The organism is Oceaniovalibus sp. ACAM 378 (assembly GCF_008085915.1).
GTDB lineage: Bacteria > Pseudomonadota > Alphaproteobacteria > Rhodobacterales > Rhodobacteraceae > Oceaniglobus.
Window position 1 is genome coordinate 1 of sequence record NZ_VSJK01000014.1, and the last position, 56,710, is coordinate 56,710.

Annotated in this window: 53 protein-coding genes and 1 riboswitch; of the genes, 29 read left to right on the forward strand and 24 right to left on the reverse strand. The window is 60.4% G+C overall.

What is annotated here, in order from left to right:
* Window positions 1-72: 72 nt before the first annotated feature.
* From FQ320_RS17905 to FQ320_RS17920, 5 genes are all read right to left on the reverse strand, one after another.
* On the reverse strand, window positions 73-1,113 hold the full coding sequence (locus FQ320_RS17905) for a hypothetical protein (RefSeq protein WP_148474707.1): 1,041 nt from the start codon (window positions 1,111-1,113) through the stop codon (window positions 73-75).
* A gap of 259 nt (window positions 1,114-1,372) precedes the next feature.
* On the reverse strand, window positions 1,373-1,507 hold the full coding sequence (locus FQ320_RS26520; RefSeq protein ID WP_255509589.1) for a hypothetical protein: 135 nt from the start codon (window positions 1,505-1,507) through the stop codon (window positions 1,373-1,375).
* 108 nt (window positions 1,508-1,615) lie between these two features.
* A complete protein-coding gene (locus FQ320_RS17910; RefSeq protein ID WP_148474708.1) occupies window positions 1,616-2,437 on the reverse strand; it encodes an NTP transferase domain-containing protein in 822 nt (273 codons plus the stop codon).
* A 37-nt stretch (window positions 2,438-2,474) separates the two neighbouring features.
* Window positions 2,475-3,242, reverse strand: coding sequence for a CDP-alcohol phosphatidyltransferase family protein (locus FQ320_RS17915; protein ID WP_148474709.1), 768 nt, complete (start codon window positions 3,240-3,242; stop codon window positions 2,475-2,477).
* Window positions 3,239-4,426, reverse strand: coding sequence for an alanine--glyoxylate aminotransferase family protein (locus FQ320_RS17920; protein WP_148474710.1), 1,188 nt, complete (start codon window positions 4,424-4,426; stop codon window positions 3,239-3,241). The genes FQ320_RS17915 and FQ320_RS17920 overlap by 4 nt, the downstream gene beginning before the upstream one ends.
* A gap of 644 nt (window positions 4,427-5,070) precedes the next feature.
* Here FQ320_RS17920 and FQ320_RS17925 point away from each other — a divergent pair.
* From FQ320_RS17925 to FQ320_RS17955, 7 genes are all read left to right on the forward strand, one after another.
* Window positions 5,071-6,108: a LacI family DNA-binding transcriptional regulator gene (locus FQ320_RS17925; protein ID WP_255509590.1), complete on the forward strand. Its 1,038-nt coding sequence runs from the start codon at window positions 5,071-5,073 to the stop codon at window positions 6,106-6,108.
* A gap of 112 nt (window positions 6,109-6,220) precedes the next feature.
* Window positions 6,221-7,537, forward strand: a complete 1,317-nt coding sequence (locus FQ320_RS17930; RefSeq protein ID WP_148474711.1) for a sugar ABC transporter substrate-binding protein — start codon at window positions 6,221-6,223, stop codon at window positions 7,535-7,537.
* Between the two features lie 123 nt (window positions 7,538-7,660).
* Window positions 7,661-8,527: a carbohydrate ABC transporter permease gene (locus FQ320_RS17935; RefSeq protein ID WP_148474712.1), complete on the forward strand. Its 867-nt coding sequence runs from the start codon at window positions 7,661-7,663 to the stop codon at window positions 8,525-8,527.
* A gap of 13 nt (window positions 8,528-8,540) precedes the next feature.
* A complete protein-coding gene (locus FQ320_RS17940) occupies window positions 8,541-9,371 on the forward strand; it encodes a carbohydrate ABC transporter permease (protein ID WP_148474713.1) in 831 nt (276 codons plus the stop codon).
* A 10-nt stretch (window positions 9,372-9,381) separates the two neighbouring features.
* Window positions 9,382-10,386 carry an ABC transporter ATP-binding protein gene (locus FQ320_RS17945; protein WP_148474714.1) on the forward strand — a complete coding sequence of 335 codons (1,005 nt, stop codon included), beginning with the start codon at window positions 9,382-9,384 and terminating at the stop codon, window positions 10,384-10,386.
* A complete protein-coding gene (locus FQ320_RS17950) occupies window positions 10,383-11,156 on the forward strand; it encodes an L-iditol 2-dehydrogenase (RefSeq protein ID WP_148474715.1) in 774 nt (257 codons plus the stop codon). Before FQ320_RS17945 ends, FQ320_RS17950 begins: the two co-directional genes overlap by 4 nt.
* Before the next feature lie 39 nt (window positions 11,157-11,195).
* Complete coding sequence (locus FQ320_RS17955; protein WP_148474716.1) at window positions 11,196-12,662, forward strand: mannitol dehydrogenase family protein; 1,467 nt, start codon at window positions 11,196-11,198, stop codon at window positions 12,660-12,662.
* A 163-nt stretch (window positions 12,663-12,825) separates the two neighbouring features.
* Here FQ320_RS17955 and FQ320_RS26890 read toward each other — a convergent pair whose 3' ends face one another.
* On the reverse strand, window positions 12,826-13,302 hold the full coding sequence (locus FQ320_RS26890) for a LysR substrate-binding domain-containing protein (protein WP_148474717.1): 477 nt from the start codon (window positions 13,300-13,302) through the stop codon (window positions 12,826-12,828).
* On the opposite strand from FQ320_RS26890, the gene FQ320_RS17965 reads away from it, so the two are divergent.
* Both FQ320_RS17965 and FQ320_RS17970 read left to right on the forward strand, forming a co-directional pair.
* Entirely contained in the window at window positions 13,234-14,712 is a 1,479-nt protein-coding gene (locus FQ320_RS17965) for a sulfatase-like hydrolase/transferase (protein WP_148474718.1), read from the forward strand. The genes FQ320_RS26890 and FQ320_RS17965 overlap by 69 nt on opposite strands.
* Window positions 14,712-14,975 carry a tripartite tricarboxylate transporter TctB family protein gene (locus FQ320_RS17970; protein ID WP_148474719.1) on the forward strand — a complete coding sequence of 88 codons (264 nt, stop codon included), beginning with the start codon at window positions 14,712-14,714 and terminating at the stop codon, window positions 14,973-14,975. Before FQ320_RS17965 ends, FQ320_RS17970 begins: the two co-directional genes overlap by 1 nt.
* A gap of 52 nt (window positions 14,976-15,027) precedes the next feature.
* Here FQ320_RS17970 and FQ320_RS17975 read toward each other — a convergent pair whose 3' ends face one another.
* The gene (locus FQ320_RS17975; protein WP_187393955.1) at window positions 15,028-16,050 is read right to left on the reverse strand and encodes a cation diffusion facilitator family transporter; all 1,023 of its coding nucleotides are present in this window, start codon (window positions 16,048-16,050) and stop codon (window positions 15,028-15,030) included.
* 305 nt (window positions 16,051-16,355) lie between these two features.
* Here FQ320_RS17975 and FQ320_RS17980 point away from each other — a divergent pair, with 305 nt between their 5' ends.
* Window positions 16,356-17,210: a universal stress protein gene (locus tag FQ320_RS17980; protein WP_148474721.1), complete on the forward strand. Its 855-nt coding sequence runs from the start codon at window positions 16,356-16,358 to the stop codon at window positions 17,208-17,210.
* A 138-nt stretch (window positions 17,211-17,348) separates the two neighbouring features.
* Here the strand turns inward: FQ320_RS17980 and FQ320_RS17985 are convergent, their stop codons facing one another.
* The 5 genes from FQ320_RS17985 to FQ320_RS18005 all read right to left on the reverse strand — a co-directional run bounded on the left by FQ320_RS17985 (window position 17,349) and on the right by FQ320_RS18005 (window position 23,465).
* Window positions 17,349-19,661, reverse strand: a complete 2,313-nt coding sequence (locus FQ320_RS17985) for a Tex family protein (RefSeq protein WP_148474722.1) — start codon at window positions 19,659-19,661, stop codon at window positions 17,349-17,351.
* A gap of 695 nt (window positions 19,662-20,356) precedes the next feature.
* Window positions 20,357-21,337 (reverse strand): ABC transporter substrate-binding protein, encoded by a 981-nt coding sequence (locus tag FQ320_RS17990; RefSeq protein WP_148474723.1) that lies wholly within the window; start codon window positions 21,335-21,337, stop codon window positions 20,357-20,359.
* Complete coding sequence (locus tag FQ320_RS17995) at window positions 21,334-22,077, reverse strand: ABC transporter ATP-binding protein (RefSeq protein WP_148474724.1); 744 nt, start codon at window positions 22,075-22,077, stop codon at window positions 21,334-21,336. The genes FQ320_RS17990 and FQ320_RS17995 overlap by 4 nt, the downstream gene beginning before the upstream one ends.
* Window positions 22,070-22,825 carry an ABC transporter permease gene (locus FQ320_RS18000; protein ID WP_148474725.1) on the reverse strand — a complete coding sequence of 252 codons (756 nt, stop codon included), beginning with the start codon at window positions 22,823-22,825 and terminating at the stop codon, window positions 22,070-22,072. The genes FQ320_RS17995 and FQ320_RS18000 overlap by 8 nt, the downstream gene beginning before the upstream one ends.
* A gap of 28 nt (window positions 22,826-22,853) precedes the next feature.
* On the reverse strand, window positions 22,854-23,465 hold the full coding sequence (locus FQ320_RS18005; protein ID WP_148474726.1) for a YkoF family thiamine/hydroxymethylpyrimidine-binding protein: 612 nt from the start codon (window positions 23,463-23,465) through the stop codon (window positions 22,854-22,856).
* Window positions 23,456-23,563, reverse strand: a riboswitch (TPP riboswitch). Its footprint overlaps the gene before it by 10 nt.
* A 722-nt stretch (window positions 23,564-24,285) precedes the next feature.
* Between FQ320_RS18005 and FQ320_RS18010 the strand changes: the two genes are divergently transcribed.
* From FQ320_RS18010 to FQ320_RS18030, 6 genes are read left to right on the forward strand one after another with little or no spacing between them, the layout of a single operon-like run.
* On the forward strand, window positions 24,286-24,738 hold the full coding sequence (locus FQ320_RS18010) for a cytochrome c (protein WP_148474727.1): 453 nt from the start codon (window positions 24,286-24,288) through the stop codon (window positions 24,736-24,738).
* Between the two features lie 11 nt (window positions 24,739-24,749).
* Complete coding sequence (locus FQ320_RS18015) at window positions 24,750-26,120, forward strand: cbb3-type cytochrome c oxidase subunit I (protein WP_148474728.1); 1,371 nt, start codon at window positions 24,750-24,752, stop codon at window positions 26,118-26,120.
* A gap of 1 nt (window position 26,121) precedes the next feature.
* Window positions 26,122-26,919 carry a CbbQ/NirQ/NorQ/GpvN family protein gene (locus FQ320_RS18020; protein ID WP_148474729.1) on the forward strand — a complete coding sequence of 266 codons (798 nt, stop codon included), beginning with the start codon at window positions 26,122-26,124 and terminating at the stop codon, window positions 26,917-26,919.
* 4 nt (window positions 26,920-26,923) lie between these two features.
* Complete coding sequence (locus FQ320_RS18025; protein WP_148474730.1) at window positions 26,924-28,822, forward strand: nitric oxide reductase activation protein NorD; 1,899 nt, start codon at window positions 26,924-26,926, stop codon at window positions 28,820-28,822.
* A 1-nt stretch (window position 28,823) separates the two neighbouring features.
* Complete coding sequence (locus FQ320_RS25765; protein ID WP_187393956.1) at window positions 28,824-29,000, forward strand: hypothetical protein; 177 nt, start codon at window positions 28,824-28,826, stop codon at window positions 28,998-29,000.
* On the forward strand, window positions 28,997-29,248 hold the full coding sequence (locus tag FQ320_RS18030) for an NnrT protein (RefSeq protein ID WP_148474731.1): 252 nt from the start codon (window positions 28,997-28,999) through the stop codon (window positions 29,246-29,248). Before FQ320_RS25765 ends, FQ320_RS18030 begins: the two co-directional genes overlap by 4 nt.
* A 336-nt stretch (window positions 29,249-29,584) precedes the next feature.
* On the opposite strand, the gene hemN is transcribed toward FQ320_RS18030, so the two are convergent.
* Window positions 29,585-30,934: an oxygen-independent coproporphyrinogen III oxidase gene (hemN, locus tag FQ320_RS18035; protein WP_148474732.1), complete on the reverse strand. Its 1,350-nt coding sequence runs from the start codon at window positions 30,932-30,934 to the stop codon at window positions 29,585-29,587.
* 140 nt (window positions 30,935-31,074) lie between these two features.
* Here hemN and FQ320_RS18040 point away from each other — a divergent pair, with 140 nt between their 5' ends.
* Window positions 31,075-32,223, forward strand: coding sequence for a cytochrome P450 (locus FQ320_RS18040; protein WP_148474733.1), 1,149 nt, complete (start codon window positions 31,075-31,077; stop codon window positions 32,221-32,223).
* Window positions 32,224-32,299: 76 nt separating this feature from the next.
* On the opposite strand, the gene FQ320_RS18045 is transcribed toward FQ320_RS18040, so the two are convergent.
* From FQ320_RS18045 to FQ320_RS18065, 5 genes are read right to left on the reverse strand one after another with little or no spacing between them, the layout of a single operon-like run.
* A complete protein-coding gene (locus tag FQ320_RS18045; RefSeq protein WP_148474734.1) occupies window positions 32,300-32,629 on the reverse strand; it encodes an L-rhamnose mutarotase in 330 nt (109 codons plus the stop codon).
* Window positions 32,629-33,747, reverse strand: a complete 1,119-nt coding sequence (locus FQ320_RS18050; RefSeq protein WP_148474735.1) for a mandelate racemase/muconate lactonizing enzyme family protein — start codon at window positions 33,745-33,747, stop codon at window positions 32,629-32,631. Before FQ320_RS18050 ends, FQ320_RS18045 begins: the two co-directional genes overlap by 1 nt.
* A 20-nt stretch (window positions 33,748-33,767) precedes the next feature.
* Window positions 33,768-34,619: an amidohydrolase gene (locus FQ320_RS18055; protein ID WP_148474736.1), complete on the reverse strand. Its 852-nt coding sequence runs from the start codon at window positions 34,617-34,619 to the stop codon at window positions 33,768-33,770.
* A gap of 14 nt (window positions 34,620-34,633) precedes the next feature.
* Window positions 34,634-35,626 (reverse strand): aldo/keto reductase, encoded by a 993-nt coding sequence (locus FQ320_RS18060; protein WP_148474737.1) that lies wholly within the window; start codon window positions 35,624-35,626, stop codon window positions 34,634-34,636.
* Between the two features lie 37 nt (window positions 35,627-35,663).
* The gene (locus tag FQ320_RS18065; RefSeq protein WP_148474738.1) at window positions 35,664-36,413 is read right to left on the reverse strand and encodes a GntR family transcriptional regulator; all 750 of its coding nucleotides are present in this window, start codon (window positions 36,411-36,413) and stop codon (window positions 35,664-35,666) included.
* A 143-nt stretch (window positions 36,414-36,556) separates the two neighbouring features.
* Here FQ320_RS18065 and FQ320_RS18070 point away from each other — a divergent pair, with 143 nt between their 5' ends.
* From FQ320_RS18070 to FQ320_RS18105, 8 genes are all read left to right on the forward strand, one after another.
* Window positions 36,557-37,582, forward strand: coding sequence for a sugar ABC transporter substrate-binding protein (locus FQ320_RS18070; protein ID WP_148474739.1), 1,026 nt, complete (start codon window positions 36,557-36,559; stop codon window positions 37,580-37,582).
* A gap of 177 nt (window positions 37,583-37,759) precedes the next feature.
* Entirely contained in the window at window positions 37,760-38,713 is a 954-nt protein-coding gene (locus tag FQ320_RS18075; protein WP_222861639.1) for an ABC transporter permease, read from the forward strand.
* A gap of 10 nt (window positions 38,714-38,723) precedes the next feature.
* The gene (locus FQ320_RS18080; protein ID WP_148474741.1) at window positions 38,724-39,689 is read left to right on the forward strand and encodes an ABC transporter permease; all 966 of its coding nucleotides are present in this window, start codon (window positions 38,724-38,726) and stop codon (window positions 39,687-39,689) included.
* A 1-nt stretch (window position 39,690) separates the two neighbouring features.
* On the forward strand, window positions 39,691-41,250 hold the full coding sequence (locus FQ320_RS18085) for a sugar ABC transporter ATP-binding protein (protein ID WP_148474742.1): 1,560 nt from the start codon (window positions 39,691-39,693) through the stop codon (window positions 41,248-41,250).
* Window positions 41,251-41,630: 380 nt separating this feature from the next.
* On the forward strand, window positions 41,631-42,695 hold the full coding sequence (locus FQ320_RS18090) for an ABC transporter ATP-binding protein (protein ID WP_148474743.1): 1,065 nt from the start codon (window positions 41,631-41,633) through the stop codon (window positions 42,693-42,695).
* Between the two features lie 79 nt (window positions 42,696-42,774).
* Window positions 42,775-44,076 (forward strand): ABC transporter substrate-binding protein, encoded by a 1,302-nt coding sequence (locus FQ320_RS18095; protein WP_222861640.1) that lies wholly within the window; start codon window positions 42,775-42,777, stop codon window positions 44,074-44,076.
* 65 nt (window positions 44,077-44,141) lie between these two features.
* A complete protein-coding gene (locus FQ320_RS18100; protein WP_148474744.1) occupies window positions 44,142-45,077 on the forward strand; it encodes a carbohydrate ABC transporter permease in 936 nt (311 codons plus the stop codon).
* A gap of 13 nt (window positions 45,078-45,090) precedes the next feature.
* Window positions 45,091-45,978, forward strand: coding sequence for a carbohydrate ABC transporter permease (locus FQ320_RS18105; RefSeq protein WP_148474745.1), 888 nt, complete (start codon window positions 45,091-45,093; stop codon window positions 45,976-45,978).
* A gap of 85 nt (window positions 45,979-46,063) precedes the next feature.
* Here the strand turns inward: FQ320_RS18105 and arsC are convergent, their stop codons facing one another.
* Genes arsC through FQ320_RS18120 form a run of 3 tightly spaced genes read right to left on the reverse strand, consistent with a single transcriptional unit; the run spans window position 46,064 to window position 47,908 of the window.
* Window positions 46,064-46,471, reverse strand: a complete 408-nt coding sequence (gene arsC, locus FQ320_RS18110; RefSeq protein ID WP_148474746.1) for an arsenate reductase (glutaredoxin) — start codon at window positions 46,469-46,471, stop codon at window positions 46,064-46,066.
* Window positions 46,468-47,535, reverse strand: coding sequence for an ACR3 family arsenite efflux transporter (arsB, locus tag FQ320_RS18115; protein ID WP_148474747.1), 1,068 nt, complete (start codon window positions 47,533-47,535; stop codon window positions 46,468-46,470). The genes arsC and arsB overlap by 4 nt, the downstream gene beginning before the upstream one ends.
* Before the next feature lie 43 nt (window positions 47,536-47,578).
* Window positions 47,579-47,908, reverse strand: a complete 330-nt coding sequence (locus FQ320_RS18120; protein WP_148474748.1) for a helix-turn-helix transcriptional regulator — start codon at window positions 47,906-47,908, stop codon at window positions 47,579-47,581.
* 658 nt (window positions 47,909-48,566) lie between these two features.
* Between FQ320_RS18120 and FQ320_RS25770 the strand changes: the two genes are divergently transcribed.
* The 4 genes from FQ320_RS25770 (at window position 48,567) to FQ320_RS18140 (ending at window position 53,953) form a co-directional block, all read left to right on the forward strand.
* The gene (locus tag FQ320_RS25770) at window positions 48,567-49,121 is read left to right on the forward strand and encodes an EF-hand domain-containing protein (RefSeq protein WP_187393957.1); all 555 of its coding nucleotides are present in this window, start codon (window positions 48,567-48,569) and stop codon (window positions 49,119-49,121) included.
* A 290-nt stretch (window positions 49,122-49,411) separates the two neighbouring features.
* Complete coding sequence (locus FQ320_RS26525) at window positions 49,412-49,513, forward strand: hypothetical protein (RefSeq protein WP_255509595.1); 102 nt, start codon at window positions 49,412-49,414, stop codon at window positions 49,511-49,513.
* Window positions 49,514-49,565: 52 nt separating this feature from the next.
* Complete coding sequence (locus FQ320_RS18135; RefSeq protein ID WP_148474751.1) at window positions 49,566-50,846, forward strand: efflux RND transporter periplasmic adaptor subunit; 1,281 nt, start codon at window positions 49,566-49,568, stop codon at window positions 50,844-50,846.
* Window positions 50,843-53,953: an efflux RND transporter permease subunit gene (locus FQ320_RS18140; protein WP_148474752.1), complete on the forward strand. Its 3,111-nt coding sequence runs from the start codon at window positions 50,843-50,845 to the stop codon at window positions 53,951-53,953. The genes FQ320_RS18135 and FQ320_RS18140 overlap by 4 nt, the downstream gene beginning before the upstream one ends.
* Window positions 53,954-54,204: 251 nt before the next feature.
* On the opposite strand, the gene FQ320_RS18145 is transcribed toward FQ320_RS18140, so the two are convergent.
* Genes FQ320_RS18145 through FQ320_RS18155 form a run of 3 tightly spaced genes read right to left on the reverse strand, consistent with a single transcriptional unit; the run spans window position 54,205 to window position 56,693 of the window.
* Window positions 54,205-55,410 carry a cation:proton antiporter gene (locus FQ320_RS18145; protein ID WP_148474753.1) on the reverse strand — a complete coding sequence of 402 codons (1,206 nt, stop codon included), beginning with the start codon at window positions 55,408-55,410 and terminating at the stop codon, window positions 54,205-54,207.
* A 41-nt stretch (window positions 55,411-55,451) separates the two neighbouring features.
* Complete coding sequence (locus tag FQ320_RS18150) at window positions 55,452-56,210, reverse strand: flavodoxin family protein (protein ID WP_148474754.1); 759 nt, start codon at window positions 56,208-56,210, stop codon at window positions 55,452-55,454.
* Between the two features lie 48 nt (window positions 56,211-56,258).
* Window positions 56,259-56,693 (reverse strand): DUF6789 family protein, encoded by a 435-nt coding sequence (locus FQ320_RS18155; protein ID WP_148474755.1) that lies wholly within the window; start codon window positions 56,691-56,693, stop codon window positions 56,259-56,261.
* Window positions 56,694-56,710 lie beyond the last annotated feature (17 nt).

Consider the following 56,710-nt stretch of genomic DNA (forward strand, 5'->3'; position numbering starts at 1 on the left):
GTCGTCCGACGCGACACATCCAAAGGCTCTCTCAGCATCAAACTCAAGCGAGCTGGCTGGGATGAGGCATTCTTATGCAGCGTTCTCAATGGGCTGTAAGACGCGTGAGCCAAACGCGATTGCCCTGCCGAACAGTGACTCGATCCATTCGATGTGAAGGATATCGCCTTGCCTGAATGAATGGTCCCAGAACGGCGTCACTCCGGTTGTGACATTCTTGGCCTGGAGGGCACGCTCCAGGCCGTCCTTCAGAGTCACGACGTAGGCATTGGGCGAGGAATCGGCGATTTCCTCGGCAACATAAACGTGGCGGTCACCCCATGTATCATCTGTTCCGAGAGGAGAATCCGAAGGGATTACAAGTTCTCTGATGGCCTCCCAGCACTCCTCAAACGACGCGAATAATTCCTCGGGTGCAGAGCGCTGATAAACTTTCTTCAACTCTGCAAAAGAGGTGATGATATCAACCGGATCCATTTCTTTTGAGTTTTCAAGATCTTTAAGGATCTGGTTCCAGGCGTCTTCAGACTCCCCCTCAAAGCTGTATTCACTGCGCAAGGGGCCAGTATAGTGGCGCATGTAGTCGTCGAGTTTTGGATCGAATGTGTTGTTCCAACGTGTATCGATTGGCTGAATGCCATATTTTTCGACCAGGCGGATCAGGTGTCCATTCTCGCCCCAACCGACGTCGTGCCGGGCGGCAATCGGCCTGCCGAGGCTGGCGACCCATTTGGCAAAAAAGCTGAGCGTCTGCGGATTCCGGCGGGCCAGTATCACGCCGGCATTCACTCGGCCTGAGTGACCAGCCACCACGCCAATCGGGTTTTGGTCAGAAACCGCTTGATCGATGGCAGGACAGCCCGGTTGGATTTTAACATCTGTATCGAGATAGAGAACAAAGTCATTTTTAAGCAATGCGCCGTAAAGCAGAAACGGCTTGAGCCATATATTTTCACGCCCGAGTAATGGGCTGCCGGGTTCAGATACACAGATGTATCTGTAGCCATGTTTGTCGCAATATTGGCGCTGACTTTCTACGGCGTCGGCGAATGCTACATCGTAGCCACCCTGTCCGAGGCTAAACGCAAGTGTCATCGACTCGTTGGCTTTCATGGATTATTTTCCGATCCGATGTTCGGCTATACGAGCTTCGCCAATGGAGACAGCGATGTCACGGGTACAACGTGCCTGCTCAGCGGAATATCGGATCGATGGGTATGGCGTCAACGACAACATCGGCACTCATTAATCCGGAGTGCCGATGTGGGCGGTGTGGCTATCGCAAAAGCCCGGTGCAATGGTCGGTCACAAATATGCCTTCAACGGTATTTCCGTCACCAAGGCTATTGGTCTAGCAGTCGGAGTGCCGGTTTTACTTAACTTTCTTCCCGGAAATCGACAGCGCTGGCTTTCCCGCCAGAGGATTGGCCGCCGCAGAGGCTTTGGGCTTCTCCTGTTTCGGTTTCTTGGCCTCTTTGTTGCCACGCATGTTGTTGCCTTTGGCCATGGTAGGTCCTTCCAATATGCAGCCATCGAATGCCGGGATGGCGGGGCTTGGCTGCGGGTTGTTCTCAGATCTTTATTGAGAGGTGGTCAGGGGTCTGATGTCTGAAACTCAGGTTGGTGTGGTCACTTTCACGACGACTTCTTCCTGCGCCCGTTGCTGGCCGCGCGACACGGTTGTGACCGGCGATCCAAACATGGTGTTTGCAGCAGCAAAGTCGTCGGCCGTATCAATCTCGGTCCATTTCAGCCCGGTGATATCAAGAGCGTGGAAGTCTGTGCCTTTTGCAAGCAGCCTTTCGTAAGCCGCCTCGTAATAGTCCCGATAATGCATCGGGTTTTCCATCATCTGGGTTAGTTCTGCGAAAAGAAGCGGAGCGGCCTTGGCGCTGATTTTTTCGATGCCGATGGATTCGCCCACGGCCTCTTTTGGATCGACGGTCTTGCTGATCTCAAGCACTTGCATCCGGTCATCCACGATGACCTTCACTTCTTCGTCTTCAAGCGCGATGTTGCGGTCGATGCAGAGAACGTTGGGCATATCGCTGTCGATCAGATCGCGCAGGATCTTGACGTCAAACACGACATCGGCGTCGAACTTGATGAACGCCGCCGTTCCGATGGCCGGCGAGGCCAGCATGAGCGAGTAAGCGGTGTTGGTATCGCGGTATCGGTCGTTGACCACATAGGTAACACGGATTCCCCGGAAGGTCTTGTCGACAAATTGCCGGATCTGATCGGCCCGGTGGCCAAGTACAAGAACAAATTGGGAAACCCCGCAGCTCAGGCAATTGCGGATCATCCGTTCCAGGATGAGTGAGCCGCCAACAGACAGCAGGCTCTTGGGGCAATTATCCGACAGAGGCGACAGGCGTGAACCGATGCCGGCAGCCAGAATGACGGCCATGGGAGGGCGGGTGTTTTCATATTTCATGGTTATTTGTATCCTTCGATTGCGCCGTTTCAGACGGTTATTTCTGGATCGGAAGTTGCCGGTCGGCGGCGAAATTCATCCCCCGCCTCACGGACCAGTAGATGCCCCAGTAGATCTGGCTGATGGCGAAGATCCAAAGCATCGGTGTCAGCTGATCAAACACGAGCGCCGCCGACAGTATGAAGATAAAGACACCTTCATCCGACTTGAGCGCCTTTGGTTGTTCCTTAAGAAACCACTTGATGTTGGCGCGCAGACCAAACCCGAGGCCCGCTGTGGGTTCGGCCCGACCCGATTTGGACATAGACGCAGGATATCCCGGATCGCGCGCCGATTCGATTTGCATGGCGACATACTTAACGTAACCGCGCAGGCCGTAGAACGCGATGCCGATCATCGCCAGAAAGACCGGCACGACGCTCAGCGATTGCGCATAGGCCGCATAGCCCGCCGCACCGAACCAGAGCGAGACCTGCACCTGATCGGTCACACGGTCATAGTAGCTGCCGACCAGCGACGACACCTTTCGATAGCGCGCCATCTGCCCATCCATACAATCAAGGATATGGCTGGCATGGATCAGGATAGCCGCTGTGATGAACCATCCGGTGCCGCCAATCAGAATTCCGATTGTTGCCGCAATGGCGACCAGAAACGACGCCGCCGTGATCCGGTTCGGCGTGACCCACGGCAGATCAACAACGCCATAGTTGGCGACAATGGCCAGAGGCGCTGTGACGAACGAGGACCACCACTCATCGTTTTTCGTCTTGGTTGCCCAAAGCCGCGTAAGCTTGTCTGTCATGATACCACCTTCGCCAATGCATGGAGAGGGATCGGCAACCTTACCACTGTTGCGCGCTTCGGCCTGACAGCGGCGACCAGATCGGCAGCTTCGGCCTGCAACGTCAGCAGCACATCCTTCAGTGAAGCGAGGAAGTAGCGGATGTCATGGTCTGACAGCTCGCCGATATTGCCGACCTGAAACACCCGGCCGGCAAAACACCCCTTACCTTCATAGATGATGATGGATTTCTGACGCAGTCGTTCGCGGATGTCGCGAACCGAGACGCTCGGCGGCACCCGGACCGTTGTCAGCATCGAACACATGTCGGCCTCATCGATCAGGAATTCGAGGTTCAGCCTGCGCATCCCGATGCGCAACAGCTCTGCGCGGGCCATGATGCGCGCAAAGCGCTTGTTTACGCCTTCGCGCAGAAGGTCCGTCAATGCCTGCTCTAACGCAAAGAAAAGCGGTACGGCGGGCGTATTCGGCGTCTGGCTGTGTTTTTCAAGGAATTCATAGAACGTTGCAAGGTTCAGATAAGTTGTCTTGGCGGGATGGGTCTTGAGCTTTTCAAAATGGTTCTTGCTGCCGATCACAAAAGACAGTCCGGGAAAGGATCCGATCGCCTTCGAGCTGGAGCTGGAGCAGAAGGCGATGTTGCAGCCTTCCATATCGACCAGTTCCGCCCCGACCGAGCTGACGCCATCCACGACGAAGGTCGCGCCAGATGCCTTGACCATGGCACCGATGGGGCCAAGCGGGTTGAGCATGCCCGAGCAGGTTTCATGATGGACCATGGCCACGACATCAATCTTGTGGGCCGTCAGATAGGCCTCGATCTGCGGCAGATCAAACGGAGTTCCCCAGGGCACTTCGATCAGGTGGGTCTTGCTGTTGTGGATCCGCGAGATTTTGTTCAAACGCTCGCCAAATTCGCCGTTTGACAGGACCAGGATCTCGCCGTCGCCGACAACAGACGACAAAAGAGCCTCGTTGGCAGCTGTGCCGGAGCCGGTGATCACCACGGCCCGATAAGCCCTGCGGTTTCTGATCTGGAACAGCGACAGGATCTTCTGTTCGATACTGGCAAGCAGGTCATCGAAATCAGGTTCACGATGGCAGATGTCTTCCCGACAGATCGCATACCGCAAGTTTTCGGCTACATTTACTGGTCCGGGTGTGAAAAGAAGAAATTTATCCAAAAGAACGTCAAGCTCCCTCTACTTCCTGACCATCGGCCACGAAAATGGCGCGCCCATGTTAAGCCCTTACCCGTGGCTCGGGTAAGGGCATCGATAGGGCGTAAATCGACTTCGAAAACGCAGCCAGAGAGCATGGCTGTTGGCAAATCGTCCAGAAATTGAACGCTTGTAGAGAAAAGTAAAAGCTCGGTTTGTTCCTGCAGTAGTTGCAGAAAACCTGAGCATCATGCACCGGGAAGCACCATCTGGATGGCGTGCGGTAAAATCGAATAAGTTCAGAGGTCGCAAAAATCGGCCATATCCAACGGCGCTTTTGGCGGCGATGAAATTTGGCCCGTAACGTCAGCAACAGCTTCAGGCAATCCAAAGCGTTGGGGTTGATCTCAGAAAGGGTGTGGTGCGCTCGATCAAGCGACCGGAGAGTTATATCTAAGGGCGAAGCCGCCAAAATGCAAGGACCGTTGCCCAGCTGGACAGTGACCTCTCGGGTCACGATCACCCTCGCTTTCCGCACCGGCTGTTCCTTCTCGCAGGGTAGGTCCGTGTAACGATTTTCTTTCCGCATGTTAAAAATTGAGTGCGGACTTTCCCGAAGTTTTGCCATATCGTCGCACGGGTGTACGAAATTGTGAGGAAAGCCAGGGATGCCAAAGCCGGAAATTCACACGATGGAAGAGCTGTCGGCTGCGATCGGCGTGTCCCGTCCCACCTTGTCGCGTTACTTTCAGGACCCCGCAAAAGTCAGCCGATCCTCGGTCGAGCGGATCAGGCGCGGGCTGGAAAAAGTTGACTATACCCCGAATTTTTTCGCCACACGGATGAACCGCAAGACGACCGGGATGATCGGCGTGATCATCCCCTATCTCAACGATCTGTTCTTTACGCGGCTTCTGGAATCGATCGAGCGGGCGGCGATGAAAGCCGGCTATACCGTCATTACCCAGTGCTCTCACTCCGATCCCGAGATCGAAAAGCGGGCGGCAGAGACGTTCCTGTCGATGAGCGTCGATGGGGCGATTGTGGCGCCTCTGGGGAACCACAGCGATATGCGTGTGTATGAAAGGCTGAACGCGCGATTGCCGTTCGTGCTGATGGACTCGCGCCCAAAACCGCTGACGGATGTGGATTTTGTGGGCACAGATCATGTGCAGAGTACGGGTGTGATTACGGAGTATCTTTGCCGGGTGGGGAGCCCGCCGATTTTTCTGGCAATGCCGCGCGTAAACTTCAACGCCCTGGAGCGTGAGAATGCCTATGTGGCCAAGATGGAACTGCTGGGCTTTGAGCCAGTCGTGATCGGTGCGGAAGTTGTCCGTCAGGAATGGCACTTCGAGGCGCACGGTTTGGCCGTTCTGAACGATCAGTTCTCGAAGGGGCGGTTGCTTGAGTCGTCCATCCTCTGTGCGAACGACCGCGTCGCCATCGGGGCTCTGCGAGCGGCAGCGCAACACGGGCTTGAGCCGGGCGCGCTGCGCAGGGGTGGGTTGCGAATCGCCGGGCACGATGATTATCCGCTTTGCCCGTATACAACGCCCGCTTTGACGACGGTCGCGCAGAATGTGGCTGCGATCGGTCAGGCCGCAGTCGACCGTCTGCTGGAAAAATGCAGCGCGGAAAAACAGTCCGGAAATCATGCCATTACGCTGATGGACGGCGTGCTCAAAATTCGCGAATCCGCCTGAGTAAACGGCTGAATGCTGCGCAATCTCCGGCGTTTTTGAAACTTTATGTTGACGTAAGGTCTTTCCCGAGATTAATATTGACGCATGTAAAAAGCGTCTCGGGAGGACTACTATGAACACGAAGCAAAGAATGCTCGGCACCACCGTCGGTCTGGGCCTCATGGCCGGACTGGCATCAGTGGCATTGGCCGAGGAGATTACCATCGCCACCGTGAACAATGGTGACATGGTGCGGATGCAGAGCCTTTCTCCGCAGTGGGAGAAGGACACCGGCAACACGATCAACTGGGTTGTTCTGGAAGAAAACGTCCTGCGTCAGAACGTGACCACCGACATCTCTACGGGTGGTGGTCAGTATGACGTCATGACAATCGGCACGTATGAGGCACCGATCTGGGGCAACAACGGTTGGCTGGTGTCGCTGAACGAAGGAATGGCCGACGACTGGAATGCCGATGATCTGCTGCCGGCCATTCGTGGCGGTTTGACTGTTGACGGTGAACTTGTCGCCGCGCCGTTCTATGGCGAGTCCTCCATGGTCATGTATCGCAAGGACCTGATGGAGAAGGCCGGTCTTGAAATGCCCGAGGCGCCGACCTGGGACTTCATCCGCGAAGCCGCTGCCGCGATGACCGACCGTGACAACGAGATCAACGGCATCTGTGCACGTGGCAAGGCCGGTTGGGGTGAAAACATGGCCTTCCTGACCGCCATGTCGAACTCGTTCGGTGCGCGTTGGTTTGATATGGACTGGGCCCCCCAGTTCGAGAGCGAGGCGTGGTCCAATACGCTGAACTTCTATCTCGACATGATGAAGGAATCCGGCCCTGCCGGTGCTGCGAACAACGGGTTCAACGAAAACCTGACCCTGTTCCAGCAAGGCAAGTGCGGCATGTGGATCGACGCTACCGTGGCGGCGTCCTTTGTTACCAATCCGAAGGATTCGACTGTCGCCGACCAGGTCGGTTTCGCACTGGCCCCCGACACCGGTCTTGGCAAGCGTGGCAACTGGCTCTGGGCGTGGAGCCTGGCAATCCCGACCTCCTCTGAAAAGCAGGACGTGGCCAAGGATTTTGTAAGCTGGGCGACGGGGCAGGGGTACACTGCACTGGTTGCCGAGAATGAAGGCTGGGCCAACGTCCCTCCGGGAACGCGTACCTCGCTGTATGAGAACCAGGACTATCTGGACGCGGCACCCTTCGCGCAGATGACGCTGAACTCGATCAACTCAGCCGATCCGCAGAAACCGACCGTGGAAGAAGTGCCCTACACCGGGGTCCAATTCGTGGCGATCCCCGAGTTTGCGGGCATTGCCAACCAGGTCGGCCAGCAATTCTCGAACGCGCTGGCAGGCAATCAGACCGCAGAAGAAGCGCTGGAAAATGCGCAGGCGCTGACCCTCGAAGAAATGGAAGCTGCGGGCTACTGAGCCACGGCAACCGACGATCCGGGGGCGGATACACCTGGCCCCGGAATCCCCCTTCAGGGATTTCCGCAGGCCAATCCAGCGGTCGGCGAAAGCCCCTGACCACGCTGTCGGGAGGAGCCAGTCATGGCGACAGAACATTCCAAATCATCGGCACGTATCATGATTGCACCAGCCGTCTTTGTGCTGCTGGTGTGGATGCTGGTGCCCCTTTGCATGACACTGTACTTTTCGTTCGCCGATTATCGGCCGATGCGCGCGACCTTTGATGCGTGGATCGGTTTCGACAACTATGTGTCGTTCCTGACATCGTCGTCATTTCTGTCCTCGTTGGGCACGACGCTGTGGATGGTCGGCGGTATCCTGAGCATCACCATCGCCGGCGGCGTCGTGTTGGCGTTGCTGCTGGATCAGCCGATGTTCGGGCAGGGGATTGTGCGCATCCTGGTGATTGCGCCGTTCTTCGTCATGCCGACGGTTTCGGCACTGGTGTGGAAGAACATGTTCTTCAACGTCGACAACGGGCTGTTTTCGTATCTGTTCAAGTTCTTTGGGGCGCAACCCTATGACTTCCTGTCACAATCGCCGCTTTTTTCGATCGTCATCATCGTGGCCTGGCAATGGTTGCCCTTCGCGACGCTGATCCTGCTGACCGCCGTACAGTCCCTGTCGAGCGAACAGCTTGAGGCGGCGGAAATGGACGGCGCGCCGCCGCTCAGCCGGTTCTGGTACATCATCCTGCCGCATCTTTCGCGCGCAATCACGGTGGTCATCCTGATCCAGACAATTTTCCTGCTGTCGATCTTTGCGGAAATCTTCGTCACCACCAATGGCGCCTTTGGCACCCGCACGCTGACCTATCTCGTCTATCAGCGCGTCTTGGAAAGCCAGAACATCGGCCTCGGCTCTGCCGGGGGAATCGTCGCCGTCATCCTTGCCAACTTCGTTGCCATCTTCCTGATGCGCATCGTCGGCAAGAACCTTGATAACTGAAGGGGCCTGAACAATGGCACGCGCAATTTCACCCCGTAAAAAGTTAATGTGGACCGCCCTGTCCTGGGGCATCGGCCTGATGATCTTCTTTCCGATCATGTGGACCTTCCTGACCAGCTTCAAGTCCGAGTCCACGGCAATCTCTGACCCGCCGGTCTGGTTGTTCTTCGACTGGACGACTGAGAACTACAGCACCGTGTTGGCGCGGTCGAACTATCCGCTGGCGCTGATGAACTCGATCATCATTGCAGTGGGCTCTACCCTGCTGGGCATCCTGATCGCGGTGCCTGCGGCTTGGGCGATGGCTTTCGTGCCCGGCAAACGGACCAAGGACGTGTTGCTGTGGATGCTGTCGACCAAGATGCTGCCTGCCGTCGGCGTGCTGTATCCGCTGGTTCTGATCGCGAAATACTTTGGCATCATGGACAGCCGCATTCTTCTGGTGGTGATCCTGATGCTGATCAACCTGCCGATCATCGTCTGGATGCTTTACACCTACTTCCGCGAAATCCCCGGTGAGATCCTTGAAGCCGCGCGGATGGACGGCGCAAACCTGAAGAACGAGATCATCTATGTGCTGACCCCGATGGCGGTGCCGGGCATCGCTTCGACCATCCTGCTCAACATCATTCTGGCCTGGAACGAAGCGTTCTGGACCATCCTTCTGACCACCGTAAACGCCGCCCCGCTGACCAAGTTCATCGCCAGCTTTTCGGCACCCGAAGGATTGTTCTACGCCAAACTCAGCGCCGCCTCGATCATGGCGATCGCTCCGATCCTCATCATGGGCTGGTTCAGCCAGAAACAACTTGTCCGGGGTCTGACCTTCGGCGCGGTCAAATAAGGAGATCACCATGGGACGTATCACACTCGACAAAGTGCAAAAGAAATTCGGTGAAGTCGAAGTCATCCCACCGCTGGATCTGACCGTCGAGGATGGCGAGTTTGTGGTCTTTGTCGGCCCCTCGGGCTGCGGCAAGTCCACGTTGCTGCGCCTGATTGCCGGGCTTGAGGATGTGTCGGGCGGGGAAATCCGCATCGACGGCAAACCCGCCACCGACCTGCCCCCGGCCAAGCGCGGTCTGGCGATGGTGTTCCAGAGTTACGCGCTTTATCCGCATATGTCGGTACGCAAGAACATCGCGTTTCCGATGAAGATGGCGGGTATGCCGCAGGATGAACAGGATCGCCGTATTGCAAAGGCGGCGGATGCTCTGAACCTGACCGATTATCTGGATCGCAGGCCCGGCCAGCTGTCCGGTGGTCAGCGCCAGCGGGTCGCCATCGGCCGCGCCATCGTGCGCGAACCGGCTGCCTTCCTGTTTGACGAGCCACTGTCGAACCTTGATGCGGCCCTGCGCGTTGGCATGCGGATGGAGATCAGCGAACTGCACAGCACGCTGAAGACCACGATGATCTATGTCACCCACGATCAGGTCGAGGCGATGACAATGGCCGACAAGATCGTCGTGCTGCGGGCCGGGCATATCGAGCAGGTCGGATCGCCGCTGGACCTGTATCACGCACCGCGCAACACGTTCGTTGCCGGATTCATCGGCAGTCCGAAGATGAATCTTATGGGGGGTGCCGCGGCGGCCAAACACGACGCCACGACCATCGGCATCCGGCCCGAGCATCTGGATGTGGTGGACACCGGCGGTACGTTCACCGGCAAGGTCGGCGTGTCCGAGCATCTTGGCTCCGACACCTTTTTCCACGTCCACATCCCGGAAATGAACGAACCGATGACCGTTCGTGCCGGTGGCGAAGTTGGCCTCAGGCATGGCGACACGATCTATCTGGAGCCGCAGGCCGACAAGATTCACCGCTTTGACGCCAAAGGGCTGCGGATCGCATGACACGATTAGCCAACAAATCGGCCCTGATCACCGGATCCGCCCGTGGCATCGGGCGGGGCTTTGCCGAACGTTTCGTCGCCGAAGGTGCAACCGTCGCCATTGCCGATATCAACCTTGAGGCGGCAGAGGCCACGGCAAAGGAGCTGGGCGAAGGCGCCTATGCGGTGCAGATCGACGTTTCGGATCAGGCCAGCATTGACGTGGCCATGGCGTCGGTGGTTTCCCACGCGGGCAAGCTGGACATCCTGATCAACAACGCCGCCCTGTTCGACGCCTCCGAAACCGTCGATATCACCCGCGCCACCTTTGACCGGCTCATCGGCGTTAACGTCGCGGGCACGCTGTTCACCATGCAGGCCGCCGCGAAACAGATGATTGCACAGGGCCACGGCGGCAAGATCATCAACATGGCGTCACAGGCCGGGCGCCGTGGCGAACCTTTGGTGCTGGTCTATTGTTCCACCAAGGCCGCCGTCATTTCGATGACGCAATCGGCGGGGCTTGATCTGATCCGCCACGGCATCAACGTGAACGCCATCGCCCCCGGTGTCGTTGACGGGGAACACTGGGAACATGTCGACGCGACCTTCGCGCGGCTGGAAGGCAAGAAACCCGGCCAGAAAAAGGCCGAAGTGGCTGCCGGGGTGCCTGCGGGGCGTTTCGCGGTGCCTGCCGATCTGACCGGCATGGCGGTTTTTCTCGCCTCGTCCGAGGCCGACTACATCGTGTCGCAAACTTATAACGTCGATGGCGGTCAGTGGATGAGCTGAGCGCCCCCGCGCCGCACCGCCACCGCAAAAGGAGGCCCCATGGCCACGCCCCTCACGCTTGCCACGCTGTCCGATCTGCCCGACGCCGTTCGTGTGCCGTCTTATGGACGCGGCGATCTGTCGCCCGGTATCGTCCATATCGGTCTGGGCAATTTTCACCGTGCCCATCAGGCGTGGTACCTGCACCGGTTGATGGACATGGGCGACGCCCATGACTGGGCGATCATCGGCGCAGGCGTGCGTCCCTCGGATGCCGCCGCCCGCGACAGGATGTTGGCGCAGGATTGCCTGACCACCCTGATCGAGCTCGACCCCTCCGGCAAATCGGCCGAGGTGACCGGGTCGATGATCGACTATGTCCCGGTACAGGCCGACAACGCCGCCCTGATCGCCGCAATGGCGCAACCCGCCATTCGCATCGTCGCCCTGACGGTGACGGAAGGCGGCTATTATCAAACCGGTGATGGCGGGTTCGACGCGGGTCACGCCGACATGACCCACGACGCCGCCAATCCGGGCAGTCCGCGCACCGCCTTTGGCGCAATGGTTGCGTCGCTGCGGCAACGGCGTGACGCAGGCAACGGCCCGTTCACCTGCCAGTCCTGCGACAACCTGCAGGGCAACGGCGATATCCTGCGCCGGACAGTGGTCGGCCTTGCGCGACTGGCTGATGCCGATCTGGCCGGTTGGATCGATGCCAATTGCACCTTTCCAAACGCGATGGTCGACTGCATCGTCCCCGCCACGGGACCGTCGGAATTGGCCTTGGCGCGTGATTTCGGTGTCGCCGACGCGGTGCCCGTTACCCATGAAAACTTTCGCCAGTGGGTGATCGAAGACCGCTTTTGCGCCGGTCGCCCGGACTGGGACAAGGTGGGGGCGACATTCACCGATGATGTCCACGCCTATGAGGCGATGAAGCTGCGCCTGTTGAACGCCGGCCATCAGATCATCGCCAATGTGGGCGAGATCCTTTCGGTCGCGACCATCTCAGAATCCATGGCGCACCCGCTGATCCACGGTTTCTTTCGCAAGGTCGAATTGGACGAGATCGTACCGCATGTCACCGCCGTGCCCGGCATGACGCCGCACGACTATGTCGATCTGATCGACCGGCGTTTCTCCAATCCCGAGATCCACGACACAACCCGCCGCGTCGCCTTTGACGGATCGTCGCGCCACACCGGTTTCGTTCTGCCCGTCATCCGCGACGCGCTGAAATCGGGTGCTCCGGTCACTGGTCTGGCTCTGGTCGAGGCGCTTTGGGCACGAATGTGCGAAGGCACCCGCGAAGACGGCACCACCATTGCGCCCAACGATCCGGTCTGGGATGATCTGCAGGCCGCCGCCAGTGCCGCCCGGATCCGCCCCCGCGCCTGGCTGGAGCAACGCCGTTTCTACGGCGACCTTGCCCAGGTCGAGCCCTTCGCCGATGCCTTTGATGACTGGCTGGCGATGATCTGGAAAGAAGGCGCAGAAGCGGCCCTGAAGGCATATCTGGCGTAGCAATAACGCTCGCGTTCATACGCTCCACTGGTCACGGCGCGCACGCTTGAAACACCAAAGAGGGATCGCACCGACGCGCCCGAGTCCCGCTCTGATGTCTTGCTTTGCATGACGGCCGGGCCGCGTGATGCACCAAGGTCAAAGCGCGAAAGTGGCTTGCTCCCTATCCGGCCATCCCGTGCAGGAGATCGATGAAGCGACTGGTGGTTGGGTTAGGCTCCTTGGTGCGCCACGCAGCGACAAGCCGTGCACATGGTGCGTTGTTCTCGGTCAACGGGCGATAGGCAACTCCCGCCGTCCTCAGCTTTGACACAGACTGCGGCAGCAGCGCATAACCGATCCCGCTGCTGGCCAGCCCAAGAACCACCGGACGTTGGTTGACTTCTTCGGGACCATCGCGATCAATTCGGAACTCTATACCCATCAAAACCCAGTACGAGACCATGGGCAAACTTGTCGAAGAAACCGGCGCCAGCCGGCAGCAGCCCGACAAAACGCAAGACTCCGGGCCGGCGTCTGTTGCGCCCGGTCCGGGTTCTGGCCGTCTTTCCAAGCGAATGGAGATCCGAGCGTGAAACCCAACGTCCTGTTCGTGACCGTCGATCAATGGCCCGCCTATCTTTTGGGCTGTGCCGGGCATGAAGGCATCGAGACCCCGACGATTGATCAGCTCGCACGGGTCGGGACACGTTTTCCGAACACCTATGCGCAAACGCCGATCTGTATTCCCTCGCGCCGGTCGATGATGACAAGTCTCAGTTCGCGCGGCCATGGCGACAGGAATTTCGAACCGGACCTGCCGATGCCAAAGGGGATGCCAACGCTTGCCGGGTGCTTTGGTGCCGCCGGATACCAAACGACGGCCATCGGCAAACTGCACGTCTATCCACCCCGCGACCGCATCGGTTTTGATGACGCGATCCTTGCCGAAGAAGGACGCGGCCATCTTGGGGGCCCCGACGATTACGAGATGTATCTTGCCGACTGCGGCCACAACGGCGCGCAGTTCATGCACGGTATGAGCAACAACGAATATTCTTGGCGGCCCTGGCATCTGCCCGAAGATGCGCATGTGACGAACTGGACGGCGCGGACTGCGGCCCGCACAATCAAACGGCGCGACCCAACGCGGCCATCATTCTGGCATGTGTCCTTTACCCATCCCCATCCGCCGCTTGTGCCACTGCAAAGCTATTTTGACCGCTACGCCCGTCGCGAGATGGATACGCCGTTGACCGGTGACTGGTCGGACAGGGATGCCGATGCTCCTTTCGTGATGCGTGCCCTGCGCGCGTTCTATGCCGACCTGCCGCCTGCTCAACTTGCTGACATGCGGCGTGCGTTTTTCGCGCTCTGCACGCATATCGACCATCAGTTGCGTCTGATCATCGGAACCCTGCGCGAAGAGGGGCTGCTTGACGACACGATCATCGTGTTCACGTCGGACCACGGCGAGATGCTGGGCGATCATGGTCTCTACGGCAAACGGTTGATGTATGACGGCTCGGCCCGGGTGCCGCTGATTGTTGTTGACCGGGTCGGACAGACCCGGACCGGGCCCATGGGCGGCACCGATGATCGTCTGATCGCGCTGCATGACCTTATGCCAACGATGCTTGATATGGCGGGAATCGAGGTGCCTGAAACCTGTGAGGGGATCAGCCTTGCCACACCGGCGCGCCGGGACCATCTTTATGGCGAGTCGCACCTTGGGGTGCGCGCGTCTCGCATGGTCCGGGATTCGCGTCACAAGCTGATCTGGTATCCCGCAGGCAATCGCATCCAGCTTTTTGATATGCAGGCCGACCCCGATGAAAAGCGCGACCTTTCAGCGGACGATGACCACGCGGACACGCGCAGGCGACTGGAGCGGTTGCTGATCGGCGAACTGTACGGCGAAGACCTGGCACTGGTCAGCGGCGGTGAACTGATCGGGCTTGCGGCACCCGAGCTTGGGCCGATCGACAATCGCGGTCTCTCGGGCCAAAGGGGCATACATTATCCGCAGGTGCCGATGGCCGATCCGGGCCACAAGGTGGGAACATTCTGATGACCGGTCAGGTCGATACAAGGGCTCCCATCGACACAAGCACTCTTGTTGCGGGCGGGATCATGAGGGTGATCGGCACTTTTGCCACCTGGGATGCTTCGACTATGCAGCTTGGCACTCCGCGACGTATGGGGCCGGGGGTCTATCCCATGATGATCGGGGTGGGCTGTATTGTACTCGGCGCGCTGATCAGCCTGCTTGAGACCCGTCTGATTGCCCTGCCGGAGGGGGTAATCCTCGGCATGGGCAGCGCGGCGCCTTGATTGCCTTCGACGACAGATTAACCCCGGCACTGTCAACGCAACGGTCCTTGCATCATGCTTGCCCGGGCGCTCTTTCGTCGTGGTCGTGGTCGTGGTCGTGGTCGTGGTCGTGGTCGTGGTCGTGGTCGTGGTCGTGGTCGTGGTCGTGGTCGTGGTCGTGGTCGTGGTCGTGGTCGACCGCTCGGGGCTCTCGCACCTCTACCGTCGAGTGGGTCATGCCAAAGGTTTGCTCCAGCCTTTCCTTCACCGCGCGTCTGACCGCTTCACCGTCAGCACCCGGCGCAAGTTCAATCTCCAGCGTCGCCATCGGGCGCTCCTGAGTGATCGACCAGGCATGGATGTGATCGGCGGCGGCGACGCCCGGAAGGGTCTTGAGGTCGAACGCCACGGCGCGGGTGTCGAAATCCGCCGGGGCCGCCTCAAGAAGGATGTGACCGCTTTCCCGTATCACAGCCCAGGCCGAGCGCAGGATCAGCAGCGCGACCAAAACCGATAGAATCGGGTCGATGGGCGTCCAGCCTGTAAAAATGATGACGAGTGACGCCACCAGTGCCGCCACCGAGCCGAGCAGATCGCCCAGAACATGCAGCGCCGCAGCCCGGACGTTCAGGTTGTCACTGTCGACACGGCTGAGCACGCGAAATGACAGGATATTCACGACGAGCCCGGCCAGCGCGACCCAAAGCATCAATCCGCCCAGCACTTCAGAGGGTTGGCTCAGACGTTGCCAGGCCTCAAAGCAGATCCAGATCGCGATTGCGAACAGCGCAAGGCCGTTGACGAAGGCAGCGAGCACCGAGAAACGATCAAACCCATAGGTCCGCCGCCAATCCGACGGACGCCGGGCAAGCCGGAACGCGAACCACGCCAGCAGGAGCGAGGCAAAGTCGGTCAACATGTGACCCGCATCGGCCAGCAGCGCCAGAGAGCCCGAGACCAGACCGCCCGCCAACTCGGCGAACATGAAAGCTCCGGTCAAAAGGGCTGCGATCCCGATTGCCCGTTCCTTCGAGCGCCGCGTCTCGGGCGTGTCCCTGGCAGAAATGGCCGGTCCGTGGGAATGTCCTGCGCCCATGTGTTTTCCTTTCTGCGGGATGCGGCGACGGATACGCCACTCTGGGCGAATGATCGACCAGCAGTTCGGTTCCGGCATTCGGTCGGGCGAATGTGCCGCAGGAAACGCGGACCGCACAGCAGACCGGGTTTTGAATCGCCCTCACAAGTTCGATCAAACCACGCCAGATCCTGTCCAGTACCCGGGCGGGGATCAGTTGATCTTGATCAATCCGCCCTCGTTCTGCCCATGCTACGAATCGCGCGACCGATGCCGCGACGGTCGGAAATACGGTAACACAGAGCCATTCGTCAGAGGAAATCTCTATGAAAAATGCAATCCTTCTTGTTCTCGTCACCGGTTCGACTAAGGCCTCGGACCTTGATCAGATGCTGCAATCGGCTGCCGCCCAGCGGACGCATCTGTCATTTCTTGTTCTGGGGACCCCGCCCCGCCCGCCGATCTATGCCTATGGCGTTGAATCCTATGGTATCCCGTCGGTCCCGGACAACTGGCTGGAAGAAATCGAAGCGTCAAAAGCGGTGCAGATCGAAACGGCCCAAAAGATCCGGGACCGTCTGAAGGGTTCCGGGGCGAATGGCGACGTGGATATTCTTGGATGCGAACCTGCGGCGCTGCCCTCGATCATCGGCAGGCGGGCTGCCACCTGTGATGCCGTCGTCATTTCGAACGACTTGCGCCGCGACGACGCCATGTTCCGCAATGCGGTCCACGGGGCGCTTTTCCAATCACCGGTCGGTATGATCCTGAACCCCGAACGCTCGGGAACCGCGCTTCAGCCCGCACGCGTGTTTGTCGCATGGGACACCAGCCTCCCGGCAGCGCGCGCCGTCCATGCCGCTCTGCCATTGCTGAAAAGTGCAACTGAGGTTGAGGTAGGCGTCTTTGACCCCGTTGTGTCGCCAGAGCGGGACGGAGAAAATCCCGGATCCGACGTCGCACGGTGGTTGAGCCACCACGAATGTAAAGTCGTCCTGCAGCAATACCCGAGCGGCGGCGAGGAAATCGGCACCTGCATCCAAAAGCGGGCCGTCGAGGCAGGGGCCGATCTGATCGTCATGGGGGCCTATGGTCATTCCCGGATGCGCCAGGCGGCCTTTGGCGGCACCACACGCTCGTTGATCGAGCAGACGGACATGGCGGTCTTGCTCGCACATTGATGCGCCCGAGAGACGGGGGGGGGGCGATCCCGCGGACTCCCGGTCTCTCGCGTCATGCTTCGGCGTCTGCGATCAGCACCGCCCTTTGTGACGCTGCCGATCGCGGTGCCAAAGCGGGAGTCTTTGGCAACCTGCGCTTCAGGGATCGGTCGAACGCTTCAACGCCGCTGCCAAGGCAGATCCCAGCGCGCCCTGACTGCCGCTTGTCGACTTCGGGACAGCTGAGGAGGGGGCCGCGCGGTCGACTTTCGGCTTTACAGGCGCGCGTGGTGTGGTGCCATCACCGCCATCTTTGCGCATGGTCAAAGCGATGCGCTTGCGTGGCACATCAACCTCGACGACGCGGACACGGACCACGTCACCGGCTTTGACAACCTCATGGGGGTCTTTGACAAAGCGATCGGCAAGCTGGCTGACATGGACCAACCCGTCCTGATGCACGCCAATATCGACGAAGGCACCAAAGGCGGCGACGTTTGTCACGGTTCCTTCCAGCGACATGCCGGGTTTAAGATCGGTGATGCTGTCGACGCCCTCGGCAAAGGTGGCGGTCTTGAAGGTCGGGCGTGGATCGCGGCCCGGTTTTTCCAGTTCGGTCAGAATGTCACGCACGGTCGGCAGGCCGAAACTGTCATCGACAAATTGCTCGGCCCGCAGCCCGGTCAGCGCGCTGCTGTCGCCCATGATCGCGCGGATGTCGCGCCCGCAGGCCTGCACGATCTTGCGCGCGACGCCATAGGCCTCGGGGTGGACGGATGACGCGTCGAGCGGTTCAGTGCCATCGGTGATGCGCAGAAAGCCCGCGCATTGCACGAACGCCTTTGGCCCCAGACCGGCGACTTTCAGCAGGGCCTTGCGCGTGGCAAAGGCCCCATTGGTGTCGCGGTGTGCGACGATGGACTGGGCCAGCGATGGCCCCAATCCCGCAATATGCGACAAAAGCGGTGCCGAAGCCATGTTCAGATCGACACCCACCGCGTTCACCGCATCCTCGACCACGGCGGCGAGGGATTGTGCCAGACGGCGCTGGTCAACGTCGTGCTGATATTGGCCGACACCGATGGCCTGTGGTTCGATCTTGACCAGTTCGGCCAGTGGGTCCTGCAACCGCCGGGCAATCGAAACGGCCCCGCGAATGGAGACGTCCACATCGGGAAACTCTTTCGAGGCAAGTTCGGACGCGGAATAAACCGAGGCTCCGGCCTCTGACACGATGACCGGTGTCGGGCGCTGAACACCGGCGGGCAGGCGTTTGATCACATCAGCGACCAGCCGTTCAGATTCGCGGCTGGCCGTGCCGTTGCCAATCGCAATCAGGGCGATGCCGTGCTTGCGGATCATTTGCAGCAATGTCTCTTCCGCGCCCCGCAGATCATTGCGCGGCTGGAACGGATAGATCGTCGCAGTATCAACCAACTTGCCCGTCTCATCGACCACAGCAATCTTGCAGCCGGTCCGGATGCCCGGATCAAGGCCCAGCGTCGCGCGCGCTCCGGCCGGGGCGGCCAGCAGAAGATCGCGAAGGTTGCGGGCAAAGACATCAATCGCCGCATCATGGGCGCGGCGGCGCAGTTCGGTCATCAGGTCGACAAACATCGACAGGCTCAGTTTGACCTTCCATGTCCAGACCGCCGCCTCTTGCAGCCACAGATCGCCCGGAGCCTTGCCGGATATTCCGATTTCTGCGGCGATCATGCCGATGACACGCGGCAATCCCGTGTCGGGTTCGGGGGCGATGTCGACGGTCACGATCTCTTCTTTCGCGGCGCGCAGGATGGCAAGTGCGCGGTGCGACGGGATCGTTGCCCATTTCTCGCTATGGTCGAAATAGTCCGAGAACTTGGCGCCCGCTTCCTCTTTTCCCGGTGTGACGCGGGCGGTGATCAGCGCGTCTTTCTGCAGGGTGTCGCGCAGACGTCCCAACAGGGCTGCGTTTTCGCCAAGTTCTTCGGTCAGGATATCCCGGGCGCCGGTCAGCGCGTCCTTTTGCGTCAGCACTGCATCGGACAGAAAGCTTTGCGCCAGCGCGGCCGGATCGGCGGCGCGATTGGCAAGGATGCCGCGTAAAAGCGGCTCCAGCCCGTTCTCGCGGGCGATCATAGCCTTGGTCCGCCGCTTGGGCTTGAACGGCAGATAGAGATCTTCCAGCACCGCCTTGGTGTCGGCACCGGCGATGGCGCGCGCAAGCGCGTCGGTCAATTTGCCCTGCCCGGTAATTTCGCCAAGGATACTGGCGCGGCGTTTTTCCAGATCGCGCAGATAGTCCAGACGTTCCGCCAACCGCCGCAACTGCGTGTCGTCCAGCCCGCCGGTGGCCTCTTTGCGATAGCGGGCGACGAAAGGAACGGTATCGCCGCTGTCCAGCAGCGCGACCGTGGCGGTGACCTGTTCGGGGCGCGCACCGATGTCGGTGGCGATCTTGCGGGCGATGTTAACTGCAACGGTGTTCATATTGGTTCCCTGCGCTGGTCGGATCACCGTACTAGCCCCACATGCGGTGGCCGCCAAGCCTTAGGTGGACCCTGCGAACGAGAGATCGGCAGTGCACCGCCATGTCGTTGACGCAGATCGCCGCTTTGAATGCCTGCACCCCCGCGGCTTGCCAGTGTGGCGGTTGGTCGAAATGCGTGATGCGCTTGATATGCCCGCGACAGTTTTGCCCGACAGCGCGATGTATGACCATGCACCCGCGCTGAAGGATGCTCACCGCACCGCGGCGATGAGAGCGCTGGTCACACACGCATCAACTCCGAAAGCCAAAGCGACATGATTGAAGCCCGAGAGGCCGCGCTGATCGCTGAAGCGACGGACGCAATCGTGAATGGCGCAGGTAAAAGACCGCAGGGTTGGCTTGGCCCGTGATCGGCGGGCACTCGCGTCGCCGGTGTCGATGGCCTGAAGGACCGGCACCGACTGGCGCCGGAATTGTGATCTGCTGATCTTGTCAGCGGTCTTTTGCGAGGGTGCGCGGCGGATCAGATCGCCAAAGGCTTACATTGCCACTTTGCGGCGATCCGGGCCCCGAACGTCTCACGCGCGGGGTCGGACCGGGGCCCACGCCGGTAATGGGGTGGGACATCTGCGGGTTCGGACGGCACACAGCTCCGGACGGAACACTTAGCCTTCCGGGGTGTGACGCCTATGGCTCACTGTGACATCCAGCCCTGATCGTACCAGCCCGAAACGTCGCCCGGCCATGCCAGTACTGTTCCGCCCGCATCTTTCAACACGCCGCTGTCGAAAAGAAACCGTGCCATGGCAGTGAAACGCTCGGGGTCGATCTGGCCGACGGGCTTGTCACCATCCCGCAGATAGGCACCATCGGCGATTGCCTGCATCGAGCCGTGAACCAGCTCTGGGTTTGGAAAATCTCCAGCGGCGATCAGAAGATCTGCGGCTTCCTCTGGGTGATCCGCCGCCCATGAATAACCGGCTTGGGTGGCACGCATGAAACTTGCGACCAGATCGGCGCGGCCATCCAGTGTCTCGCCGCTTGTGCCGATATATCCGGTCTGCTGGTCGGGAATACCATAGTCGGCATAGGTAAAGGACGATTGTTTGCGCCCCAGAAGTTCGCCATTCACGCCCTCCCATGTCGCCACTTCCAGCGTGAAATCCACCGCACCCGTTGCCAGCGCCTCATAGGCTCCGGTGCCCAGAGTGACGGTATCCCAGACCGGATCGCCGCCATCGTGCCGGATCATCGTGCCGATCAATGCGGCCTCCCAGGCGCTGCCGAAACCGGCATAGGTCTTGCCCGACAGATCGGCAGGTCGGGTGATCGCGGCATTGTCCGAGTTATAGACCAGCCGTCCGGCCTCGTGCTGCATCGTCGCCCAGAGCGTAACCAGATCGGCACCGCCCGCTTTGGCGCTGAGAAACCCGAGCGAGGTGAGATAGGCGAAATCCGCGATACCGGCCGCCAAAAGCGCCGCTGAATTGGTGTCAGAATACGGCAGCAGTTCGACGCTCAGCCCCTCATCGGCATAAAGGCCTTTGTCACGGGCGACGACAAGGCCGATGTGGTTGGTGTTCAGCGTCCAGTCCAGCGCGATGGTGACATCGGTGTCGGCCTGCGCCGCAAGGGGCAGGGCAAGGCTGGCGATCAGCATAAGCGGTCGGATCATTGGGGAGACTCCTTGAGCAGAAGGGATTTCAGGGTTTCGCGCAACTCGGCAAGTGCTGCTTCGTTGCGGTGAATCTGCGGGGTGGTGACAGGTATGTCGGCGATGATCCGGCCCGGTCCGCCGGCCATCACAAGGATGCGGTCGGCAATGCCGGTGGCCTCATGCAGATCATGGGTGACCAGCAGGACACCGCGCGGACGCTCGGCCAGACGGGCAAGGAGCCAGTCCTGCATCCGGATCCGTGTGACCGCATCCAGCGCCGAAAACGGCTCGTCCAACAGAACAAAGCGGCTGTCCTGTACGACGGTGCGCAGAAAGGCCGCGCGCTGGCGCATCCCGCCGGAAAGCTGCGAAGGAAACAGACCTTCGCATCCCGCCAGACCGAAGGGCGCAAAAAGCGGCAGGATTTTTGCCCGCGCCTCGCGTTTGACGGCCCCTGCAATCTCCAACCCGAGGGTGGCATTTTCGGTGATGGTCAACCAGGGAAACAGGGCGTCGCTTTGCGGCTGGTAACACAGCGCGGGATCAGGCGGCGCGATCCCGGCTCCGTCCAGCAGCAATTGGCCGTCCGATTGCATCCCCGGTGGCAGAATTCCCGCCAGCCATTTCAGCACCGAGGTCTTGCCGCAGCCCGACGCACCGATCAGCGCGGTGATCCCCGAACCGGGCAGGCAAAGCGACAGGTCACGGACCAGATCGCGCCCGTCAGTTCGGATGGTAAGCCCGCGGATCTCAAGCATCGCGGCGCGCCTCCGGCCCTTTGGCGGTCATCCGGTCGAGGAGCCGGATCGCGCCGAGCAACGTGAGGGTCAGCACCGCCGACACCACCACGGCAGAGAGCACCAGATCGGCACGGAAATTGTTCTTGGCAGAGAGGATATAGATCCCCAGCCCACGCCGTGCCCCGGCATATTCGGCAAAAATCGTCGCGACGATGGCATAGGTGGCCGAAATCCTCAGCCCAGCCAAAAAGCTCGCCCGGGCCGAGGGCAGGGTGGCGCGGCGAAAGATCGCCCACCGCCCGGCCCCCATCGAGGCGAGCAGATCGACAAAGGCACCCGGCGTCTGGCGATAACCTGACAAAAGGCTCAGAAGCATCGGAAAGAAGGTGACCAGGACAACAAGCAGCACCTTGGGCAATAGCCCGAAACCGAACCACAGGATCATCAAGGGCGCGAGGGCCACCAGCGGAATCGTCTGGCTGATGACAAACAGCGGCATCAACCCCCGCTCGGCCCATGGGGTGAAATGCAGGGCGACCGAGATCAGACAGGCGAACATGACCGACAGTGAAAACCCAAAGCTTGCCACGGCCAGCGTCGATGCAGCATGGACGCCGATCTCACTGCGGTTCAGCAACAGCGCCCGGACCACGCCCGACGGCGGCGGCAGGATCAGGGGCGAAACCCCGGCGAGCAGGCAATAAACCTCCCAACCCGCCAGCAAAAGCAGGCCAAGCGTCAGCGTTGGCAGAATGCGCAAAAGCATTGAAAACAACTCTCGGGTTGGCCGGGGATCAGCGCGCGCTGGGGCTGTTGGCCGAGGCTGTCAGATCGATGGTCACATGCCCCTCAGCAGGGCCAAATCGCAGGAAGGCCTGCCGCACAGTCTCAAACACCGCACCGGCGTCGCCGTGCAGCCGGGTGCAGAAATTCTTGGATTTCAGGAATGTGCCCGAGGATTTGAGAAAGTCGATACAGCCATAGATCTCATCCATATGCCGGTCTTGCCCCATCACATAGAGCGAGAACTGCACTTCGATTTCGACGCCGAGATCGGGTGCCCCGCGCACAGCCTCCAGCGCCTGTTTCTGTCGTGTGGCGAGTGGGGTATCTTGCGCCGTTGCCAGCACGTCGCAGCGACAGGATGGATCATCCGGCTCTCCCGGGCAGCCGCGCGAAAAGGTGACATGCATGGTCACATGCGCCGGGTCCTGCGCCGCGCGGGCGAAAAAGTCGCGGATCGCATCGAACAGCGGCTCGGGCGCGCCGACCATCAGGGTTGATATGTCGTCAGTCTCGATCCTGAGCCGGTCGCGGTAAGGATCAAGCGCCTTCAACCCCGAAAGAATGACCCGGACGAAATCCGATACCATCGGATAAAGTGATACCTGTGCGCCGATAAACATATGTCCCTCGCTCCGCCGGCATTATCCGGATCAGCTGTGAAGGGTTCGCGCCGTTTTGCGCATCTCAGCCCCCGAAAGGAGCACCCCTGGTTGAGTGGGCGGACCTTTGGCCAGAAACCGCAGGCTGTCAAGTGTGCGAAAGGATTCCGAAATAGGTTTTGAATTATCCTTTTGCGGTCGCGGGTTTTAACGGCTGCGTTTCTTCGGTGCGATACGGTCGCGTCCCCGATCTTCCTGGCTATTCACCGGACTTGGCCGTCACCCCGGAAAACCACCCCCCGGTCCGTTTTCTGCCCCTCGCCACCTCACGCACTTGTGGCAAATCACGTCAAAATGCATGGGGTGAGGATCACGGTGTTCCGGGTTCTGGGCTGAATTTGCGCTTCAAAACAGACGGGCTGACGCCGGTTCCCTGCCAAGGCTCCCTCACATCGCACCGCCCGATAAAGCCATCTATGGCGGCCGGCCAAGTCCCCAACGGTTGGCGCAAATTTCTTGAGGTTGATCTACATCAATCGCACTCGCGCCGATACCTGCCATGATTCAGCGCCACACAGGAGAATCTTGGCGTGATGAATGTTGCGAATCAACCCGCTGATCGGAACCGGCTATGAACAGCCCCGGTGATGGAATCTTGTGCAGCATCATTCCAACCCGTCGTTCTGTGTTCGCGTCGAGCCGCAAATTCGGGTGCCGAAGGCAATGCCTGCCAGTTTGAAGATCAACGTTTTTAAAACCCGGCCAACGTAGAATAATTTGAATTTCTACATGTTCTAACTGAGGTGATTATGGATTTGCCCGATATCAAGGAGTGTCTCGCATGGCAGAATTCCTGACCAAGTCACGCGCCCGAAACATCTTTTACGGCGGATCTATCTTCTTTGTCCTCGTTTTCATCGCGTTGACCGTACACAGCCACCGTTATGTGGTGAACGTCTCGACTGCCGGGATGCCGATGAGCGAAGCGGTCGTGCGTGGTAAACATGTATGGGAGCGTAACAGCTGCATCAACTGTCACACGCTGCACGGAGAAGGTGCCTATTTCGCGCCCGAGCTTGGCAACGTGATGACCCGATGGGGCGTTACGGACGACCCGGAAGGCGCATTCGAAATTCTGGGTTCCTGGCTGGAATCACAGCCCAGCGGTCTCGAAGGCCGTCGCCAGATGCCATATTTCGAGCTGTCCGAAGAAGATACGCGCGGGCTGGCTGAATTTCTTCGCTTTGCCGACAAGACCAACAAGCAGGGCTGGCCGCCCACCGATGCCGGCTGAGGGGCAAAGACATGAAATATCAAACACAAAAGATCGCATATGCCTATTTTGCCTGCGCAATGGCGCTTTTCGCGGTGCAGGTTCTGGGCGGGCTGACAATTGGCTGGATTTACGTCCAGCCGAATTTTCTGGCTGAAACGTTCCCGTTCCACATTGTTCGGATGATCCACACCAACTCACTGATTGTGTGGCTGCTGCTGGGCTTTTTCGGTGCCGCCTATTTCATGGTGCCCGAGGAATCCGAGCGCGAGATCTGGTCGCCGAGCCTCGCCTATATTCAATTGACGCTGCTCATGGTTGGCACGCTGAGTGCCGTTGCAGGTTACCTTGTCGGCATCCACGAAGGCCGCGAATTCCTCGAACAGCCGCTCTGGGTAAAATACGCAATTCTCGTTGCGGCGCTGATTTTCCTGCTCAACATCTCGATGACGGTGCTGGCCGGACGCAAGACGGCGATCACCGGCGTCTTGCTGACGGGCCTGTGGTTGCTGTCGTTGCTTTGGGTCTTTGCCATCATCAACCCCGACAACCTTAGTCTGGACAAGCTGTATTGGTGGTTTGTCGTGCATCTGTGGGTCGAGGCAACCTGGGAACTGGTCATGGCCGCGATCCTGGCCTTCCTGTTGCTGAAGCTGACAGGTGTCGATCGGGAAGTGATCGAAAAATGGCTTTATGTGATCGTCGCCACGGCGCTGTTCACCGGCATCCTTGGCACCGGACACCATTACTATTGGATCGGGTTGCCGGGCTATTGGCAGTGGATCGGCACCATCTTTGGCACGCTGGAAATCGTGCCCTTCTTCCTCATGATGTCTTTCGCTTTCATCATGGTCTGGAAGGGGCGGCGTAACCATCCCAACAAGGCGGCATTGCTGTGGGCCTTGGGATCGGCCACCATCGCGTTCTTTGGCGCGGGCGTCTGGGGCGTTCTGCACAACATGCACGGCGTCAATTTCTACAGTCACGGCACACAGATCACGGCGGCACACGGCCACCTTGCGTTTTACGGTGCCTATGTTGCCATGAACCTTGCCATAATCACCTATGCGATGCCGCTTCTGAAGGGCCGAGAGCCTTACAACCAAGTGCTCAACATGGGATCGTTCTGGTTGATGACAGGCGGCATGGCCTTCATGACCTTCACGCTTACCTTTGCCGGCGTGATCCAGACACATATGCAGCGTGTCCTTGGATATTACTACATGGAGGTTCAGGACGAACTGGCGCTGTTCTATGTCATGCGCTTCGTTGCTGGTTCGGCGGTGGTCGCAGGGGCGCTGCTGTTCATCTATTCAACCTTTGTCGTGCGGCGGCGCGAAATCGTAAAGGCGGGACCGGCCAATCCGGCACCGACCGAATCCCACAGGGTGCCGGGAGAGTGAGATGAATGCACATATCCAGCCGCCCGGTGTTCCTTACTATGTGCAAACCGGAAACGAATGTGCGCTTTTCGATGCGGCGCTTGAAAACCATCTGCCCCTTCTGCTGAAGGGGCCGACCGGCTGTGGCAAAACGCGGTTCATTGAACACATGGCGGCGCGGTCGGGGCGAAGGCTTTATACCGTTGCCTGCCATGACGATCTGTCCGCGGCGGACCTGATCGGGCGCTATCTGCTACGGGGTGGCGAAACCGAATGGGTCGATGGTCCGCTGACCCGTGCCGTGCGTGAGGGCGCGATCTGTTATCTCGACGAAGTGGTCGAGGCGCGCAAGGATGTCACCGTGGTGTTGCACCCGTTGACCGACAATCGCCGCACCCTGATGATCGATCGCACCGGCGAGGAACTGGTGGCGCCGCCCGGTTTCATGCTGATCGCCAGCTACAATCCCGGCTATCAGAACGTGCTGAAGCGGATGAAGCCGTCGACCCGCCAGCGATTCCTTGCGATCACCTTTGGATTTCCCGATCCGGATACCGAAATCGCTGTTGTCGCACAGGAAAGCGGGCTGGATGTGGGCCGGGTGGCGCCTTTGGTTCGATTGGGGGGCCATATCCGCAATCTCTCCGGCATGGATCTGGAGGAGGGCGTATCAACCCGGCTGCTGATCTATGCGGCCACGTTGATGGCGGGCGGTATGGGTGTGGAAAAAGCGCTTGAGGCGGCGGTGATCGAACCGCTGAGCGATGACGCCGACGTGCAGACTGCGCTGCGCGATCTGGTCACGACGATCTACGGCTGACCTCATGGCACTGCGTCCCCTCGACCTGATGGACCCGGAAGAGGCAGTCGGCAACATTTGGCACGACTATGCGGTCGGGATCGGCGCCGTGTCTTCCCACCCGGATGAGGCTGCAGATCTTGCCACACTGCGCCGCAGCTTGACGATGATGTTCCGCGCTCTGGGTGGTGAGCCTCAGGTGGAATTCAGCGAAGCACCCGCGGTCGTCACCCGCCACAGACGGCCCCATATCCGCAAGCTGGCGACAGAGCGCGACAAGCTGTGTCTGCCGGTCTTCGACGGCGAACGCCTGCGTCTGCCACCGGTGATTGATGTGTTTCCCGATCATGCGCTCAACCGGGCCGCTTATTTCTGGCTGACCGGAATGGCCGCCCTTTACGACCCCGCCGCACCTGACCGCGGGGCGCTGAAAGGCGCGGCTCATGATCTCTGGACGATCCGGACCAACGCCGTCGCCGCGCAGCAGGTTCATGGCCAATGTCCGGGGCTGCGCAAAAGCTATGCCGCGATGGTGGCGCATACCCTCGCCACACGGCCACACACCCGGTTGCCTGTCGCCGAGATGACGGTAGAGGTCGCCTTGCGAACAGCGCTTGACGGTGGTGCCTTGCCCAATGTGGACGATGCCGATCATTCCCGTGGTCACATGACCTTTGCGCCGGTCCCGTTCTGGCTGGATTTTCGGCGCCCCGAGACGGGGGATGCGGTGGATGATCCGCAGGAGGATATCGCCGACATGCCCGCCGCTGCGGCCACATCAACGCGCAAGATGGGGTTCCGCAAAGAACAGGATCAGGCCAACCGCACCGACAGTTTCATCCTGCACCGGTTCGAGTCGATCCTGTCATGGGTCGAATCCATGAACCTCAATCGTTCGATTCACGACGATGACGAAGAAAACGCGCAAAAGGCGGCCGAGGATCAGGACAACATTACGCTGTCCAAGAACAACCGCCGCGCCGCGACACGGCTGCGGCTCCATCTCGATCTGTCCCCGGCTGACGCGGATCACGAACGCCTTGCGGGCAAATTTACCTATCCAGAGTGGAACCACCGTTCACGCAGTTATATGGCGGATCACTGCCGGGTTCTGGAGGTCGATGCTGAACCTGATCCCGCAGGCGCATTTGTGCCCGACCGAAAACGCATGGAGGCCGTGCGCCGCCAGTTCGAGGTGCTGCGGCCCCGGCGCATCCTGCAACCACGCCAGATCGACGGCAACGAACTTGACCTTGATGCGGCCATTGCGGCGCATATCGACCTGAAGGCGTCGGGCCGCTGTGACGACCGGGTCTTTCAATCGTCGCGTCAGACCCAGCGGGATCTGACGGTGGCCTTCCTGATCGACACGTCACGTTCAACCGAATCCGCCGTGGGTGATACCTGCGTGATCGACGTGGCGCGCGATGCGCTGGCCGCGCTTGCGGGGGGCATTGATGCGGCGGGTGATCGGCTGGGCATCTGGGGGTTCTCGTCGCTCAAGCGGGACAGGGTTTTTTTGACGCGCTGTAAAAGGTTCGACCAGGATATGAGCGCCACCGTCACCGACAACATTTGCGCGTTGAAGCCGGGGCATTACACCCGGCTGGGTGCAGCGATCCGGCACGTCAGCGCGCAACTGGCCGAGGAAACGGCGGCTCGCAAGCTGCTGATCGTGCTGACCGACGGCAAGCCAAACGATCTGGACCACTATGAGGGCCAGCACGGGATCGAGGACAGCCATATGGCTGTGGCCGAAGCACGGCGTATCGGTCAGACAGTCCACGGGATCATCATCGACGAAGACGGACAGGACTGGTTCGCCCGGATCTTTGGGCGCGGCGGGTTTCACCTGCTGCCCCGACCAGATCGGTTGACCCGCGTACTGCCCGAGATTTACCGCACCCTTACACAGGAGAGTTGACATGCTCAGAGCGACAATTGCCGTTGCGACGTTGTTTCCCGCTTTGGCGCAGGCAGAAGCTTTCACCCGACCAATTCCGCAGCCACAATCGGCGACGGCGGAATGGTGGTTTCTTGGGGCATCGATCGCATTTCTCGTCGCGCTGCTGGCGGTTCATCTGCTGGTCCGACGGCGATGAAAAGCGCGCCCTGGGGTGTCGGGCGGATCACGCTGCTCCTCTATCCTTTCGGGGCAGGGGCGGTGGCAATCAATCTCTTCATGGCAGGCCTGATCGGTCCATGGTTCGGTCTGCCTGTTCTGTCCCCTGAACGCGCGCTCTGGGGCGGCGCAGTGCTGGGCGTCCCGGTAACCTGGCTGTTCGCGCGGCATATCCGAACGCTTATGGATAAAGCTGACGCAGGACCTGAAAGTGCGCGGACCGAATAGACCGGGAGTCGTCAGGCTTCCCGATCTGGTATTTGATGCCAATTCGAACTGATGCGGTCTTGTCACGGGTTCAGGTTGTGTATCGCACTGGATCAGAGCCGCGCAGCAATGAACTTTTGAACTGCAGTGTCGCCCAAATGGCCGATTGAAGCCCACAACGGGCACGATCACCGACAGGACGGATGACCTGACAAAAACCTGCCAGCACATCCTGCTTGCTTCGTGATTGACGTCTCACTTGCATCTGACCGCTCCAAGAGTTCTCGGTTGGCAAAATCGCAATGGTGGGCCCCATTTAGGCCGCACAGGTCGCGCGACAGCGAGAAAAAACACGCCTCACACAGTGGCAGAATGGCGCGCCGCGCTTTCGGGCAGCCATGCATCAAAGGCCGCGGCGGCGACCCGCACAAGGGGGCGGCCCCGCTCTGTCATCCGCACGGTTCCGCCCGACAGGGTCAGCATACCGTCGGCCTCCATCTCGGCCAGCGCGGCAAAGGCCGGAGCGGCCCACCGATCGGCGGCCCCATGGGCGCGGCCGATCGCGGCGGCGTCCACCTGACCGTCGCACATCAGCCGCTCGATAACCTCGCCGCGCAGCCGGTCGTCACCGCTCAGCGCGAGCCCTTTGGCAACCGGAAGCCGGCCTTCGCCAATCGCGCGACCCCATGCCCCGGTTTCCGTGATGTTCTGCACATAGCCGGACGGCATGCGCCCGATCGACGTTACCCCCATGCCGATCAGCGTCGTGGCCCGGTCCGTGGTGTAGCCTTGGAAATTGCGCCGCAGAGTCCCCAGCCGCGCCGCCACCGCCAGCCCGTCATCGGCAAGCGCGAAATGGTCAAGCCCGATGGCGACATAGCCCTGCGCGATCAACGCCTCCGCCGCGGCACTGGCCTGTGCCGCGCGTTCGGCGGGGCCGGGCAGAACCGTTTCATTGATCATGCGCTGATTTTTCGCCATCCATGGCACATGGGCGTATCCGAACAGCGCCACGCGATCCGGGCGCATTTCGGCGCAAAGCCGCACCGTTTCCACCAGACTGGCAACCGTCTGATGCGGCAGGCCATAAATCAGGTCAAAGTTGATGCCCGAAACCCCCGCGCCGCGAAGTTGATCGACCGAAGTGCGCACCATGTCGGGCGGCTGCACGCGGTTGATTGCCTTTTGGACCACGGGATCGAACTCCTGCACGCCGAAACTGGCGCGGGTAAAGCCCAGCGTGCCAATCCGTGCAGCCATCTTTGCGGTCAGTGTGCGCGGATCGCTTTCGATGGCAATTTCCGCATCGGATGCGAAATCCCAGCGCGCCCGCACCGCGTCCATCACCCGGGCCAGATCGTCTGGCTCCAGCGCCGTGGGCGTCCCGCCGCCCCAGTGCAGATGCGATATCGTCATCCGCCCCGGCAGCGCCTCGGCAGTCAGCGCAACTTCGCGTTCCAGAACATCGGCATATTCGCCCACGGGTTCGTATCGCGCAGCCAATTTCATGTTGCAGCCGCAATACCAGCACATCTTGCGGCAGAACGGGACGTGCAGATACAGCGAGATCGATTCAGCAGGGTTCAGCGCCGTCAGCCAGTCACGATAGACCGTCTCGGAAAAATCTTTCTGGAAATGCGGTGCGGTCGGATAACTGGTATAGCGCGGCGTGGCGCGGCTGGCATAGCGGGCAAATACGGGGTCCATCGGTCGGCCTTTCGGATCTGGAGCGCCCGAGACATACACCCTTTGATCCAATCCATATTTGACGCAGCGCAAAGTCCGCCGCAGCACAATGTTTTAGTCTGTCCCCGATTACGGATCATCCGCAAATTGGAATACGAGCCATGACCGAGACGCCAAGCCCCGATTGGGACCCCCGCACGCCCGAGGTCCAGTCGGATCAGCGCGCAACCTATGACAGAATGCGCGAAACCTGCCCTGTGGCGTTCAGCGATTATATGCAGCGGTCGCTGTTCCGGCACGCCGATGTGAAACGTGCCGTGCTGGATCACGACACCTTCAGCAATGTGGTTTCGACCCATCTGACGGTTCCGAACGGGATGGATCCGCCGGAACACACCCTATGGCGCCCGATCGTCGAGAAATACTTTTCGCAAGACCGTGTAGATGCCTTTGAGCCCCTGTGCCGCGCCATCGTCGCCGATCTGATCGCGACAACCGACGGCACGACCGAGTTCATGGACCAAGTCGCGCATCCTTTTGCCGTCCGCGCCCAATGTGCCTTTCTGGGCTGGCCTGTTGAGCTTTCGGACCGGCTGCGCGATTGGGTTCTGCGCAATCATCAGGCAACGCTCGCCCGTGATCATGCCGCGATGACGGCCATCGCCGGGGAATTCCGCACACTGATCCGCGACACCATCGCTGAACGGATTGCCGATGGCGCCACGCCCGAAACCGATGTCGCCGTGGCGCTGACCCACGAGCGGGTGGACGGCCGCCCGGTGAATGAGGAGGAAATCGTCAGCATCCTGCGCAACTGGACTGTGGGCGAGATCGGCACGATTGCAGCATCGCTGGGGATCATTGCCGAATTCCTGTCGCGCCACCGCGACGTCCAAGACCAGTTGCGCGCCGATCCCGCGCAGGCCGGGGCGGCGGCTGACGAAATCCTGCGCCTGCATGGTCCACTGGTGACCAACCGTCGCATAACCACATGCCCGGTCGACATCGCCGACCGCCGCCTTGCCAGCGGCGCGCGGGTTACTGTCAACTGGATGGCGGCAAACCGCGACCCAAGGGTATTTGACGACCCGGGGGCATTCCGCCTTGACCGAAAACAGGGCGACAACCTGCTGTATGGCGCGGGAATTCACGTCTGCCCCGGCGCATTTCTGGCGCGGATGGAATTGCGCGTGTTTCTGGAGGAGTTGCTGTCACAGACATCCCTTGTCGCGCCTGACCCCGCCAATCCCAGCGCACCCGCCGCTTATCCCGCCAGCGGCTTCAGCCAACTGCATCTGCGCCTTACCTGACCGCGACGCAGCACATCAAAGCCGTGGGGCGGCGGTCTCAATGTCAGGGCTTTTGCGAGCAGCGGAAAGGCGTGCGTTATTGGTGAAAGAATACCTCTTGCATCGGGGCCCACCATTCGCCCTTCGGGACGCTGTCAAGCTGGCGCTGGCAGGGGCTGCACAGCGCCCACCAATCCTGTGTCACTGGATCCGCCGCCATTTTCGCCGCATCCGCGGCCCAGTCATCGCCATGGTATTCAAGATGGGAAAACAGCAAATTCTCGGGTTCGCGCAGATAGATGACATAGTTTCGGATGTTGCATTCCGTGATCTTTTCCAGAACGCCGGGCCAGGCTTCTGCGTGCAGTCGTTTGTATTCGCCTATCTTTTCGGGGCGTATGCCGATCACCCCTCCCATCCTGATCATTACGCGTCCTTCCGTATCTCGACATTGAATTCCGCAATCGCCCGCGCCTTCAGCGCGTCCCAATCCCAGTCGATGCCGATGCCGGGCGTTTCCGGTGCGCGAGCCATGCCGTTTTCGATGTGCAGACCGCTTGCGGTGATCTCATCCAATTGCGGAATGTACTCTACATAGCGGCCATTCTGCACGGCGCAGACAAGGCTGACATGCAGTTCCATCAGGAAATGCGGACAAATCGGCAGATCGAAGCATTCCGCCATATGCGCCACCTTCAGCCAGGGGGTGATGCCGCCGATCCGGCCCGCATCGACCTGAATGATCGACGCCGCCCCGCGCGAGATATATTCGGCGAAGTGGCGCACCGAATAGAGGCTTTCGCCCACCGCCACGGGCATGGAGGCGGCGCGTGCCAGATCGACGTGGCCGGTGATGTCATCGGCGGGCAGGGGTTCTTCGATCCAGGCCAGATCGAACGGGCGCAGCGCCTCGGCGCGACGGCGCGCGGTGTCGCGGGAAAACCCTTGGTTGGCATCGGTCATGATCTCGTATTCTGCGCCCAATGCGTCGCGCAGCGCACCGATCCGTGCCGCATCCTCGCCCGGGGTCGGTTTGCCGATCTTCACCTTTGACCCGGTGAACCCCTTTTCGCGCGCCGCCAGTGCATCCTCGATCAAGGCTTCGGGCGCAATGTGGAGCCAGCCACCTTCGGTTGTGTAACAGGGCGCCGCCGGGCGCGCGCCGCCGGCCATTCGCCACAGAGGCAGGCCCGCCTTGCGGCAACGCAGATCCCACAGCGCCGTGTCGATGGCGGCCAGCGCGATCGACGTGATCGCGCCGATGGTGGTGGCATGGGTGGCGAACTCCAGGTCGTGCCAGATCGCTTCGACCTCGGTGGCGTCGCGCCCGATCAGACGGGGGCAAAGATGATCGGCAAGCATCCGCATGACCGAGGACCCGCCGGAGCCGATGGTATAGGAATAGCCGGTGCCGGTCGCGCCATCCGCGTCGGTGATCGTCACCATCGGGGTTTCCTGGCTTACAAAGCTTTGGATCGCGTCGGTGCGTTTCACCTTGGGCACGAGATCGACCATGGAAAGCTGAATGCGTTCAATTAGGGCCATGTGGGGAGTCCTTTCGCCACTCAGGCGGAGAGATTATAAAAGGCGCGGGCATTGGCATGACCGATCCGGGCGCGCTCATCCGCAGACAGGGGTGCCAGAAATTGCGCGGAAAGATCGATCCAGCCTGGAAGGCCCACACCAAGGTCGACGACCGGCCAATCTCCGCCCCAGATCAGCCGCGCTGGGCCAAACAGCTCCAACACGGCATTCGCCACAGCCGCCACCGGATCGTGCGGGCCTGCATCAGCGGGCACATAGGCGGTCATTCCGGAAAATTTCACCTGCAGGTTGGGCAATGCGGCCAGCCGTCCCATACGCGCACGCCAAGCGTCGAATTCACCTGCTTGCATATCGTTGGTGCCACAGTGATCGAGGATAAAGTTCACCTCGGGGCAGGCCCGCACCAGATCGGCAGCAATGTCGAGTTGGCGGGTGGCAAAACACAGATCGACGGGCCAACCGGCGGCACCGATCCGGCGCATGTTGCGCCGATAATTCGCGTCTGTGCTGGTGTCATCGGGCATCCTGTGCAGGATGCGCCGCAATCCGACAACGCCCAGATCGCGGCATTCCTCAAGCCAGGCTTCAAAGCCATCATCGATCTCGGGGTGGCAGGCCGCAATCTGGCCCAGCAGCACCGGCCCGTCGCCCGCCTGTCCGATCATTCCGGCGACCAGACGCGCCTCGCGTTGATAATCGGCTGCGTCCACGCCGGTTTCCATGAAAATGGTGCCCACCACCCCGCGCCCTTGCACAAGCGCGGCGTAATCGGTCGGGGTGAAATTTCCGGCCAGCGCCGGTATGTCTTTGGTCCAGCCATAGCCAAGCTTGTCGCGCAGGATCAGGTGTTGGTGCGTGTCGATCAAATCCATGAACGGGGTTCCTTTCAAGGGTGCAGGGCCAGTTCGTCCATCTCGGGCCAGATTGCGTCGGGAACCGGGTTGGCGAAGGCATCGAAGTTGCGCGTCAGGCTTGATGGTTTCGCCGAGCCGATCAGAACGCTTGCCACCACTGGATTGAGCAGCGGGAAATGCAGCGCCGCATTGGCCAATGTCACACCGTGCTGCTTGGCCACAGCCTCCATCCTTGCGACCCTGTCCATGATGTCGGGCGAGGCTTCGGTATAGTCGAAGGTCGCACCGGGGCGAGCGCCTGTCGCCATGATTCCGGAATTGAACACACCGCCCACGATCATCATCGTGCCGCTGTCCTCGCAGATCCTCATCAGCTTTCCGGTCGCGGTGCGGTCAAGGAGGGAATAGCGGCCCGCCATCAACAGGCAGTCAAGACGCACCCGCTCCATCGCGTTGATACAGGCCGATACTTCGTTCACGCCAAGGCCAAAGGCCGAGATCTTTCCACCCGCCTTCAACTCTTCGAGCGCCCGAATGCCGCTGGTGGCGAAAGTGTCCAAGTGGGCGCGGTACTCGTCCTCTGTGGCGAAAGAGCCGCTTTCAAGGTCGTGAACATAGAGAATATCGATCGAGGAAAGCCCAAGACGCGCAAGGCTGTCCTCGTGGCTGCGCATGATCCCGTCGTAGCTGTAGTCATAGTTGATCGAAAACGGCAAAGCCTCGACATAGCCGGTGCCAGTCGGCGGGCCATCGGGCGAGGCGCGCAAGATCCGGCCCACCTTGGACGAGAGCACGAATTCGCCGCGCGGTTTGCCTTGCAGGAAATCGCCCGTGCGTCGCTCGGACAGGCCGTGGCCATAAAACGGTGCCGTGTCGAAATACCGGACGCCCGCATCCCATGCAGTGGCAAGGGTGGCGATTGCATCTTCGCGGGCCACCGGACGGTAAAGGTTGCCGATCCCGGCCCCGCCAAACGACAATTCTGTCAGCTCAAGCCCGGTATCGCCCAGTTTTCTACGTTTCATCGGAAATCCTTTTTGTGTTGAATTCGGCAGGCTGGCCTTAAAAGGGCATCAGTCTGCGCTGTTCTTTCGGGATCCCGTCAAGGATCACGAATACCATATCGAGATGCGCGGCCAGCGCCGCCTCGGCTGCCGCGCTATCGCCACGTTCCAGCGCGTCAATCACCATCGAATGTTCGGCCAAAACATCCGCAAGTCGATCCATTTGCGCCCAATAGCGGTGAAACCGGGTCATCGAGGTTTTTGCCGTCTCTATCGCCGGCCAGACACCTTCGCGCTGCGAAAGCCCGGCTAGAGTGCGGTGAAATACATGGTCTTCTTCAAGAAAGGCGTCGGCATCGCGTTCGAGAAGCAGCCGTTCCTGCTTCGCAAGGAGGGCGCGCATGGTCTCCCCCATCGCAGGGGTCCAGATCGCTGCGGTTTCGCGCAGCAGCGCAAGCTCAAGGGTTCGGCGCACGAAATGGCTGTCGTGCAACTGTTCAAGGTGCAGAGGGGCGACAAAACTGCCGCGTTGGGGCGAAACCTCGACCAGACCCTCCTCGGCCAGACGCTGGATCGCGCTGCGCACCGGGCTGCGCGATACCGAGAATTGTCGGCAGACCGAGTTTTCGCTGATCGGGGCCCCGGGCGCGAGTTGCACGTCGATAATCGCGCAACGCAAGGCGCGGTGCACCCGGTCGGTGACCGAAAACTGACTGTTCGAATCAAGAACAAGCGAATCGAGCCCCGGGGGCACGAAACCAACCGCCCTATCAAGGCCATGGTCGGGCGGGTGAGATTTATCGCTCATCAATTCCCCCTGCAAACACCTTCACACACTGCTTGCCGTGTGGATACTTGTATACTAGTCTTTTCGTAACGATTGCAAGTTGGCTGCTTGGAGGCTTTGATCAGCCGACGGAATATCGGAAAAAACAAAGTGGGAGGAACACAATGACACGACATATTCAGGCCATCGCCATGGCCGCCGTACTTGGAACCAGCGCAATCAGCGCCGCGCAGGCCGCAGAAGACAGCCTGTTTGCGTTGATTCCGGGCGGACCGCACCCTTATTTCAGTGCGTGGGAACAGGCCGGTGCCGATGCCGCACGTGATTTCGGTCTTGCCGGTGCCGAGTATAAAGTGCCGCAGAAATGGGAGCTGGCGCAGCAGAATCAGCTTTTGGAAAGCCTGCTGAGCCAAGGGTACAACGGCTTTCTCATCTTCCCGGGCGATCCGGTCGGCGCTGTCTCGACGGCCGAAGAACTGAGCAGTTACGGAGCACAGATCATCGCAGGTGCGGGGTGCTACAAGGATCCGTCGCCCGCCGCTTTCTGCCTTGGTACGGATACCGGCAATTCGGCTTATATCGGCACCAAAGAGCTGATCAAGGCCATGGGTGACGGCGAAAAGCGGATCGCGCATTTCACCGGCTTCCTTGTCGACCCCAACACCCAGCTTCGGATCGATGCGGTGCAACGCGCCGCCGACGAAGAAGGCGCAACCGTCGTGCAGGTGATCGCCGACATCGACGCTCCCGAGCCGGCTGAAGAAAAGATCAACGCCTATCTCGCCGCCCATGCCGACGAAGTGGACGGGATCGTCACCACCGCCTGGGTGCCTGCGGTCGTGGCCGCCAATGCCCTGCGCAAGATGGGCGACAGCGGCATCAAAATGGTCGGCATCGACCATGACGAGGTACTGATTCAGGCGATCAAAGACGGGATTGTTGATGGCACGATGCTGCAGAACCCCTATGGCCAAGGCTATATCGGGTCCTTCGCCCTGGATCGCCTGCGCTCGGGCTGCACAGTGAAAGAGGACGCGCCGTTCGGCTCGAACGCGCTGACCGACAAGTTCATCGATTCCGGCACCTCCTATGTGGATGCCAGCAACGCCGACAGCTATCTCGAAGCCATGCGCGCCGAGACTGAAAAGCTGCTGGCCGATTTCGAGAGCACTTACCTCAGCTGCAGCTGACCGCGCGCCCGCCTGTTATGGGCGGGCGATGTCTGATCGGGTCCGGAGGCACCACCTGCCTCCGGCAACCCACCCCAACCTGACCTGCGCTTTTGAAAGATTCGTTATTTCATGACTATTCAGGACATCAACTCCCCGCCCGGAGCCACAGGCGGCCTTTCGAGAACCCGATTCTTTTTGTCCAACGAATTTGGGCTGATCCTGCTGATCATCGTGTTCGCGGTGATCTTCGGGCTGTCGGCGCGTGGGTTCCTTTCGCCATTCAACCTGTTCACGCTCGGGCGCAATTCGGCGATCAACATCATGATCGGCTTGTCGATGATGACGGTGATCGTCACCGGCGGATTGAACCTTGCGGTTGGTGCAATGGGGGTGTCGGCTGCGATGGTCTGTGGCTGGCTGATCGAAGGGCTTGGCGTGCCATGGCCGCTGGCGATCCTCGGCGGGCTGGCCTTTGGAGCCGCGCTCGGGTTCATCAACGGCTGGATGGTGGTGCGCACCGGGCTGCACAGCTTTATCATCACACTGGCGACGATGAGCATCTTTTTCGGCGCAATGATCTTTCTGACCCGCGCCGAGGCGTTTCGCGACCTTCCCGCCGCTTTTTCGGCGTTCGGGAAGATGAAATTCGCAAACTACCTGTCGCCGCTGTTGCTGGTCACTCTGGCGGTCGCGGTGGCGCTGGCCTGGCTTTATCGCGCCACCCTTACGGGACGCGAGATGCTGGCCGCTGGTGCCAGCCCTGCCGCAGCCGAGCTTTCGGGCATCCGCGTCGATCGCATGGTGATCCTGTGCCATATGCTCTCGGGGGGGCTGGCCGGGTTGGCCGCGCTGATGCTGGTGGCCCGCAATGGTGCCGCGATCCCGTCAATGGCCGGACAACTGGGACAGGATTGGCTTTTGCCGGCGTTCCTTGGGCCGGTTCTGGGCGGAACGCTGTTGCAGGGCGGCAAGGTTTCGGTGCTGGGCACCGTACTGGGCGCGTTTCTGGTCACCATGCTGTCGAGCGGGCTTTTGATGCTTCAGGTCGGAGCCTTCTGGGTTCAGACGTTCCTTGGGCTGATGCTATTGGTCGCCGTCCTTCTGGACAAGGCGCGCCGCTCCTATCTTGCCCGCCGCAACCTCGCGTGAAAGAGGATTCATGATACAGATTTCCCGTCTCTCCCGCACCGATTGGTTCGGTCCGCTTCTGGCGACACTCATCGCCATCACGGTGATCCAGGGGTTTAACGATAATTTCCTGTCACCGTTCAATATCCAGATTCTGCTTCTGGCGATCGCGGTAAACGCGCTGGTGGCCTTTTCGCAGATGATCATCATTGCCATCGGTCAGATGAATCTGTCGGTGGGCGCGATTGGCGGGCTGGCTGCAATTTCCTTCGTGGGCGCGATGGAGGTCTGGGGACTTCCCGCACCGCTTGCAGTGATCCTCGCGCTGGTCATCGGGGTGGGCTGCGGCGTGCTGAACGGGGCGCTGATCCGCATCACCGGGATTTCGGCCTTTGTCATCACCCTTGCGACCCTGTCGATCTTCAAGGGCATCAATCTAGGCATCACCGAGGCGCAGCCATTCTATGGCGTGCCCGACAGCGTCAAATCCTTTGGCGCCGCACTTTTGGTCGGGCCGATCCCATGGCTGGCCGTGCCCACGGTTCTGGTCACCGTGGCAATGTGGTTCATGCTGCGCCGCATGCCGGTGGGCCGATTCATTCTGGCGGTGGGCAGCAATGAACACGCCGCCGGGCTTTCAGGCATATCGGTGGGCGCGACAGTGATCATCGCCCATGCGGTTTCGGGGCTTCTGGCGGCGATTGCCGGGGTGCTGGTGGTGGCGCGGTTGCAGATCGGCCAACCCTCGATCGGTGACGACTGGCTGATCCTGTCCTTTGCGGCACCTGTGATCGGCGGAGCAATTCTTGCGGGTGGCCATGTCAGCGTGACAGCCACGCTTTTGGGAGTGGTGATCGTGGCGATCATCACACAGGCGCTGGTGCTGTTTTCCATTGATCCGTTTCTGGTGCAGGTCGTTCTGGGCGCGATGATCCTCGCGGCGGTTGGCCTGAACAAGCTGCGCGCGCGCCAGCCCGTCGGCAAGGGGAGTGCTTAGGATGAGCGAGCAAAAGGCGATCTTCGAAGCGCGCGGCATCGAAAAGGCGTTCCCGGGGGTCATGGCGCTCAAAGGTGTGAACATGACCCTGATGCCGGGGTCGATCCACGCGCTGTTGGGAGAAAACGGCGCAGGGAAATCCACCCTGATCAAGGTGATCACCGGCGTCCATCTCCCCAGTGCCGGAACCCTGCTTCTGGACGGTACCGAGACGCAATTTTCCAGCCCACGCGATGCCATCGCCAAAGGCATCGGCGTGGTCCATCAGGAACGCAATCTGTTCCCACGATTTTCCGTCGCCGAGAACATCCATCTCGAACAACTTGCGGCGGGATACCTCAAACCGATCAATTATTCTGCGTTGAATGAAGGCGCGCGGCCCTGGCTTGAGGCGCTGGATCTCGATATTGATCCAGCGACCCCGGTGTCGGAACTTTCCGTTGCGCGGATGCAGCTTGTCGAGATCGCCAAGGCCCTGTCGCTGCAAAGCCGGGTGCTGCTGTTGGATGAGCCTACCGCATCCCTCACCTCAAGCGAGACCGAGCGTCTTTTCACCATCCTGCGTCGTCTGCGCGACGGCGGCACCAGTCTGGTTTTTGTCAGTCACAAGCTTGAGGAAGTGCAGGAGATCTGTGACCGGGTGACCGTGCTGCGCGATGGGGCCAACGCCTGCGAAAGCCGTTCGATGGACGGGATCGGGCGGCACGACCTGGTTCAGATGATGATTGGCCGCGCCGAGGGTGCAGCCGCCTGGCGCCACCGCGACACGACCGGACAGCCCGAGGTTCTGGGCCTGTCGGACGTCTCTACTTCGCTGGGCCACAAGGGTGTGAACCTGTCGGTCCGAAAGGGCGAAATCGTCGGGCTTTACGGTTTGGTCGGTGCCGGACGTACCGAACTGGCCAAGGCGATCATGGGAAAGTTCAAAGTGACCGCAGGCAAGGTGCAGGTCAACGGCAAGGCGGTCACAATCCCCAATGTCGCCAGCGCAATTCACGATCACGGCCTTGGTTATATCAGTGAGGATCGCAAGAGTGAGGGGCTGATCCTGCAACATTCGGTGTTGGCCAACGCGGGCGTGCCGATCTGGCGCAAGCTGGCGGGCCGGTTTGGCGCGCTGCGCGATAAGCGGATTCACGATGCCGTGCTGCCCTATCTGCAAAAGCTCGAGGTCAAGACGCCCAGTCTGAACCAGACGGTGGCGAACCTTTCCGGCGGAAACCAGCAAAAGATCAGCGTCGCCAAATGGCTTGCCGCAGGTGTGCAATTTTTGATCGTCGATGAACCATCGGTCGGAATCGACATCAAAACCAAGGCGTATTTGCACGAGCTTTTGCGCGAACTGGCGGATGCAGGCACTGCAATCCTGGTTATTTCAAGCGATATGCCGGAAATGATCGCGCTGGCGGATCGGATCGTGGTGATGGACGATTACCACATCACCGGCGAGGTGACCAATAGCGGGGTCTATGACGATATCAGCCACGCGATCATGGGATTGATCCATGACGCCGAAGAGGACAGTGGCGCCGTTGTGCCGCTGAAGGAAATCTCGGTGTAGTCCCTGTCGATAAGAGACTCCTTTGGCGCTTGTCAGATCGAACCGACTTGAGGCGGGCAGGGCGGTTCTGTGGCGGCTGACCACGATCAAACGCTCGCCTTTTCGATTCCTCATAAGCAAGCCGGAGATCATTTACTCGGCAGGGGTCTTGGCGGGGATGGCGTATTCTCCGTTCCCGATTGCGACCCACATTTTTGCTGACAGCGGCAATTCCCGCCGGGATCGGGACGATCCGCCCACCCTGATGCGGCGGACCCAAGTGAATGCCGCAAGTCCCCGAACTCTGCCAAGCTCAAACTCGCGGGGTTCAGGGTTGCCGGTCATAATATCGTGTGCTACCCGTTGAAGACTCGTGCCTGTTTCTGGGAGGAAATTAACGCATGGCTACGGTGGGTTTCCGGAACGTGCGCAAGGCTTTTGGCAGCGTCGAAGTGCTGCACGGGGTCAGTTTCGACATCGAAGAGGGCGAGTTCGTCGTGTTGGTCGGCCCGTCGGGATGCGGCAAATCGACCCTGCTCCGGTTGCTCGCGGGGCTCGAGCACATTTCCTCTGGTGATATCCTGATTGGCGAGCGGGTGGTGAATGATATGCCCCCCAAGGAGCGCGACATCGCCATGGTGTTCCAGAATTACGCGCTCTATCCGCATTTGACGGTCGGCGAAAACATGGGGTTCTCACTCACGCTCGCAAATCGGCCCAAGTCCGAGATCGCCGAGAAGGTCGGACCGGCTGCCGAAATCCTCGGGCTGTCCAACCTGCTTGATCGTTATCCACGCCAGCTTTCGGGGGGTCAGCGCCAGCGCGTCGCCATGGGGCGCGCCATCGTGCGCGATCCGCAGGTTTTCCTGTTCGACGAGCCGCTTTCCAACCTTGATGCCAAGCTGCGGGTCTCGATGCGCGCCGAGGTGAAAAACCTCCACCAGCGTCTCAAGACCACCACGGTTTATGTCACCCACGACCAGATCGAGGCGATGACCATGGCCGACCGGATCGTCGTGATGCAGGACGGGATCGTCGAGCAGATCGGCGCGCCGCTCGAACTCTATGACAGCCCCGCCAACCTCTTTGTCGCGGGCTTTATCGGCTCCCCGGCGATGAATATGCTTTCGGGGCGGATCGACCCGGACAATTCCAGCCGTTTCATCAGCAAAGAAGGCGTCGCTCTGCCCATTGGCCGGCCACTGGTCGAGACGCCGAAGGGCGGTGCAATCTACGGACTGCGGCCCGAGGCGATGCGGCTTGGCGGCGATGTCCGCCTCAAGGTGGAGGTGGTCGAGCCGACCGGATCGGAGACACATGTGATCGGGCGCCTCGGCGGCGTCGAGGTGGTCGGCGTTTTCCGCGATCGCATCGAAGCCAGACCGGGCGACGAGATCGGATTTTCCATCGACACGACCGCGACGCATCTGTTCGACGCGGCATCGGGAAAGCGCGTCTCAATCTGAGGCGCGGTCGGGCGAATCGCCGGGCCGCGGGGCCCCGGGGTTCGAAAGATGAATGACCCCGCCACAAGGAGAGACGTCCGTGACTAACATTGACCGCAGATCTCTTATGGCCGGCGTCGCCGGCCTCACCGCGACCACAGCCCTCGGTGGCCGGGCGTTCGCCCAATCCGCCCCAACGTTCACGCCCGAGGATGGCGCCAGCCTGCGCCTTTTGCGCTGGGTTCCTTTCGTCACGGGCGAGGAGGAGGCCTGGAACGCGAACACCAAGGCCTTTACCGAGGCCACCGGCGTCGAGGTCCGGATCGATCAGGAGAGCTGGGAGGACGTGCGTCCCAAGGCGGCGGTGGCGGCAAATGTCGGCTCGGGCCCGGATATCGTGATGAGCTGGTTCGATGACCCGTTCCAGTATCCAGACAAGCTGGTTGATGTGACCGATCTTGCAAATGCCATCGGCGAGGCGAATGGCGGCTGGTATGATGGTCTGCGCGACTATGCGGTAAAGGACGGCCGGTTCATCGCCCTGCCGCTCGCGGCGATCGGGAACGCCATCTGTTACCGCGACAGCCATGTGAAGGCCGCAGGCTTTTCCGAGTTTCCAAGCGACAGCGCAGGATTTCTTGAGCTTTGCAAGGCAATGAACGCCAATGGCACACCCGCCGGTTTCCCGCACGGTAAAGCTGTCGGTGATGGCAACAACTATGCCCATTGGTTGCTCTGGAGCCAGGGCGGCAAGATGATCAACGAAGATGGCACGGTGGGCATCGACACCGCCGAGGCCCGCGAGGCGATTGAATATGCCAAGGCGCTCTATCAGACCTTCATTCCCGGCACCGAGAGCTGGCTCGACATCAACAACAACCGCGCCTTCCTCGCCGGGCAGGTCTCGCTGACCGCCAACGGCGTTTCGCTCTATTACGCCGCGGCCAAAGACCCGGCGATGGCCGAGATCGCCGAGGATATCCGCACGACCAACCTGCCGATCGGTCCGGTCGGCAAATCAGTCGAGCTGCATCAGACCACGTCGCTCTCGATCTTCAACCACACGAAGTATCCCGAGGCGGCCAAGGCCTATCTCCAGTTCATGTATGGCACAGACCGCATGAACGCCTGGATCGAGGGCGCCAGCGCCTATTGCTGCCAGGCGCTGAAGGGCTTCGCGGACAACCCGGTCTGGACCTCTAACCCGGTTCATGCCGCCTATGCCAAAGCCTCGGAAAGCCTGCGGCCGAACGGCTATGCCGGACCGCTTGGCTATGCCTCGGCGGGCGTCATGGCCGACTATGTTCTGGTCGATATGTTTGCCGAGGCGGTTATCGGTCAGTCCTCGACCGACGACGCCATCGCGAACGCGGCGCGCCGCGCGAACCGCTACTACAGATGAGCCGGGCCGGCGGGCAGGGGCGAGCATCCCCGCCCGCCGCACCGCGCTCGCGAAGAGGGGCCGAAATGGGTAAAGCCACGACATCCGCGCGTAACGGAACATTCCTCGGCAGGCTGACCGGGAGCAAGAACGGCCTCGGGCTGATTTTCATGCTGCCCGCAGCCACATTTCTCCTCTGCTTTCTCACTTATCCGCTCGGGCTTGGGGTCTGGCTCGGCTTTACCGATACCCGCATTGGCCGCGCCGGCGAGTTCATCGGTCTCGAGAATTACATCTGGCTGCTCGACGATCCGGTTTTCCGGCTCTCGGTTTTCAACACGATCCTCTACACCTCGGTCGCCTCGGTGCTGAAATTCGGTCTGGGCCTGTGGCTCGCCCTGCTCCTGAACGAAAAGCTGCCGATGAAATCGCTGTTCCGGGCGATAATCCTCTTGCCTTGGGTCGTTCCCACGGTGCTTTCGGCGCTGGCGTTCTGGTGGATTTTCGACAGTCAGTTCTCGATTATCTCGTGGATCTTGATGAAATGGGGCTGGATCGACACCCCGATCAACTTCCTCGGAGATCCGACCAACGCGCGCGCCGCGGTGATCGCCGCCAACGTCTGGCGCGGCATCCCCTTTGTCGCGATCTCGCTGCTCGCCGGACTCCAGACCATTCCCGCCTCGCTCAATGAAGCTGCGGCGCTGGACGGGGCGACATCATGGCAGCGGTTCCGCCGCATCACCCTGCCGCTGCTGACGCCGATCATTGCCGTCGTGATGACCTTTTCGGTTCTGTTCACCTTTACCGACTTCCAGCTCATCTATGTCCTGACGCGCGGCGGCCCGGTGAACGCCACCCATCTGATGGCGACCCTGTCGTTCCAGCGGGCTATTCCCGGCGGCCAGCTTGGCGAAGGCGCGGCGATTGCCGTTGCCATGATCCCCTTCCTGCTCGCCGCGATCCTTTTCAGCTTCTTCGGCCTGCAGCGCCGCAAATGGCAACAGGGCGGGGCCGATTGATGGAGAAACCAGCATGAGCGACCCGAAAGCGGCGGCCAGCGACGACATCGTCGGAATGGAGCAATTCAACTCGCTACAGCGGCGCATTTTCATCGTGTACCTGCCCTTGGCGGTTTTCGTATTCGTCCTGCTTTTTCCGTTCTACTGGATGGCGATCACGGCGATCAAACCGGATAACCAGCTCACCAACTATGAGGAATACAGCCCCTTCTGGGTGGTGGGTCCGACGCTTGAGCACATAAAGTATCTCTTCTTCGAAACCTCCTATCCGGGCTGGCTCTGGAACACGATGCTGGTGGCCACAGCCTCGACCGTGATCGCGCTGGCCGCATCGGTTTTCGCGGCCTACGCCATAGAGCGGGTGCGTTTCACCGGTGCGCGCGTTACCGGCCTGCTCATTTTTCTTGCCTATCTCGTGCCGCCGTCGATCCTGTTCATTCCGCTGGCATTCATTGTTTTTCAGGTCGGAATTTTTGATACGCGCCTCGCGTTGATCTTGACCTATCCGACCTTCCTGATCCCGTTCTGCACGTGGCTGTTGATGGGTTATTTCCGCACGATCCCGTTCGAGCTTGAGGAAAGTGCCTTGGTGGATGGTGCGACCCGTTGGCAGATCCTGACCCGCGTGATCTTGCCGCTGGCGGTCCCGGGGCTGATCTCGGCGGGCATTTTTGCCTTCACTCTTTCGTGGAACGAATTTATCTATGCGCTCACCTTTATCTCGTCATCCGAGAACAAGACCGTTCCGGTCGGCGTGCTGACGGAACTCGTGCGCGGCGACATCTACGAATGGGGTGCGCTGATGGCCGGTGCGCTTTTTGGATCGCTGCCCGTGGTGATACTTTATTCGTTTTTTGTGGACTACTATGTCTCGTCCATGACCGGCGCCGTGAAGGAATGATCGCAGTCTGATCTCGTCGCGGCTCAGGAGTCTCTCAACGAACCCATAACCAAACGGGTTGCGCGTATGACGAAGAGTGGCGGCTTTACTTGACGTCTGTCGGCTGCGTGCAGTCGTCTTTCGTCTCCGGCCCGGGTGGCAGGCGGTCGAGAAGCTCCAGCACCGCCTCGCTCGGGCGGCAGAGCCGGACACCCTTGGGCGAGCAGACGATGGGACGGTTGACCAGGACCGGATGGTCCAACATCGCCGCGAGCAGCGCCTCATCGTTGACGGCAGGATCGAGCAGCCCCAACGCCTCGGCCGGTGAATTCGTTATCCGCAGGGCGGTTCGGGGCGTCAGGCCAGCCGCAGCGAACAGCGCCAGAAGCTGCGGACGGGTCCAGCCGGTGTCGAGATAGTTGATGACCACGGGCGTTTCGCCTGATGCTTCGATCATTGCCAGCACGTTGCGCGAGGTGCCGCAGTCGGGGTTGTGGTGAATGACAATGGTCACGATGAACTTCTTTCAGTTGGAAACCAGTGCTGTGTCCTGTTGGCGAAGGCGACGAGGGAGAGCATCACTGGCACCTCGACCAGAACGCCGACGACCGTTGCCAGTGCCGCCCCTGAGCCAAGCCCGAAAAGGCTGATCGCAACGGCCACGGCCAGTTCAAAGAAGTTCGATGTGCCGATCAGCGCGCAGGGCGCGGCGACGTTGAACGGGATGCCCCAGGCCCGCGCCGCACCGTAGGCCAGGAAGAAAATGCCGTAGGATTGGATCAGCAGCGGCACGGCGATCAACGCGATGACCAGCGGGTGATCAAGAATGACCTCGCCCTGAAACCCGAACAGCAGCACCACCGTCACCAGCAGCCCGAAGATCGAGAACGGCTGGACGCGGGCCTTGAATGCATCCACAGCCGCCTCGCCACCTTGTTCGACAAGGGTGCGGCGGGTCAGATACCCGGCCAAAAGCGGCAGCATGACATAAAGGCCCACCGACAGCAGCAGCGTCCCCCAGGGCACGACAATATCCGTGACGCCCAGCAGGAAGGCCACGATGGGCGCAAAGGCAAAGACCATGACGACATCGTTCACGCTGACCTGCACCAGCGTGTATGTGGCGTCGCCGCGCGTCAGGTTCGACCAGACAAACACCATCGCGGTGCAGGGCGCAGCCCCCAGCAAGATCACGCCCGCCAGATAGGCTTGCGCGTCGTCCGGCGGGATCAGGCCCGCAAAGACGTGGTTGAAAAACAGCACACCGAGTGCTGCCATCGTGAAGGGCTTGATCAGCCAGTTTACCACCAGCGTGACGATCAACCCCTTCGGCTTGTCGCCCACCTGGCGCAGCGCACCGAAGTCCACACCGACCATCATCGGATAGACCATCGCCCAGATCAGCACCGCCACAGGCAGGTTGACCGAGGCAATCTCGAGCGAGGCCAAACCCGAAAAGACGCCGGGAAACAGATTGCCGAGCAACAGCCCTGCGCCAATCGCCAGCGCCACCCAGATGGAAAGCCAGCGTTCAAATGTTCCCAAACCTGCCGCAGCAGGGAGCGATGTATCGGTCATGTCAGACTTTCGTGGGCTGGAGTTCAGTTGGCCTTCGCGGCGCTCAAACACAGGCAAGTTCATCGAGGATAGGCTGGCACAACTCAGGGCAACCGCCGCAGCAATCCTCCATCAGGAAGCTCAGCAAGCCGCGCATCCCGTTCATATCGGCGAAATAGCGGATGCTGCGGCCCTCTCGTTCGTTCCGGATCAATCCCGAACGGGCCAAGATTGAAAGATTGGCCGACATGGTGTTCTGGCGAACCTTGAGGGTGTCGCCGATCTCTCCAGCCGACATGCCCGCAGTTCCGGCCTTGATCAGCAGGCGGAACACGTCAAGCCGGGTGGGCTGACTGAGAGCGGCGAAGGCGTCGAGAGCGTTTTCTTTATCCATATATCAAGAGATATGGATATGAATGAGGCGTGTCAACGTTCATTTGATGGGCAGTCATCCATCCAGCGGCAGACAGGCTGTCGCTTACAATCCACCCTCAGCACGATTTTCAAGCGTGGTCCTGCCGCCAAGGGTGATGACGATTCCGCGCGTAATGGATAGGCATGGCCACCGCGCCGACGGTTTGCAAGACTGCGCCTGTCGCCGCGCGCGCAAGACAGGGTGGACGCATCTCGTGCAATTGCCTGCCGGGCTGTGCGTCGACGGCTTCCATCGCAGGAATGCGGTCCGCAATCCACGCGACATCTCGGTCTTTGCAGGTTTGCCTGTCAAATTGCTGCTGCTGAATTTTAAGTGGCTCGCGAATGTCGCGGGCATCATCGATGATCAGAAACCGGGGTTGGTTCGGGGGTGTCACGGCGGTGCGCCTCGGACGCAGTTTGTGCCCCCGACGCTTCGTTGCGCCTTGTCCGCGCGAAGAATTGACCGACTGTCGGGCTTTCGGGAGCTTCGATTGTCGCAATTTGTATCAGGCTGCAACCCTGCGACAGATGACGACAAAGTGGCATTGGCGCTGACAAATCTTTTCGCGCAACACCCGCTAAGTGAGGTTCACCGAGGCGATACATGCCTCATCAGAACCACCAAAGGATACGACATGACGAACTCCAGACTCCTCCCCGGCAGCTTTATCGCCGTAGCCGCCCTGTTGTCGGGCCTGACCGTCGCCACCGCGCAGACGGCGACCGAGCCCGCAGCTGTTCAGGTCGAAAACACGACACAGGCATCTGAAAACAGGCGGGCCGATTCTCGCGAGGTCCGGGGTGATCGTGGCGGGCGCGGAATGTTTCGCCAGATCATGCAGAAGGTCGACGCGAATGGCGATCACGCCGTGACACAGGCCGAAATTGACACATTCCGCGCTGGGACCGTGGCTGAAGCGGACGCGTCCGGCGAAGGCGACGTCTCGCTTGAGGAGTTCAAGACAATCAATTTCGATCTGACTGGCGAACAGATGGTCGATGCTTTCCAGAAGCTTGACGCGGACGGCGACGGTGTGGTGACGCAGGCCGAAATGGACATCCGATTTGGTGATGTCGTCGAGCGGCTGGACCGCAATGGTGATGGCAAGCTGGACCGCGAAGATCGGGGTGGGCGCGACCACAAAGGCGCGGATCGTGATGGCCCTCGTCACGGCGACCGCCGCGGCTGACAAGGGTGTGGCGGTGGCAGGTTGGCCGCCGCCGCAATCACCCCGAGGGAAACAGAGACTGGAACGCACGCGGCATTCAGACCTGTGCGCGCATCATGGCAGAGACGGCAAATGGAACAGCAGACAGATACGCCAGCCCTTCGGGACAGCCGCACAACCTATCGTCTGGTCGCGCGACTTAACAATTGGGTGATCACGAGGTGAGCGCCTTTGGGTTGATCATTCCCGCGCAGGATAGGGTCGAATGGATTGCGAATGCCGCCGGGGCGGTGCATCAATTTGCTGCCTGGGTGCTGATCGGCCTGCTGATCGTTCATGTCTTGGCCGCGCTCAGACACTATTTTATCGACCGTGACACGACCTTTAGACATATGGTCGGACGAGGCATTTAAGATTACCCGGCAGGTCGAACGGCCCAGCCAGAACAGCATAAGGTTTTTTCGGATGCGAAAGTTCGTCACATTGGTCGTCGCAGCGTTGATCGTTGCCGGATCATATTTTGTCGCCTTTGGTGTTCCGGCATCTCTTGGCGTCATTTCCGGGATTGAAACAGAAGGTGGCGTGCAAGCGACCAAAACCGCCGCCGGTCCGCAAGCGGGACGCCCCGCCGGCAGGTCAGGTGGTGGCAGCGCAACGACAGTGGTTCTGACTCCGCTGGAATTGCAGCCCTACGAGGATATTCTGCGCGCCATCGGGAGTGCGAAAGCACTGCACAGTGCGGATGTGGTCGCGAATGCGTCCGGTGCAGTGACCGAGATCAACCTCGCTGCCAATCGGCAGGTTTCAGCTGGCGACGTGCTGGTGCAACTTGAGGCGCGTACCGAGGTGTTCAGCCTTGAGATCGCGCAGACCGAACTCGACCAGACCCGTGATATTATCCAGCGGTATGAGCGATTGCAGGCAACGAGAAACTCCACGGTAAGCGATGTCACGCTGTCCGAGGCCAGGGTTGCCGAACGTCTGGCAGAAGCAAAGGTCGGACTGGCGCAGACCGCGCTGGATGACCGAACGATCCGAGCCCCGTTCTCGGGCAAGTTGGGTCTGAGCAATTTGGAGATCGGCGATATCCTGTCTGCCGGCAGCGTTGTCGTGACCATCGACGATTCCGAAGCTTTGCTGGTGGAATTCGAATTGCCAGAGCGATCCATCGGTCTGCTGGCAAAAGATCAGATCGTCCTTGCAAGCACCCCGACCTTCACAGGAAGGGTGTTCGAGGGTGAGATCGTGTCCTTCGACAGCCGGATCGACAGCGTGACGCGCAGCGTGACGGTGAAGGCGCGGATCGAAAATCCTGATGCTCTGCTTTGGCCGGGCATGACATTCGCCGTCCGCATCATCAATGAAAGCGATCCGCTCGCGGTTTTGCCGTCCACAGCGATTACCTGGTCGCGCAGCGGCTCGAGCGTCTGGATCGAGAACAGCGGCGTTGCCGAACAGATCCCTGTGACGATCCTGTTTCGGCGCGATCAACAAGTGTGGATCAAAGCCGATATCGCAACCGGCACCATGGTGGTGACAGAAGGTGCGCAGAAACTGCGGGCCGGATCACGCATCACGGCGCCGGGCAGCCCGGCACAAAGACCGGATCGTACTTTGCCCCTGGCAGGTGACCGTCCAGCAGGAGACCGTCCAGTTGGTGACCGCCCAGCAGGGGACCGTCGCAACACGCCAGAAGTCGGGCAAGCCGATACAGGGCAACCAGCCGTGACCAAGGAACCGACATGAGCACCGCCAAACCTCAGGGCGGCAAGTTCGGCATCGCCAATCTTTTTGTCGCCCGCCCGTTGTTCGGCGTCGTCATTAACCTGCTGATCCTGATTGCGGGACTTGCGGCGCTTACCTTCGTGGACGTGCGCGAAATGCCGGATGTGGACCAGCCTGTGCTGTCGATCCGCACCACCTATGAAGGTGCCGTGCCCGCGACCGTCGACGAACAGGTGACGCAGGTGTTGGAGGACGCGTTGAGCGCCCTTGAGGGGCTGTCCTATATCGAGTCGAGCTCCACGACCGGTTCAAGCCGCATAACCATCGATCTTTCCGAAGGCACCGACGTCAACATCGCCGCGAATGAGGCGCGCGAAATCGTCTCGGCGACTCTGCGCCAGCTTCCCGATGATATCGACGATCCGACCGTATCGAAAAGCGACAGCAACGCCGACGCCATCATCCGCCTGGCCATTCTGGGCGATGCCACCTTCGATGAGATGACTGCGCTGGCCGAGGGGGTGATCTATGACCGCCTGTCACTGATCGACGGTATTGCCGAAGTCACCGTGCGCGGCAACCAGGCCAATGAGTTTCGCGTGACACTCGACATGCCCTCGCTGCTCAGCCGTGGGTTGACCGTGTTCGATGTGTCTGACGCATTGACGGCCCTGCGCGACGACACACCGCTGGGGACGTTGGAAACATCGTCGCAAACCGTGGCCCTGCGGGTTGGCAACGCAGATGTGACCGCTGACAGTGTTGGTCAGATCCCGGTCAATGCAACGACCCGGGTGTCCGACGTGGGTTTTGTTCAGTTGGTTCCCGAAGACAGCGATGTCTTTGCACGGGTCAACGGCCAGTCAGCGATAGGGCTCGACATCAGCCGCCAATCGGTCGGCAATACATTAGAGATTTCAAAGGCGGTGCGCATTGCCGTCGAAGAGCTGCGCGCAGACCTGCCCGAAGGGGTAGATATGGTCATTACCTCGGATGATGGGATTTTCATCGAAGGGTCCATCGATGAAGTGGTCAAATCCATCGGGCTGGCCACGGTCATCGTCATCGCGGTGATCTTTGCCTTCCTGCGCTCGCCCCGCGCGACACTGATCCCTGCCGTCACCATCCCCGTGGCGCTGATTGGCACCGTCGCCGCGATCTGGCTGGCCGGGTTTTCGGTGAATACCATCAGCCTTCTGGCACTGGTGTTGGCCACGGGAATGGTTGTCGATGACGCCATCGTGGTGATCGAAAATATCGTGCGCAAGCGCAAACAGGGCATGGGGGCCTTTGCAGCCGCCGCCGCCGGCACGAACGAAGTGTTCTTCGCCGTCATCTCGACGACTGCAACGCTGGCCGCCGTCTTCATCCCGATTTCGTTCCTGCCGGGGCAGGCGGGTGGCGTGTTCAGCGAGTTCGGATTTGTTCTGGCCTTTGCTGTCACCCTGTCATCCATCACGGCACTGACACTGGCACCCGTCCTTGCCGCGTTCCTTGACCCCGGCAAGCCTGATCCAAAAGCGTCTGGCGCGCCCGACAAGCCGGGGTTCATTGCGCGTGGTTTTGATACGGTTATGGACCGGGCAATCCGCGCGCCAGTGATCGTGCTGGCCGTTGCCATCGGATTCGCGCTTATCGCGGTTGGGGGGGCGTCCTCGCTATCCTCCAGCATTACGCCCGAAGAAGATCGGGGGTTCTTTCTGATCCAGGCGCGGGGCGCGTCTGACACCACCGCCGAGTATCTTGAAACACAAGTCACGCAGGTCGAGGCGATCCTGACACCCTACCGGGAAAGTGGTGAAATCGCTGCGGTCCAGAGCATCATCGGTGTCGGCGGCGGCACCAGCGCCTTTATCATCGTGCGCCTTCCGGATTGGGCAGACCGCGACCGCAGCCAGCAAGAGATCATCGCAGATATCAGCCGCCAACTGACCGATGTGCCGGGCGTTCAGGTCAACGCCCGCTCGACCAACAGCCTGAATATCCGGGGCGCTGGGCGCGGTCTGCAATTCGCGGTCACCGGCACCGATGTCGTCGCGATGACCAACGCCGCTGACGCTCTGGTGGCAGCCATGTCCGACGACGAGACCTTCATGAACCCGCAGCTTTCCAACGACAGCGTGCAGGCGCAATACGAGTTGCGGGTCGACCCGGACATGGCGCGCGTGTTCGGCCTGACCGAGGCTGAAATCGCCCGGACCGTAAGTGCCATGGTTCAAGGCAGGATCGCCGTCACCGTGTTCGAAAACGATACCGAAACCAAGGTAAACGTGGTGCCGGGCGGCCCGCCGATCAACGATCCTTCGGACCTTGAATCGATCTTCTTGCGTCTGCCGGGCGGTGCCTATGTCCCGGTTTCGGCGGCGGCTACTCTGGAGCCGGTGGTCAGCCAGTCGCAGATCAGTCGGCAGGGCGGATCGCTGGCGGTATCGGTACAGGCCAACCTTGGCGAAGGTGTCGATCTTGGCGCGGCCATGACGCAGTTGAGCGAGATTGCAGCAGACACGCTCCCGGACGGAATGGGGATCATTTTTACCGGTGAAGCGGCGACGCTGACGGACGGCCAGTCGGCGATGTATATGGTATTTGCTGTGGCGTTCGTGGTGGTGTTTCTGGTGCTTGCGGCGCAATTCGAAAGCGTGGCCAGCGCGGTTGTCATCATGCTGACGGTTCCATTTGGTCTTGCCGCCGCGCTTCTGGCGATTTCACTGACCGGCGGATCGCTGAACTATTACAGCCAGATCGGGTTGGTGATGCTGATCGGTGTCATGGCGAAGAACGGCATCCTGATCGTTGAGTTTGCCAACCAGTTGCGCGAGGCCGGTCAGGATATCGACAGCGCCATCCGCGACGCCCTGCGTCTGCGCATCCGGCCGGTGATGATGACGATGGTTTCGACCGTGTTCGGCGGCCTGCCTTTAATCCTGACATCAGGGGCCGGGGCCGAGGCGCGGATCGCGGTTGGCTGGGTGATCGTCGGGGGGCTTGGCTTTGCCACCGTGTTCACCCTGTTCCTGACGCCGGTATTCTATCGCTGGATCGCAGTCTGGGGTGCCGAACCCGGCATGGCGTCCAAGCGATTGAGCCGTGAAAATTCAACAGCTATGGCTGTGGCGGCAGAGACATAGCTGTTCCGGGCGGCGAGCGGGCCACGACGGTCGAAATGAACCCCTGCGCGCCGCCAGCGGCGCTCTGGGTGGGAGGGCATCCGACTTTTGAGCCGCGAGCCTAAGTGCGACGGACGTTAAGCTCCCGTGCCGCTATTGATCCGGTCTTCTTGAAATTCTCACTAGGATTTGACGGGTTTGATATTTCTGTCTGAGCACGGGTTTTCACGTCGATACGTTGCAAACGAAGGCTCTCGACAAGATCACATCGGTTATTCTGCGGTGACTTTGCCGGATGTTCGCCCGGCAAAGGCTTTGGCCAGTGGCACTGAAGTCACGCCGTGCAGCAGTGCGCTTATCCAGACCGTATTGATCGCAAGATGAAGGATGAAGTCCCCCAGCTCGGGGGCGAGCTGTTCGGCGACCAACAACGCAAAGAGCGCCGTCGCCAAGCCACGCGGCCCAAACCAGCCGATGAATAATCTGCTGGCGGGGTCCGCATCCGAGCCGATCAGAGACAGCCAGATGGCCAGTGGCCGGACGATCAGCAGGCTCAGCGCGATTGCCGCCACCATCGGGGCATCCAGACTTGTGATCGCATCGGGCACCAGCAAGGCGCCGATAAGAAAGAAGGCCGACCATGAAAGCAGCTGACCTTCACTTTCGGAAAAATCGAACACGAACTTGCAGCGGTCACGGACGATACAGGCAAACCCGATACCCGCCGCGAAAGCAGCGATGAACCCGTTGCCGCCGACAGTAGTCGCCGCGAAATAGGCCGCAGCGGCGAGGGACAATGTGGCGATCCCCTCATAGAGCGGCGAGGTCAGGGCGCGATCCTGCGCTGCGATCAGCCCGACCCCGCCCAGCACGCCCAGCCCTGCACCGACCAACGGGCCGAGTGTGACCTGAAGAAGGGTATAAAGCACCCAGCCGCCCGCCGGTGCCGAGGCAGCCGGGGCCACGACAGCCGCGAGCATCAGGATCAGCGGCAGGGCGATCCCGTCGTTCAGGCCGCTTTCTATCGTGATCGCGCGGCGATGGCGTTCGGGAACGTCCGGGTTCATCACGACCGACTGACCCAGTGCGGCATCGGTCGGGACGAGTATTGCGGCAATCAACGCAGCGACGGCCAACGGCCAATCCGGAAACAGCAGCCAGCAGATCACCGTGCCACCCAGAAATGCCAGCGGCATCCCAAGAAGCAGGGTGCGCAAAGGCCATGTGTGGCGACGAAGAAGGCCGCGGATATCAATGCGGGCGGCATCCAGAAACAGCAAAATGACAAGCGAGATCTCGGCGAGGACGTGCAGGTGATCTTCGGTGATCTGCTCTGGAACAAGATCGCCCCACGCCAGAAGCGTCCCGAACCCCAGCGCAAGCATGGGGGCCGTGACGATCGTCCGGGTGAACCACTGCCCCAAGAGACAGAACGCCATGAGGAACATGGCGATGAGAAGGAGGGACAGATGCTCCAATCAGCGGGCCGTTGCTGTCGGGGTCGCCGTTGTTGGCAGGCTCATACCCGGTGCTCGGGGTTTTCGTAATCGAAACGGCAGCCTGCCTTCCACGCGTTGCGGTCGTTGCCGTGGTTGGGCAGACCGCCCGCATCTTTCAGCATCCGCGCCATGTGCATCAGGTTCCACGTCATGATCGTTGCATTGCGCTGGGTGAAATCGTTGTCAAAGCCTGCCGGGCCGCCTTCGATCTCATCCCCATAGGATGGGCCCGGGCCAGCCTCGCCGATCCAGCCGCAATCGGCCTGCGGTGGAATTGTATAGCCCAGATGGCCAAGCGCATAGAGGATCGTCATCGCGCAGTGCTTGATCCCGTCCTCGTTGCCGGTCACGACCGCGGCGCCTGTCTTGCCATAGAAAACACTTTGGCCCTTGTCGTTCAGCATCCCTGACATGCCATAAAGCCTTTCGATCAGCACGCGGCAGAGCGAGCTTTCTTCACCCAGCCAGATCGGCGTTCCGATGATCAGGATGTCGGCGGCGGCGACCTTTTCCCACAGTGCGGGCCAATCGTCCCTGTCCCAGCCGTGCTCGGTCATATCCGGATAGACACCGTAAGCGATCTGATGCGACGCAGCGTGAATATGCTCCACGCTGACACCATTGCGCGACATGATCTCACCAGCGACCGAGAGCAGCAACTTGGTATGAGAGTCCCCCTCGACCTTCTTCAGGGTTGTGTTGAAGATCACCGCCTTCAGATCAGAGAAATCGGTCGTGTTATCGTCGCAAAGCTTTGACTGGGTCTCGTTCAAGGTCATGGTAGGGCTCTCCTGTCAGGTGACGCTGGTGGATGTGACTGGCCGGGTTCAGGCGGTCTGCACCGGGGCGGGCAAGAGCGCATAGGTTTTCCCGAGGACGGCCCCAAAGATGATATGCAGCACCAGCGTCATGACAGGCGCCATCACGCCGAAATTCATCCCAAAGAAGCCAGCACCCGCCATCGGCATGATCACGATCATCATGCCCAGCCAGGCAACAATACCAAATACAATGCCTTTAAGTACGGCGCTGCCGCCGGGGATCATATCATAAAGGATCGCGAAACCGCCGCCCCAGGCCACGGTGCCGATCATGAAATGGGCGATCCAGCCCACAATAGTCGGCGCACCCATCATCATGGCGAGCATGGCTGCCACATCAAGTTCTGGCAGCACGCCCATCATGCCTTTGGCAACCATCAGCACCGATAATACGGCAGTTGCAACGAAGCCGGCCAGAAAGCCGTTTTTGAGATTGGTCATTTTATTGCTCCTTCAAA

What these genes read in the sequence shown, in the direction of transcription:
- FQ320_RS17905 (WP_148474707.1), bottom strand. Translation starts at nt 1,113, where the DNA reads ATGAAAGCCAACGAGTCGATGACACTTGCGTTTAGCCTCGGACAGGGT.
- FQ320_RS26520 (WP_255509589.1), bottom strand. Translation starts at nt 1,507, where the DNA reads ATGGCCAAAGGCAACAACATGCGTGGCAACAAAGAGGCCAAGAAACCG.
- FQ320_RS17910 (WP_148474708.1), bottom strand. Translation starts at nt 2,437, where the DNA reads ATGAAATATGAAAACACCCGCCCTCCCATGGCCGTCATTCTGGCTGCC.
- FQ320_RS17915 (WP_148474709.1), bottom strand. Translation starts at nt 3,242, where the DNA reads ATGACAGACAAGCTTACGCGGCTTTGGGCAACCAAGACGAAAAACGAT.
- FQ320_RS17925 (WP_255509590.1), top strand. Translation starts at nt 5,071, where the DNA reads ATGCCAAAGCCGGAAATTCACACGATGGAAGAGCTGTCGGCTGCGATC.
- FQ320_RS17930 (WP_148474711.1), top strand. Translation starts at nt 6,221, where the DNA reads ATGAACACGAAGCAAAGAATGCTCGGCACCACCGTCGGTCTGGGCCTC.
- FQ320_RS17935 (WP_148474712.1), top strand. Translation starts at nt 7,661, where the DNA reads ATGGCGACAGAACATTCCAAATCATCGGCACGTATCATGATTGCACCA.
- FQ320_RS17940 (WP_148474713.1), top strand. Translation starts at nt 8,541, where the DNA reads ATGGCACGCGCAATTTCACCCCGTAAAAAGTTAATGTGGACCGCCCTG.
- FQ320_RS17945 (WP_148474714.1), top strand. Translation starts at nt 9,382, where the DNA reads ATGGGACGTATCACACTCGACAAAGTGCAAAAGAAATTCGGTGAAGTC.
- FQ320_RS17950 (WP_148474715.1), top strand. Translation starts at nt 10,383, where the DNA reads ATGACACGATTAGCCAACAAATCGGCCCTGATCACCGGATCCGCCCGT.
- FQ320_RS17955 (WP_148474716.1), top strand. Translation starts at nt 11,196, where the DNA reads ATGGCCACGCCCCTCACGCTTGCCACGCTGTCCGATCTGCCCGACGCC.
- FQ320_RS26890 (WP_148474717.1), bottom strand. Translation starts at nt 13,302, where the DNA reads ATGCCCGGCACAGCCCAAAAGATAGGCGGGCCATTGATCGACGGTCAC.
- FQ320_RS17970 (WP_148474719.1), top strand. Translation starts at nt 14,712, where the DNA reads ATGACCGGTCAGGTCGATACAAGGGCTCCCATCGACACAAGCACTCTT.
- FQ320_RS17975 (WP_187393955.1), bottom strand. Translation starts at nt 16,050, where the DNA reads ATGGGCGCAGGACATTCCCACGGACCGGCCATTTCTGCCAGGGACACG.
- FQ320_RS17980 (WP_148474721.1), top strand. Translation starts at nt 16,356, where the DNA reads ATGAAAAATGCAATCCTTCTTGTTCTCGTCACCGGTTCGACTAAGGCC.
- FQ320_RS17985 (WP_148474722.1), bottom strand. Translation starts at nt 19,661, where the DNA reads ATGAACACCGTTGCAGTTAACATCGCCCGCAAGATCGCCACCGACATC.
- FQ320_RS17990 (WP_148474723.1), bottom strand. Translation starts at nt 21,337, where the DNA reads ATGATCCGACCGCTTATGCTGATCGCCAGCCTTGCCCTGCCCCTTGCG.
- FQ320_RS17995 (WP_148474724.1), bottom strand. Translation starts at nt 22,077, where the DNA reads ATGCTTGAGATCCGCGGGCTTACCATCCGAACTGACGGGCGCGATCTG.
- FQ320_RS18000 (WP_148474725.1), bottom strand. Translation starts at nt 22,825, where the DNA reads ATGCTTTTGCGCATTCTGCCAACGCTGACGCTTGGCCTGCTTTTGCTG.
- FQ320_RS18005 (WP_148474726.1), bottom strand. Translation starts at nt 23,465, where the DNA reads ATGTTTATCGGCGCACAGGTATCACTTTATCCGATGGTATCGGATTTC.
- FQ320_RS18010 (WP_148474727.1), top strand. Translation starts at nt 24,286, where the DNA reads ATGGCAGAATTCCTGACCAAGTCACGCGCCCGAAACATCTTTTACGGC.
- FQ320_RS18015 (WP_148474728.1), top strand. Translation starts at nt 24,750, where the DNA reads ATGAAATATCAAACACAAAAGATCGCATATGCCTATTTTGCCTGCGCA.
- FQ320_RS18020 (WP_148474729.1), top strand. Translation starts at nt 26,122, where the DNA reads ATGAATGCACATATCCAGCCGCCCGGTGTTCCTTACTATGTGCAAACC.
- FQ320_RS18025 (WP_148474730.1), top strand. Translation starts at nt 26,924, where the DNA reads ATGGCACTGCGTCCCCTCGACCTGATGGACCCGGAAGAGGCAGTCGGC.
- FQ320_RS25765 (WP_187393956.1), top strand. Translation starts at nt 28,824, where the DNA reads ATGCTCAGAGCGACAATTGCCGTTGCGACGTTGTTTCCCGCTTTGGCG.
- FQ320_RS18030 (WP_148474731.1), top strand. Translation starts at nt 28,997, where the DNA reads ATGAAAAGCGCGCCCTGGGGTGTCGGGCGGATCACGCTGCTCCTCTAT.
- hemN (WP_148474732.1), bottom strand. Translation starts at nt 30,934, where the DNA reads ATGGACCCCGTATTTGCCCGCTATGCCAGCCGCGCCACGCCGCGCTAT.
- FQ320_RS18040 (WP_148474733.1), top strand. Translation starts at nt 31,075, where the DNA reads ATGACCGAGACGCCAAGCCCCGATTGGGACCCCCGCACGCCCGAGGTC.
- FQ320_RS18045 (WP_148474734.1), bottom strand. Translation starts at nt 32,629, where the DNA reads ATGATCAGGATGGGAGGGGTGATCGGCATACGCCCCGAAAAGATAGGC.
- FQ320_RS18050 (WP_148474735.1), bottom strand. Translation starts at nt 33,747, where the DNA reads ATGGCCCTAATTGAACGCATTCAGCTTTCCATGGTCGATCTCGTGCCC.
- FQ320_RS18055 (WP_148474736.1), bottom strand. Translation starts at nt 34,619, where the DNA reads ATGGATTTGATCGACACGCACCAACACCTGATCCTGCGCGACAAGCTT.
- FQ320_RS18060 (WP_148474737.1), bottom strand. Translation starts at nt 35,626, where the DNA reads ATGAAACGTAGAAAACTGGGCGATACCGGGCTTGAGCTGACAGAATTG.
- FQ320_RS18065 (WP_148474738.1), bottom strand. Translation starts at nt 36,413, where the DNA reads ATGAGCGATAAATCTCACCCGCCCGACCATGGCCTTGATAGGGCGGTT.
- FQ320_RS18070 (WP_148474739.1), top strand. Translation starts at nt 36,557, where the DNA reads ATGACACGACATATTCAGGCCATCGCCATGGCCGCCGTACTTGGAACC.
- FQ320_RS18080 (WP_148474741.1), top strand. Translation starts at nt 38,724, where the DNA reads ATGATACAGATTTCCCGTCTCTCCCGCACCGATTGGTTCGGTCCGCTT.
- FQ320_RS18085 (WP_148474742.1), top strand. Translation starts at nt 39,691, where the DNA reads ATGAGCGAGCAAAAGGCGATCTTCGAAGCGCGCGGCATCGAAAAGGCG.
- FQ320_RS18090 (WP_148474743.1), top strand. Translation starts at nt 41,631, where the DNA reads ATGGCTACGGTGGGTTTCCGGAACGTGCGCAAGGCTTTTGGCAGCGTC.
- FQ320_RS18100 (WP_148474744.1), top strand. Translation starts at nt 44,142, where the DNA reads ATGGGTAAAGCCACGACATCCGCGCGTAACGGAACATTCCTCGGCAGG.
- FQ320_RS18105 (WP_148474745.1), top strand. Translation starts at nt 45,091, where the DNA reads ATGAGCGACCCGAAAGCGGCGGCCAGCGACGACATCGTCGGAATGGAG.
- arsB (WP_148474747.1), bottom strand. Translation starts at nt 47,535, where the DNA reads ATGACCGATACATCGCTCCCTGCTGCGGCAGGTTTGGGAACATTTGAA.
- FQ320_RS18120 (WP_148474748.1), bottom strand. Translation starts at nt 47,908, where the DNA reads ATGGATAAAGAAAACGCTCTCGACGCCTTCGCCGCTCTCAGTCAGCCC.
- FQ320_RS25770 (WP_187393957.1), top strand. Translation starts at nt 48,567, where the DNA reads ATGACGAACTCCAGACTCCTCCCCGGCAGCTTTATCGCCGTAGCCGCC.
- FQ320_RS18135 (WP_148474751.1), top strand. Translation starts at nt 49,566, where the DNA reads ATGCGAAAGTTCGTCACATTGGTCGTCGCAGCGTTGATCGTTGCCGGA.
- FQ320_RS18140 (WP_148474752.1), top strand. Translation starts at nt 50,843, where the DNA reads ATGAGCACCGCCAAACCTCAGGGCGGCAAGTTCGGCATCGCCAATCTT.
- FQ320_RS18150 (WP_148474754.1), bottom strand. Translation starts at nt 56,210, where the DNA reads ATGACCTTGAACGAGACCCAGTCAAAGCTTTGCGACGATAACACGACC.
- FQ320_RS18155 (WP_148474755.1), bottom strand. Translation starts at nt 56,693, where the DNA reads ATGACCAATCTCAAAAACGGCTTTCTGGCCGGCTTCGTTGCAACTGCC.